The following is a 55,929-nucleotide window of genomic DNA, read 5'->3' on the forward strand; positions in this document are numbered from 1 at the left end:
TTCCGGCGGTGCGCCGGGGACCGTGAAGACACTGGACGCCGTCTCGCCGCCGTTCACGGTGAATTCGTGGTGGTACGCCTCTTGGCGGCCCGGCATTTTGAACCACCGGCGCCGGACCGGAGTGTCGGCGAAGGCCTCGAACACCGCGCTCGCAGGCGCGGGCAGGTGGATGTCGACCGTGAAGGTCTCGTGCCGCACCTTCGGCACCGCGCCGCTGACCGGTGCGTCAGTGGCGGTGTCCGGTGCGGTGGTTCCGGCGGCGTTGGCGGTCATGTTTCCTCGCGTGACGTTGCGGCGGATCGGGCGAGCGCCCATTGGTTACCGTTCGTATGTAAGGGGGTGCGGTCGCTGCGATCAAGGCCTCGCCCTTACGCACTTCGAAGTCAGCTACGCACGGGGAGGGAACAGTCGGATGGATGCCGCATTGCGGTCCCAGTTGGCGGCCGCCGGGGTCGGCCCGGAGTGCGCGGCGACCATCGCGCTCGTGCGCGACGTGCTCGCCCGGGTCGGAGACAAGTGGACCGTTCTGGTCGTCACCACGCTCGCCGACGGGCCGCTGCGCTTCACGGCCCTGCACGAGCGGATTGCCGGGGTGTCCCAGCGGATGCTGAGCCAGACACTCCGCTCGCTGACCCGCGACGGACTGATCACGCGGACGGCCTATGCGGAGGTACCGCCCCGCGTCGAATACGAGCTCACCCCGCTGGGGCGATCACTGAGTGACACCGTGACACACATGGTGCGTTGGGTGCAGGAACACCAGGTGGAGATCATCCAGAGCCGTGCGGTCTTCGACGGAGCGGATCCTGCGGCACGGTGAAGGGGCGGTCAACACCGCCGTTCTCTCAGCCAGTTGGGCCGTCGGGGCTCACGCCCCTCCTTCACGACGCTTCGGGTGAGGGTGGACTTCGGCGCACCCGTCTCGATCGCGCCGCAGTAGGTCTCAGCGGGCGCCCGCCACTTCATCCGCTTCTTCCGCTTCTTCCGCGACCGACTGCGCAACGCCGGGTGATCAGCCAGGCCCGGCGATCACGCACCTTGACGTCGGTTGCGAGCGCCGCGGTCCGCGACGCCGTCGGCGAGGACGGGCCGGGAAAGCCGGTCGCCGCGAGGGAGAAATGCGGTGCCCTGACTGAACCGAAGGCCGGGGCCGCCCGTCTTCCCGCACGAAGCCGGAAACCTACCGCCATCTGGCGGAACCCACGCCCGTGCCCGCACCGGCAAGCGCCACACCACCTGCCGACGATTCCTGATGTTCCCGCACCAGCTCACGTGTCGCTGTGCGCCGCCTCCTACCGCACAGCATCACCGATGTTTGCAACGATCGAAGAGACAGTTTCCTCACTCGCCCACGGGGAGCGAGGACGACGCCCCGGGAAGAATGAGGAATCGCGGTATGCGCCTGGTCGCGCCTGACGGTCCGGCACCTTCGGAATCGGCACTCGGGCGCCCCAGACTTTATGTGCTCGACGGGCTGCGGTTCATGGCAGCGCTGATGGTCCTCGGCTACCACTACCTCACCCTTCGCGACGGGTGGGGCGACGATCCGCAGGCGTTCTCGCCGGGGCTCTACCACCTCGCCCAGTTCGGCTGGCTGGGCGTCGAGGTGTTCTTCCTGATCAGTGGATTCGTCATCTGCATGAGCGCATGGGGACGCACCCTGGGCGATTTCGTGAAGTCCCGGGTTTCGCGCCTCTACCCCGCGTACTGGGTCGCCGTGATCCTGACGGCGTCCGTCCTCACGTTGTGGCCGTGCGTGCGCAGTGCCGACAGTCTGGAGACGGTGCTGACCAATCTCACCATGCTGCAGCAGGGCGTGGGAGTGTCCGATCTCGACGACGTCTACTGGTCGTTGTTCGTCGAGTTGAAGTTCTACTTGCTCTTCGCCCTCGTCGTCTACAAGGGCGTCACCTACCGCAGGTGCGTACTGTTCTGCGGTCTGTGGACGGTCGCCGGCGTGGTCGCCTACAAGGCCGACACCAGCTTCCTCTCGGTATGGGCCGTCGCGCCGTACTCCCCCTATTTCATCGCGGGTATTGCCTTCTACCTGATGCACCGTTTCCGACCCACCATGCTGCTGTGGGCGATCGTCACGGTCGAATTCCTGCTGGCCCAGCACTATGTAAAAGGTCGTGTGGTGATGAACCTCGGGGACAAGGCCGCGACCGCACATGACTGGCCGGCCCGCATCGGGGTGGTGATGGCATTCCTCCTCATGGCGGTCATCGCACTCGGGCTGTTCGACGGAGTGCGGTGGCGCTGGCTGAGCCGGGCCGGATCGTTGACGTATCCCCTGTATCTGCTGCACATGTACATCGGCTTTACGCTCATCGCCCTGCTGCGGCACCGTCTGCCCGCTCCCGTACTGCTCCTGTCGATCATCGCCCTCATGCTGGTGCTCTCGTACGCCGTCAACCGGTGGGTGGAGCGTCATGTGGGGGTCTGGCTACGCAACGGGATCGACAAGGGTTTGCAGGAAATGCGTCGCGGATCCCGGGAGGGGCCGAGCCCAGGCCGCCCCGGGGCGGCCTGGGCCCCGAGGCGCCAGCGCGTCACCCCCACCGATGAGGGTGACGGGGAGAAGAGCCTCGCCCGTGCGGAGCGGGTCGACCGCGCGGAGAAGGAGAGTGACCGGGTGGGGACACTCTCCTGACGGCGGCCGTGTCGGGGTGGCGCAGCCGTCCTCAGTCGCGGTGGCCCCGGAGCCTGCGGCGCCTCGTCAGGACGGGAGGGCGCCGAGCTGGCGCAGCTGCGCGAGGACGTCGACGACGCCCCGGATCTCGGCGATCCGCCCGTCGACGAAGCGGAAGATGAAGATCTCGTTGTAGGTGACGGTCTTCCCCGTGGGCGGCAGGCCCTGGTACTCCCCCAGATGTGTTCCGGTCACCGTGTTCCTGGAGACGACCTTGTCGCCCTCCGTGATCGTCTCCTCAATATTGACCCGGATGTCGGGGAATGCGCGCAGGAGCACTTCCCACACCCGCTTCAGGGCCTCCGCTCCCGTGTCGCCCATCGGTACCGGTGCGTGGAAGAGCAGGTCCGGTGCGACGAACTCGTCGATGGCCTTCGCCACGACCTCCGGTTCGCCGCTGTTCATGGCGGAGTGAAAGCGATGGAGCGTCGCTGTGTGGGTCGTTGTCCCGGCTGCCGACATGCGGTCTCTCCTCTGCTCTGTGTCTTCTGCTCTGTGTCTTCGTGGCGTGCTGGACGCCTTTCAGCAGGAGGACGGCACAGCCACCGGGAATGTGACACAGCGCGCGGACGGCGGTCCGGAGCCGGGGCATCGGAGACGCCGCCACCGAGGGCGCGAGCCGGCGGTCCGACGCCCCGGAGGGCTACCGGAGCTTCCAGCGTTGGGACTTTCCCCCGGTGCACCGGGCAGTGGAGACGCGGTCGTTCGCCATCCGCGCGAGGCAGCGGTGGCTCACACCGTTCCTGATCAGCCTGGGGTCCGTTTCGTCGATTTGCCACAGAGCTGCCTTGTCAGCGGCGGCACAGGGTTTCATGGTCAGTCGGTTGTTGCGGAGCGTGAGGCACAGTCCGGTTGCCACCTGCCGTAGCGCGGTGTACTCGTAGTCGTCGTCCCAGTGCCACCGCTGGTACGCGGTGCGGTTGCAGTAGAAGACGTACGGCCCGTAGTCGGCCCGGAAGTCCAGGCACGGCTTGCCCGTGGATTGATTGCGGAAACCTGTGGTGCGCGGAGTCGCGCTCGCCGGTGTACTGCTCAGGCCCACCATGAGCACGACGCCCGTCCCCACGGCGGCCAGCCTTTTCAAGAGCATGAGTCCCCCTCTGCTCGATGCCTTCCGCCGAGATGCTAACGAGAACTGTTCTCGACGGGCCCGGAACGGGTGTACCTCCACATCTCCCCCTCAACCACCACGCCCGCCCCCGTACCGGAATCATCGACACCAACCGGACCCCTGCTGTTCCGCAGAAGACAGCTCTAGACGCCCGCCTCCTTGTACGCCTGCGCCAGCCGGTCGGCCATCGCCGTCTGGTCCCGTAGACCAGTTCCGCCATCCGCAGCCCCTCGGACCAGGCAACCGGCCCCAACCTGCCGACAGTCAGCGGCCGTTCTACCGCGTCGCCCCCAGCAGTGCACCTCCATACGGACGGACCCGTCGACTATGACAGGGCCCACTGACACTCGCCGGTGACGCCTGACGTACAGTCAACTTCCGTCCACTTCGGGGCAAGGCGTGGTGGCGGCGCCCCCGGAGTCGGGGGCCAGGAAACGTCGTAGAGTGCGGTCATGTTCGTCGTCGACTTCGTGTGACGCTGCCGGTGCAGGGCTCACAGCGGTCGTGGTCCCCCTCTCCGAGTGGGTCGAGATCCCGCCACGATGATGCAATTCATTGCACCCCTCCAGCAGCAAGTTGCACCGCGATGCATGTGTGCCTATCGTCTCGCCGCAGAGGCCTTCGTAAGCGGGCCAGAGGGGGTTGACCATTGATCGTCATCGCTCGTGCCGTTGCTCCATCCACCGGTGAGACACCGTGCCGTCCCGCGCCAAGGGGCCGGCATGGGAACTGATCGGAACGGCTCTCTCTCCAGAAGCTCACACCAGCGGCTCCCCTTCCTCGTGGCCCCCGCGCACCGGCTGGCCGGCGAGACGCTCCACGTGCTCCTTCCCCCTGCCGGCGGTAGAACGGCAGCCGGCCCCCCACGCGTACCGTTCCGCCTGGGAGGGGCCTGGCAAGCCGGAGACAGCCTCTACACCCAGGTGCAGGACGACTTCACCGGCCGTTTCGCGGTGTTCGCCACCCGCGCCTCCGGCCATGTGGAGCGGGTGACGGGCTACTCCTGGGACATCACCCCCGTCTGGCGCCAGCTCACCGGGCCGAGCGCCCCGCGAGACGCCTGGTCCCAGCTGCGCTTCGAGCACGCCGTGCACCATTTCGCGGCCATGGAAGACCTCGCGGGCGAGGACGCGGAGACCTGCGGGTACCCGGTGGAGGGGCCCCTCTCCGTACCGCAGGCCGACGGTGGCGCGGATCGCCCTTCCCTCCTGCGGCCGTCGATCGGGGCCCCGGACCCGCTCGAAGATCTCTGGGAGGAGTCGGCACTGAGCGGAGGCAGTGTCCAACACGTGGCTGAGGGAGTCGAGTTGCTGTACTCCCGGGTTGCCCGCTTCATGGACGGTCAGCAGGTTCCACCGTTACACGAGCGTCCGCACGCGCAGCAGCAGGACAGTGCCCTGTCCTCCCAGCTGCTGCGGGCGTACGACACCTACAGCAGCGCACTGTCGCTGCAGTGCGCACAGCAGGCCGCCTGGTTCGGTGCATGGGCGTACGGGATCGCCGAGGAGTTGGTCTGGCGCAGCCGACTCGGGCAGGCCCGCAAGGATGCCGAACGGATCATTCGTCGATCCATGCAGTACCTGTCGTACGAGAACCTCGGCCTGTCCGCGACCGCGGTGGCCTGTACGGGGTTCAGCTCCGTGTGCGACGAGTCGCCGGACTTCTGGTGACGGCCGCTGCGGTGGCTCCGCTCAGTGCCGTGCGGGGACGCCATCGCTCCGTCCGGTGCGGATAGGCAGTTGCCTGAGCGCGTGTGACCTGAACGAGGCGCGCCACTGCAACGTCTCCGCGGGCACGGCGAGCTGCAGGTCGGGGAACCGTCGCAGGAGGGTTTCCAGGGCGGTACCGATCTCCAGCCGGGCCAGGGCGGCTCCCAGGCAGTAGTGGAGTCCATGGCCCAGGGCGAGGTGTGTCGCGTCCGCGCGGCGGATGTCGAAGCGGTCCGGTGCCGGATAGCGGTCCGGGTCGCGGTTGGCGGAGGCGAGACAGAGCAGCACGGTGTCGCCGCAGGGGATGGGTACGCCGCCGATCTCGATCACCTCGGTGGGGAAACGGCGGATGGCCATCTGGTTGGGGTGGGCGAAGCGGAGGATCTCCTCGACCGCCCCGGGCATCAGGTCCGGCCGGGAGCGCAGCAGCTCCAGTTGGTCGGGGTGCCGAAGCAGCGTCAACAGGCCGCTGCTGATGAGGTGTTGGGCGTTCTCGCTGCCGGCCATGAGGATGAGGAAGGCCAGCGACACCAGCTCGTCCTCGCTGAGCCGGTCGCCGTCGTCGCGGGCGTCGATCAGTGCGGAGAGCAGATCGTCGCCGGGGTGTGCGCGCCGGGTGGTGATGAGGTCGAGCAGGAAGTGGTGGATGCGGTCGATGGATTCGGCGGTGTGGCCCGGGTGTTGGGGGGCGAACATGGCGCTGACCCATGCGGAGAACGGGCGGCGGTCGGCGTGCGGGACGTCCAGCAGGTCGCCGATGACGACGAGGGGCAGCGGGTTGGCGAACTCGCTGACCAGGTCGGCCTGGCCCAACGCGGCGAGGTGGTCGGCCAGGTCTTCCGCGGCGGCGGTCACCCGGTCCCGCAGCCGTTCGACCTGACGTGGGGTGAAGCCCTTGGAGACCAGTCGGCGCAGGCGCAGATGGTCGTCCGGGTCGATGTTGAGGAGGTTGCGGTCCAGGGCGTCCGGCAGGGAGAAGCCCTGGTAGCCGGTGGTGGAGTGGGCCTTGTTCACCGACAGCCGTGGATCGGTGAGGGCCGCCCGCACGTCGCGTTCACGGGTGACGAGCCAGACGGCGGAGCTGTCGGGGAGCGCGATCCGGTGCACCGGGCCCTCGGCCCGCAGCCGTGCGTACACGGGATACGGATCGTTGAAGAATTCCTGGTCGAACGGCTGGTGGAGCGCCGGCGTCGGGGCCTGCTGGGTCACGTGTTCTCCTGGGCGGACGGGCTGGTCAGGGACTCGGTCTCGGCGACCACGGCGGCCACGATGGGGGACGTCCTGAACGCCTGGGCCATTTTGCGTTGGAAAGCGAGTTCCGCGGCCAGGTCCTGCGGCTCCGCCACCCGCGGCGAGAGGGCGTGCGGGACCGGCTGACGTTGTGCGGCCCGGGCCTGCAGGGCGGCCTTGAGCTGGGCGGCTTCGATCGTGGCCGCCAGGTCGGTCTCGGTCAGGCCGGCTGCGCGGGCGCGTTCCTCCGCAGCCCCGGCGACGGCGGCGGGAGTCCAGGTGCGAAGGGCCCATTGGGCATCGCGGATCTCGACCAGCCGGCGGTAGAGCCGGGTGCGCAGGTCCGTGTCGGGCTCCAGGTGCAGGACCGGTTCCGGTACCTGTCCGGTGACCGCCCGGTGCAGCGGTGCCAGGTCGGCGAAAGCCCGGCGGTCGTCGATGCGCTGCCAGACATCGCTGAGGTGACGGCCCCAGTCCGGGAGCACCCAGCCCAGTGTCTTGGTGATGGTGGCGATCGTCACGGCGATCTGGGCGACCGGCTCCCATGCGTGACCGGTCACGCCGAACTGTGCGGCAACGATGTCCGCCGTGCGGCAGCCGGTGTAGATGAGCGCGAACGGCAGGGTGGCGGCGATGAGATACAGACCGCGGCGCATCCAGGGATGCGGGGCGATCTTCGCGTAGCGCCAGCCCAGCACCCCGACGTCCACCTGGTTCGCCGCATAGGCCAGCAGATAGATGGCGAGGTAGGCCGGGTAGTACTGGGCACTGTCGATGGCGAAGTCGTCGGGCCTCTCGCCTCGGCTGGTGGCCGCGACGAAGAGGCCCACCATGCCGGCCAGGACCAGTGCGAGCGCGACCAGGCGCGGTCGTGCCTTGCGCCAGGCAGCGGAGGCCTCGTGACTCAGGTGCAGCAGGACGACCTGCTGGCAGGCAGTCAGCAGGATGACGCAGCTCTGCGTGAGCAGGCCGGAGAAGTTGACGACGCCGACGGCCTTGCTGGTGGCCGCCCAGACCACGGGGGTGGAGACGGTGTACGTGACGAACAGGAAGAAGAAATTGCCGACGAGGGCGACCTGGGTGACAGAGCGGTCGGTGCGCAGCACGCGAAGCTTGTAGAGCAGCGCCAGGCAGGCTATCGCGGCGCACAGGGGGTAGAGAACGCTATTCATTGCTCCCTCGGAAGGCGGGGTTGTCCAACGCACTGAGCCGGGCGACGAGCTCTTGCATGTCAGGGGGAACCGGCCGGACGTGCTCCGTTGTCCAGGTGCCGATGCGGCGGCCGATCAGGGTGCCGATGTACTCGGCCTCCACTTCGGCCGATGACTGTGAGTGCTCCCGTCCGAGCGTCCGCCGGATCAGGTCGGGGTCCAGCGAGGGTAGGAGGAGCCGGGACGCCTCGGGGGTGAGCACGGGGGTGGCTTCGTGGTCGCAGATGAGGTGCCCCAGTTCGTGGAGGATCACCTGCTGCTGGTGGATCGGCGCGAGGCGCTGCTCGTAGATGACGTACTCCGCCCCTGCCGCGGAGACCCACAGGCCGTCCGGGCTTCCCAGAGGCAGCGGGAAGGGCATGAGCTGGATGGGCCGTTGGGAGAGCTGACTGAGGTGATCGCACAACGCGTCGATCGACAGTTTCTTGCGGCTGGGCAGCCCCAAGGCATCGACCCGTCGCTCGCACTGCTCACGCAGCCATACCGCCTGCGGATCTGTGCCTCTGCGTCGCCAGCGCATCACTATCACGGCTGAGTGTCGTCAGGGGAGTCTTTCCCGGGCAGGTCCTCAAGGGTTGCGCGGGCAGCCTCGGCAGTGGTGACCAGATGCGTGATGAGGTGGCTCAGCTCGTTCAGGGAGGAGGCCGCCGGCGGTCCCGAAGGCGCCGCCGACTGCCGCAGGGCCACGCTCTCGATGCGTTGGGTGCGCATCTTCTTCAGCCATTCCAGTTCCGAGTTGACCTGCTCGAAGACCTGATCGTCCAAGAAGTAGCCGACTCGGGAAATCCCGAGACTGTGAGCCACTTTGACCAACGTCTCGACGGTCAGGTTCGTCCCGTCCACGGACTCGGCCGACGCCAGGGTCCGCTTGGAGACCCCGGCGCGTTCCGCCAACCCCGCCAAGGTGAAAGGACCTTCGGGATGCTGCTGGCGGATGTACCGGAGCTTGCGGGCAATGGCGGTCTTCGCGTCATGCACGGCCCCGTCGAGCCCCGCCGACGCACCTGATGAATTGGCGAACTCTTGGTGATCCAACCTTTGTCCCCCTCCGACAACACCTCCGCTACAGGGTGACACGTACCGACGGTGTCCCACGCAGCGGGCATCGAGCCACCCCTGGAGGAGCGACGGCGGAAGATCGTGCATGAATCGACGCTGCTTGCTGCGCGTGAGCGCACGCTGGTGGACCGCTTCAGGTCATGCCCTGTCTACGGTTTGACGGAAAGCCAGCTGTCGGGTGGCCGAATCCCTCTTCGATCCACGGCGCGACGTCGCTGACCACCCAAGCCAACGACTGACGTGTACGACCGGCTGGACGCGCCTCAGAAACGGTCGTCGACGAACGCGTGGTACAGCGTGTACCGCTTGAAGTCGACCTCATGGGCAGTGGCGGCTTCATGGGATGCGGAGTCCGTCCATTCTGCGACGACGATCGCACGCTCACCATCCGCTGTGAGGTGGACGTGTGCCGCGAGCAAGCCCGGCGCCGGCGCGACAGTGGCCGCCACCTCGCCCGCCGCCATCGTGCTCAGCACGAAGACGCCGGCTGGCCGTTCCGCGTCGTGAACTCCGCTGTGGTGAAGGCTGGTTCGGGTCAGTCCGGGACGCTCGATACCTGGCACGAGCGTGTCCACACGGCTGACGACGCCGGCGCGGTGGGCGCGCGCCCATGCCAGGTGGTCTTCATCGCTGGTCCACTGAGCGTAGAAGAGGAGGCTGGCGCCGTCCGTAGAGAGGAAGACGTGCTGTGCCAGGCGCCCGGGCGGTGTCTCGCCTGCCGCCCACTCGTCGATGAGAGCGTCGGCTGCCGTGCGCGAACGTTCGGCAGTACCGGTGAGCCACTCACTCAGCAGAGCTGTTCCAGCGGCGGGATGAACGAGGTCCATGAAGCGAGTCATGGACATGGACTCTCCTACATCAAGTGCGGTTGAGGTCAAGACGTGAGTGCGAGCCCGGCCCGTTGTCCGGGCTCCTCCTCAGCTTCGGCTCCCCACCTTCTCGACCAGCGACCCGGCCTCCCAGGCGAACCCGTCCGGGTCGGTGAAGGGCCCGGCAGTGCCGGCAAGCACGGTCCGGTGCGATCCGCCGCCGCCGGCGAGAACGCCGGCGTCCTTGGCCAGGGCGCGGCGCTTGTACAGAGCCAGCTTGACGGGGCTGGACTCGTCGGAGGCGAATTCGACGTACTTGGCGCCGAAGCTCTTCGCCACGGCCAGGCCCTGGCCGACGTAGAACTGCTTGCTCGCCTTGACGTCCTCGACTCCCAGCAGGAGCACGATCTCGTCGATCTCCCGGGTGGCCGGGGCGGTGTCCTTCTTCGCCGAGGTCGCGACCTTCCAGATCGTCCCGTCCGGGGCCGCTACGACACCGCCGTAGCCCCACAGCGACTTCGCGGCCGGCTTCAGCGACGTGGCGCCCGCGTCGACAGCGGAGTTGATGAGGCTGTCGACGGTGGCCGGCCCGGACACCGTGAGCGACAGCGTGAACCCGCGGAAGCCGGTTGTGGGTGCCTGGGAGGCCCGCAGACGTATCTGGGTGTCCAGCCCGAAGGCGGTGGTGTAGAAGCGGTGGGCGGCCGTGGGGTCGGCCACCTCCAGAGTGACGGATTCGATGAATGCCATGGCCACCACGCTAGGTGTGGCCCGACGACCGGCGCTTCTTCATTCCTGACCGCTCTGCCGCCTGCTGCGCTCTGTTCGGAGGCGCGAAGGACGGCTCAAGGGGACGGTGCCGGCCATCCCACCGCCGCCGGTCGCGACGCCGCCGGTCGGCTTGGGCGGGACGGCGGAGAAGGGCGGTGCGTCCGGTCGGCACCTTGTCCCGGCCGGCGGGAGGATGCCGTCGATGAGGTAGCGGCTTTCGTGGGTCCTGATGCAGCTGCCGGGGTTGATCAGCGCGGTGTGTCCATACCCGTCGTTGGTGAGCAGGCGGCCGTTGGCCAGTTCCTTGGCCATGGCCTGCGCGCCCTTGTAGGGGGTGGAGGGGTCGTAGGTGGTGCCGACCACCAGGACGGGGTGTGCCGTCGGCTTGTTCCACGGGCCTCGATAGCGGTCGGCGGCGACGGCGCGCCAGGGGGTGCACCCCGCTGCGGCCCAGGTCCAGAAGCGACCGGCGTCGCCTGCGCGGGCGGCGCTTGCCTGCTCCAGGACGTCATAGACCGCGGGGTTGCGCGGGTTGGGGCTGTCGCCGCACAGCACCGCAGCGGGCTGCTCCTCGCCCAGGTAGGGATGGGGATACGGGACCGGTGGTGCGGGTGGGAGCGGCAACGGTCTTGCAACGCGGCCCTGCCACAACCCCTGCAGTCTTCCGGCGAGGTCCGGCCAACCGGGGTGGACGACGTACAGGCTGTTCACCACGTCGGCGACCGCGACGGCGTAGGTCCACGCGCCCACGGGATGTGCCCGGAGCCGCTGCATGAGGTGCTGGTACTTGTTCCGGGTCGCTTGCGGGTCGCCGGCGGAGAAGGCGCAGTGGGTGGTGGGTGCGGATCCGCACAGGGTGAGGAACCTGTCCAGGGTTGCCGCCGCGCTGCGGTCCGAGCCCATGCGCAGGAAGGTGGTGAGCCGCGGGTCCTCGTCAGAGGCGTGATGCGTCCAGGCTTGCGGGTCGATGTTGCTGTCGAGGACCATGGCGCGCACCTTGCCGGGGAAGAGATTGGCGTAGGTGGCGCCCAGGATCGTGCCGTAGGAGATCCCCAGGTAGCTGAGCTGTGGCTCCCCCACCGCCCGGCGGAGCTGGTCGAGGTCACGCGCGGTGTCGGCGGTCGACACATGCCGCAGGAGCTCGGGGTCACGCTGCTCACAGCGCCGGGCCAGATCCCTGTACGCGGCGAAGAAGGCTGTCCGCTCCTTCGCGCCCACCGGGAAGCCCGCCGCTTTGCTCGCCCTCCAGTCGGCGGCCTCCCGGGGGCTGTCGAAGCAGTTCACCGCGGTGCTGCTGCCGACTCCGCGGGGGTCCCAACTGACGAGGTCGAACCGCTCCCGCACCTCACGGGGAAAGGACTGGTAGTTCTGTGGCATCTGGACCGTTCCGGGCCCGCCGGGACCGCCGGGGTTGAAGAAGAGGGTGCCGAGGCGCCGGCCGGGGTCGGTCGCCTTGCGTTTGATGACCGCCAACTCGACGGCTCGGCCATTCGGGTGGCCGTAGTCCAGAGGTACCCTCGCGGTCGCACAGTCGAACGCGCTGCCCCGCACACAGGGATGCCAGTCCAGCCGCGGGGCGGGCAGGGACGGTGTGGGCATTCCGTCGGCCGTGGCGGGTTCCTGCCCGGTCAGTACGATCGAGCAGGTCACCAGCGCGGCCAGGAACGCGGCGCGATGTCGGCGGCCCGCCGCGAAACCGCGTATGAGGGGCATGGGTGTACTCCGTCCGTCCTTCTCGCCGGTGAGCGCCCGAGGCCAGCAACGGCCCTGGACCTCGGCACGCGCCCACATCAACGACACAACGAGTCGGCGGCGCGCGCCAGGCAGCTCACCAGAAGGTGGGCATCAGCCCGGCGGCGGTGGCGACGGCAGTCGATGCCTGGTGATCGGGGTGGATGTGGGCGATGACGGCATGCACGGGTTGCCGGCTGAGCCAGTCGACGAGTCCTCCGGCTGCTTCGGTGGCGATTCCTCGTCCCTGCCACGGGGTCCCCACCACCCAGTTCAGCGGACCAGCACACCGGTCGCCGCACCGGCCATGGTGGAGCAGACGAACAAGAGGCAGGCGCAAGCGGCATGCCGCCTGAGCAAGGCGCGGCGCAAGGCGGCGTAACGGCTCTCGTATTCGCCGCGCAGGCGCTTGGCCCGGTCGGCGGTGGCTTGGAGCGCCTGGCGTGTCAGGCCGAGGCGCTGCTCGGTGTAGTGGCGGGTGAGGTCTTCGGCCTGCCCCGTGGTGAGCCAGGTCAGGCGCGCGCAGAGCGCCTCGGCCTCGCACCGCGCCTGCTCGCGCTCTGCTTGCACGAGCAGGTAGCCCTCGACCTCGTGGGCGAGCGCGGCGCCCTGCCGGTCCAGCGCGGCCCGGTGGCGGCTCGGTGAGGTCACGGCCGGCCGCCTTCATGTCCGGGTGCCTCCACCGCGTCGCGTTTGCCGAGGTACGCAGCGTGGTCCTGTTCGGCGATCTCGGGGTGGTGCAGGTCGAACGCCGGGGATTCGCTGCGGATCCGCGGCAGGGTGAGGAAGTTGTGCCGCGGCGGCGGGCAGGAGGTGACCCATTCCAGCGAACGGCCGTAGCCCCACGGGTCGTCGACACCGACCGGCGTGCCGTACTTGGCGGTCTTCCACACGTTGTAGAGGAACGGCAGCATCGACAGGCCCAGCAGGAACGAACTGATCGTCGAGATCGTGTTCAGGGCGGTGAAGCCGTCGGCCGCGAGGTAGTCCGCGTAACGACGCGGCATGCCCTCGACACCGAGCCAGTGCTGGACGAGGAAGGTGCCGTGGAAGCCGATGAACAGCGTCCAGAAGGTGATCTTGCCCAGGCGCTCGTCGAGCATCTTGCCGGTGAACTTCGGCCACCAGAAGTGGAAGCCGGAGAACATCGCGAAGACGACGGTGCCGAAGACGACGTAGTGAAAGTGCGCCACGACGAAGTACGAGTCGGACACATGGAAGTCCATCGGCGGTGAAGCCAGGATGACACCGGTCAGACCGCCGAAGACGAACGTGACGAGAAAGCCGATCGCCCAGAGCATCGGCGTCTCGAAGGACAGCGAGCCCTTCCACATCGTGCCGATCCAGTTGAAGAACTTCACACCGGTCGGAACCGCGATCAGGAACGTCACGAAGGAGAAGAACGGCAGCAGCACACCGCCCGTGACGAACATGTGGTGCGCCCACACCGTCACGGACAGGCCGGCGATCGAGATGGTCGCGGCGACCAGACCGATGTAGCCGAAGATCGGCTTGCGGGCGAACACCGGGATGACCTCGGTGACGATGCCGAAGAACGGCAGCGCGATGATGTACACCTCCGGGTGCCCGAAGAACCAGAAGAGGTGCTGCCACAGCAGCGAGCCTCCGTTGGCCGGGTCGTATACGTGGGCGCCGAACTTGCGGTCCGCCTCCAGGGCGAACAGCGCGGCCGCCAGGACCGGGAAGGCGAGCAGGACCAGGACACCGGTCAGCAGCACGTTCCAGGTGAAGATCGGCAGGCGGAACATGGTCAGGCCCGGGGCGCGCATGCAGATGATCGTGGTGATGAAGTTGACCGCGCCGAGGATGGTGCCGAAGCCGGAGAAGGCCAGGCCCATGATCCACATGTCGCCGCCGACTCCCGGCGTGTGGGTCGCGTCCGACAGCGGTGTGTAGGCGAACCAGCCGAAGTCGGCCGCGCCCTGCGGGGTGAGGAAGCCGCCGACCGCGATCAGCGAGCCGAAGAGGTACAGCCAGTAGGCGAACATGTTCAGCCGCGGGAACGCCACGTCGGGCGCGCCGATCTGCAGCGGCATGATCCAGTTGGTGAAGCCGGCGAACAGCGGCGTCGCGAACATCAGCAGCATCACCGTGCCGTGCATCGTGAACGCCTGGTTGAACTGCTCGTTCGACACGACCTGTTGTCCCGGCCGGGCCAGTTCGGCGCGCATCACCAGCGCCATCAGCCCGCCGACGAGGAAGAACGCGAACGACGTCGTCAGGTACAGGGTGCCGATCGTCTTGTGGTCGGTGGTCGTCAGCCACCTGACCACGATGTTCCCGGGCTCCTTGCCCTTGACCGGCAGTTCGTTTTCGTACGAGTCCTCGGCCGCCGCGGCACCGTGGGGTTCGTTGAAGATGCTCACTGGTGGGTGTCTCCCGATGCTCGCGGTTGGCTCGCCAGTCAGCCGCCATCCTGGCCGCGGCAGGAGCCGGACAGCCCTCTTCCACGGTCGAAACGCCGCCAGTCGAATGCGTTCAGACCCAACTGGAGTAGCGGCCAGGCAGATCGGCGTGGTCGGCCGGAGCCACTGTCCCGGCGGGCCGGTGCCGTGGCTCCGGCCGGCCGGACAGGGCCGTACCGGTTCTTCCCCGGCCGGAGCTCTGCAGGCTCGGACACCTGGTACGGCTGCAATCGTCAGCTCGTGGAGACCTGTTCGCGATCGGGTCCGGGCACCGGTGAGGGGGTGGCCGAGACGGGAGCGTGGCCGGGCTGGGCTGCGGCTTCTCCGGGGGCGTCGGTGGCCGGCATCGGCATGGTCGCTCGGCGGCCAGGAGTGGCGCGGGCCGGCGTGGTGAGCACGGCGAGGCAGCCGACGACGAAGGCGATGCCGGCCCATCCCAGCAGGGGCAGGCGTTCGCCGACAACCAGCACGGCCAGTACCGCCGCGACGGCGGGTTCCAGCAGCGAGAGTGTGGTCGCGGTGCTCGCCGGGACGCGCGCGAGACCCCAGCCGAACAGGACGTAGCCGATGAGCATCGGCACCAGCGCCATGTACGCGCCGACGGCCGTATTGGACCAGGAGTCGAGGAGCGGGGCGCCGGTGGCCAGCAGAACCGGCAGGAGCAGCAGACCGCCCAGCCCGAAGACGGTGCCCATGGCCGCGCCCGAGCTGGCACCGCGGCTGATCAGGCGGTGAGCCGCCCAGGAGTACAGGGCGTAGGTGAAACCAGCCACCAGACCCAGCCCCACGCCGAACACGGTTGATGCCGTGGTCGGGTCCCCGGGACCGGCGTGTGCACGGGCGGCTTCGGCCGCGCACAGCAGCACCGTCCCGGACAGGCCCAGGGCGGCGCCGAGCATCCAGCGGCGCGTCAGACGGCGCCCGTCCACGGCGCGCTCGATCAGGGCCGAGGCGAGGGGGGCCGAGCCGATCGACACCACCGTCCCGGCGGCGACTCCGGCCAGACTCATGGAGGTGTAGAACGCCAGCGGGTAGGCCCCGACCGCCACCGCGCCGAGCAGCACCACGCCGCGCTGCCTGCGCAGCACAGGCGCTTCCCGGCGAATGCGGGGGCCGGCTATGAGGGCCTGGAGCAGTCCGCCCAGTCCCATGGCGACGGCCCCGATCGCCAGGGGGCCCACGGCCGGGGCGAAGGTCGCCGCGGTGCCCGTGGTGCCCCACAGCACCGACGCGACGAGCACGCACAGCGACCCCGCGCCCGCCGAGCCGGCCGCATGTCCGTTGGGCCGCCTCACAGCCGGTCCAGCAGGTCAGCCGCCATCGTCCGCGCGTGCTCCAGGCGCGTACCCGCGCCCTCCAGCCCGGCGCGTGCCATCGCGCCTTCCAGCAGGAACGCCAGGTGCTCCGCCACCGCGCGGGCCTCCTCGGGCCGTCCGGGCAGCAATTCCTCCACATGCCCGGCGAGCAGGGACTCGACGTCCTCCTTGTGCCGGCGCACCACGGCCCGCCCCTCGTCCCCGACGGGCAGTTCGGCAGCGGCGTTGAGCAGACCGCACCCCCGAAAGCCGTACTCATAGGCGAAAGCCGCGTGATCGGCGTACGCGTCGAAGACGGCGAGCACACCGCCGCGAGCGTCTGCCGCCTCCTCCAGCCGCCGCCGGTACAGGTCCATCCACTCCTCATGCCGCGCGTCGAGGTAGGCCCTGACCAGGTCGGCCTTGGAGGAGAAGTTGTTGTACAGGCTCATCTTCGCCACGCCCGCCTCGGCGGTGATCGTGTCGATGCCCGTCGCCGACACGCCGTCCGCGTAGAAGCGGCGCGATGCGGCGCTGAGCAGGCGCTCACGAGCGGTCCCCCGCCGCCTCCTGGGTGGGGTCGCCTCGGTGCCCGTGCTGCCAGCCATCGCTTTCCCTTCCCCTCTCCACACTAGGTAGACCAGTCTACCTAGTGCGTCAAGGGTCGGCCGGACCAGCGGCACCGGGCGGTATCCGGCCCCCTCCCCGGCGGACAGGGCCGGGCGCCGCCCGAGGGTGGCGCCCGACGGGATGCGGTGCCTCAAGACGTCCGGGCCGCTCAGGTTCTTCACCTTGGTCGCGAACGTCGGGCTGGACGGATCGTTCGGCCCGCCAGCCACCGCGACCCCGGTGCCTGAACCGACGGCCCCTGCCCCTACGGCGACACCGAGGCCGATCTTGAGGAGCATGCGGCGGGAGTATCCGCCGGCTGTCGCGTCCTGCTCGTCCGGTAAACGCGTCATGCTGTCGATGCCCTTCAGAGGTGGCTCAATGGTGTCTCAACTACGCGAGGCAGCCTCGGCGTTGCTGTCCTTGGCGAGGCTCCCGCCACAGCGTTCCGTCCATGGGCGAACCGGCGTGTAATGTCCGGGAAGAATGTGCATCCTGCTGTACCAGGAATGGAGTTGCCGTCCACCGCATCCTGGCGACAGGCTCCTTGCATGATCGAGCTGAAGGTACTGACAGCGGACGACTGGACCGTTTGGCGAGCGTTGCGGATCGCCGCGCTCACCGACGCCCCGCAAGCGTTCGGATCCCGGCTCGCGGACTGGCAGGGCGAGGGCGACCGGGAGGAGCGGTGGCGCGGTCGCCTGAGCATCCCCGGTTCGCACAATCTCGCCGCCCTGCTCCATGGCAAACCGGTCGGGATGGCCAGTGGTGTTCCGGGCTCGCGCAGTGGGGTCGTCCAGCTGATCTCGATGTGGGTCAGCAAGGACGCGCGGGGCTACGGCGTGGGAGATCATCTGCTACGGGCGGTGGAAGAGTGGGCACGGCAGACGGGAGCCGGAACCTTGCAACTCGCGGTCATGCCCGGCAACGAGCACGCCCGCGCGCTCTACCGACGCAACGGGTTCCAGGACGCCGGACCGATCGGTGAGGTGCTGCCGGACGGACGCACGGAGCACCTCATGACGAAGGACCTCTCCGCACGTTGATGCGTCTCCTGGACGCCGTCGCCAGTCGGGGACGAGCTCTCCGCGCGGCAGGTCGGGGCGGCCTCGGGGCCGATGGGTTCGGCGGTGGACCCTCCCACCGTGGGAGAGTCCACCATGGTGGTGTGGAAGACGAACTGCTCACCATCGGGCGCTTCGCCCGCCTGTGCCGGCTCAGCGTCAAGCGGCTACGGCACTACGACGAGATGGGCCTGTTGGCTCCGGTCCGTGTGGACGCCGGCTCCGGCTACCGCTATTACGCACCTGCACAGGCGCGTGACGCCCTGACCATCGCCCTGTTGCGCGAGATGGATCTTCCCCTGGCTGTGATCGCCCAGGCGCTGGCCGCCGAGCCTGGATCCAGGGCACGGATCCTGCGCGCAGAGCGGGACCGGCTGGCCGAGCGGATCAGCAGGGACCGGGCACGGCTGGAGATGCTGGAGCGGCTGGCGGAGGGCGGCGGCCTGCCCACCTATGAGGTGACGAGGGGCAGGGAGCCGGAGCGACGGCTGTCAGGGGTGCGAGCGGTCTGCACCCCTGCGGAGATCGGGAAGAAGGTCGCGGAGTGCGTCGGCCGGCTGCTGCCCGTGCTCGGCACGGCGGGAATCGCATGGGAACCGCCGCTGTGGGCGCTGTACCCGCTGGACCTGGAAGAGCGGATGGAGATCACCGTCGGAGTGCAGACGCCGCAGGGGGAAGGGACGCCCGGCCTGGAGTGTGCGGCGCTGCCCGGCTGCTCCGTCGTCGAGACCCTGCACATCGGGCCCTACGCCCAACTCCCCTTGGCCTACCACGCGCTCTTCGCCGCCCTCCACGAACGCGGCCTGCGTCCGCAAGCGCCCGTACGTGAGGCCTATCTCGTCGGGCCGGCAGAGGCTCCGCAGGAAGAACTGATGACCCGGCTGATCATCCCCGTTCAAGAGAGCACCGGCACGACATGACCATCGTCGAAGACATCGACGCCCACGGTGCGCAGCACTGCGAGACCACAGCCCTCGGGGTGCTGCTGCGGCACCAAGGGCTCGATCTGTCCGAGCCCATGCTCTTCGGCCTCGGCTCCGGTCTGTCCTTCCTCTATTGGGACAGCAAGAACATGGGCTTCCCCTTCCTCGCGGGACGGGTCAAGCCGTTCGACCTCACCAGAAATCTGGCCGCCGGTCTCGGACTGGAGCTCCTGGTCCAGGAGACCACCTCCCCGCGCAGAGCTTGGGAGAACGTGGTGGCTCCCCTCGACGCCGGCCGCCCCGTCGGCCTGCAGCTCGACAGCTACTACCTGGACTACTTCGCCTCCAAGGTGCACTTCGGCGGTCACATCGTCGCCATGTACGGCTACGACGACCACGACGCCTACCTGGTGGACACCGCCCAGCAAGGCGGAGCGGTGTCCACCAGCCTGACCGGCCTCGCCCAGGCCAGGGCCGCGCGCGGCCCGATGGCCGCCAAACACCGCTCGTTCACCCTCACCGCCCCGAGGAACCCGCCCTCCCCACAGAGCCACATCATTCCCGCCATCACCGCCTGCGCCGACGCCTTCCTCCACCCGCCCATCGCCAACTTCGGCCACCGAGGCATCGAGAAGGCCGGCCAGCTCGTACGCACGTGGCTCCGGCGCACCGGCAACCCGCAGCGAGACCTGCCGCAGGCCGCCCTCTTGATGGAGCGGGCCGGCACCGGCGGCGCGCTGTTCCGTAACCTCTACCGCGACTTCCTCGCCGAATGCACCCACCTGCTCGACAGCAGTCACCTGCGCACCGGCCACCGGCTGTACACCGAGGCGGCCACCCTGTGGACGAACGTCGCCGCACTGATCGCAAGAGCCGGTGCATCAGGGGATGCGCAGTGCCTCGTACAGGCAGGCGCCCTCCTCTGCGACCTTTCCCGCGTAGAGCGCGAGGCCATGCAGGCGCTGAGCCTCCTGGGGAGCAACGCCCCGAAGACGGTCCAGCCCTGACATCAGCTTGGGCGTGGTGCCGACCCGTCAGACGCCTTCGAGGTCGAACGCGCCCTCGGTGAGCTCGACGCGGGGCGACGGGCCGTCGCGGAGGCCAATGGACGAGTGCGGCAACCGCGTCAAGGCCGCGGCTTATCGCGCTCGCAGGCGGGCTTTGGCCCCCACCCGAGGGTCGCGGGCCCAAGGGATCACCCTGACCTCGCTCTGCCGATCGGAGGCTCCGGAAGGTATGTCTCGGGCTCCCAGGGCGCGGGCCGGGGTGGCGTAGCAGGAGACGGCGACGGCCGGCCACTAGGACGTACAGGCTCTGTGCGGACCGTTATGGGAGCCGCCGTTGCCGGCACCGCCCTGCCCGCGGGTCAACAGCCTGAGCCTTCCCTCCTGCCTCTTTGGGGTGGTTCGCTCATGGCTCCGCCCCTGCGGCCGACGGGCCTTGTTGGGCCTGGAACCGCAGGGGCGGAGCGTTGCCCGGCGTGCAGAGACCGACGGGCGGGGGCGGCTGAGCGCTGGGCTCCGGCTGCCCGGGAAACCGATTTGTGAACTGCGACCGACCCCATCATGAGGCATCGTTTTCACCGCGCCGACGGCTACCGGTAAGCTGCCGACGGGACTCCGGCGTGCGTACACCCGCACACGATCGGGAGAGGGCCCGATCTGCGGGCGCCGATGCCGGAGCCCCCGGCCGTCATCCAAGCCTTCGGCCGTGTCCCACCGTAGGTAATGGCGTTGGTCAGGTCATTCCGCGATCGGTGATGCCGGTCCCGTCCGCCAGCGGAGAGGAATCCCGTTGACGGGAGGGAATACCGCCGATCATGATGCGGTGTCTTTCCCACGCTCATCCCCACACGATCCGGGACGATGCTGCACACGGCCCGGTCACGGACCGGTCAGGCAGTGCCTAGCCGCGCCCTCTTCCTCGACCGCCCAGGTCGTTCAGGACATCGCCGCTGACGGTGCTGTCCCTGAATCGCTGGTCGAAGCGGGCGTAGTGCCGGTGGGCGTCGGTGAACCTGAACTTCTGCTTGTTGAGGAAAAGGAATGTGCGGCAGTCGTTGCGGGCAGGGAAGAGCAGGCTGAACGACGGGGCACCGCACTCCCGGTATCCCAGCCCGAACGGGTCGTACGATCCCCTTCCGCCCTGAGCGCTCGCAGTGCCGACTACCGACAGCACCAGCGCGCCCGCGCCCAGAGCTGCCGAAACCATCCGGCCAATCTTTCTCACGACCGTGTTTCCCTCCTGTGCTCGTCCCGATCTTGTATCGGGCTCGCCGCGGTAACGACCACGCCCAGTGAAGATCACGCGGTGATACTCCATCCAGGTCGCGATTCAGCAGTGAGGCCTAGCGCATCCCGGCGAACTCCCCCATGTGGCGGGCACCTCATGGTGTGACGGGCGGGCGGGGACCTCTCCTGATCACCTCAATGGACCACCGCGCGCACCGCCCGGGTGCCCGTCCCCGCCCGGCGCCGCCCCTACCGCAGCGGCGCCTGACCCTCCGGGTCCTCCGTGAGGAACTCCGCGACCAGGTCCGCGGGGTTGGCGGCCCTGGTCAGGGCGAACATCTCGTCGGGCTGGAACATGTCGTAGAGGATCACCGGCACCGGCCGCCCCAGTCGTGCTGCGATCCGGCCGCCGCTGTGCAGCTGCCGCGCCAGGTCGACACAGAGTTCGCGGAACTCCGCGTCCAGGCGCTCGTCTCGCGTATCCCGCTCCGCGTCGGGGAGTTCGTCGCCGTCCTCGTACCACAGGCCCCGCGCCGTGGCCTCCCGCCGGTGCAACTCGGCACCGCCCGGGTCGTGTTCGCGATGGTGGCCGGCGATCCGTATGCCCTCCAGGCCCGATGGGGGGAAACAGGCGTAGTTCCACCGTGCGTCCCAGGGCTCCGGCGGGCTCGTTGCCGCAAGCAGCCGGGCCACCTCCGCGTCGGTGTTGTAGCCGATGGCCAGGTAGGGCAAGCGCGGGTCCTGGTCGACGCTGTCGATCCGGAAGGTGACGGCATAGATCCCGGAGGCCGGTTCCTCATCGAACTCCGCCAGGGCACGCACGGTCATCTCCGCCATGTGCTCCCGGAATGTCATCAGGTGCTCTCCTCGGAGACAAGGACGATGGAGACGACCGGGGCGGAGGGAAAGCCGACGTGCGCCTGAGCCGCCGCGCGGTCGGCCACAACCTACCCTGCGGGTGGAAGCGGCCGGTCCGGCTGGCTCACCCCCTCCCCGCGTCGGATCAAGACGCTTCCGTGACGCGGCTGAAGAGGCGGCCGGCGAGGTCGACGCCGGTGATGGCGCCGTTGGCGTCGCGGGAGAAGTAGCCGCGCTGCCCCTGGAGTCCACCTTCGGTGACGATGTACTCGTCGTCGTCGCCGGGAAGAAAGCCGATGCCCGCGGCCGGGTAGTCCGGGGGCATCTCCTCGTCCGACGCCTCACGGATCTCCGGCTTGATCCCTACCGCCAGGGTGAGTCGGGTGCCGTCGGTGGCGATGTCGACGTTCATGGCGTCGATCTCGTAGCGGCCCACGACCTGTTGGGCCTGGCCTTCGTCGTACGGGAGCGGTTCCGCCGTCTTTTCGACCACGCCGAGGCAGTGCTCCAGCGCCCACCGCACGACGGACTGGTTGAAGGGGTAGCCGTCCGGGCCGACGTTGGCCAGCGAGACCACCGCGAAGTTGCGCTCGGGGACGATGAGCAGCTCGGCGAACTGGCCGTTGCCCGAGCCGCCGTGGCCGATGCCGTGGAGCCCGTCCAGGTCGTGCAGGAACCAGCAGATCCCGAAGCCGCCGCCGAGCGTACTGGCGCGCAGCGCGACCGTCTGTTCCCGCATGCGGTGCAGCTCTGCGGCGGGCAACACCCCCTCTCCGTCACTGAGTTGGAAGCGCGCCCAGCGCAGCAGATCGCTCGCCGAGGAGGCGAGGCCGCCGCCGGGGTTGTCACCGCGCGCACCCTCCCTGAACGCTCCCCAGGGCCGTGCGGCGCGCAGTTCGCCGTCCTCGCCGCGGTTGTGGCCCACCGCGAACTTGCGGACCATCACCTCCGCCAGCCCGTAAACGGTGTCCGACAGGCCCACCGGCTCCAGCACGAGCGAGGCCATGGCCTGCTCGAAAGGCAACCCCGTGACCTTCTCGACGATCCGCCCGGCCAGGTTGTACCCGGCCTGGCTGTACGAGGCGCGGGCCCCGGGCGGTGCGATCTGCGGCAGCCCGGGCAGCTTGGCCACGAGCCCGGCCAGGGAGCGGTCGCCCTCGCCGTCGTCGATCAGGTTCCAGTCCAGGCCCGCGGTGTGGTTGAGCAGGTTCAGGACGGTGATCCGTGCCGCGGCCTGCTCGTCGGCGAGCTTCAGCTCGGGCACGTAGCGCCGCACCGGCGCTTCCAGGTCCACCTTCCCCTCGGCGACCAGTCGCATCAGCGCGGTCGCCGTGAAGGTCTTGGAGACCGACGCCAGGTGGAACAGCGTCTTCTCGTCGACCGGCGCCGGGTTGCCGAGGCTCGTCACGCCGTGCGAGGCGTAGTACTCCCGGCCGTCCAGGAGCACCCCGACGGCGACACCGGGAACGCCGAGCTCCGTGGCCTGCGCCGTGACGAACTCCGTCAGCTTGTCCTGCAACATGACTCCCCCTTCGGGCACTTGAACTAAGTACGAGAAGGAGCATAGGAACTACTTGAACAAAGTGCAAGAGCGCACATGAACTAAGTGCAAGTAGGGTGGGGACCATGCCGCGAGACACCCTGACCACCGACCGGATCATCCGTGCCGCCATCGAGCTGCTCGACGACGAGGGGCTGGACGGCCTCAACATGAGGAGCCTGGCAAAACGGCTCGGCTCGGCCGCCACCGCCGTCTACTGGCACATCAAGACCAAGGACGACCTGGTCCGACTCGCCAGCGACGCGGTCTGGGAGGAGATCGAGCTGCCCGACCTCGACACCACCGACTGGCGCGCGGCCGCCACCGCCCACGCCACCGGCATGCACGCGATGCTCACCCGGCACCCCTGGCTCGTCCAGGCATTCAGCAGTCATCTCCTGTACGGCCCCGGAAAGGCGCGGCACGACGACGTCGGCCTGGCCATCTACGAGAAGGCGGGCTTCGCCGCCGATGACGCGGACCGGGCGGCCGCCACCGTGCTCGTCTTCGTGATCGGCAGCACGCTCGGCCCTGCCATAGAGCTCTCGCTGAAGCACCGGCTGAGCAAGGACGGTGCAGACGCCGGGCAACTGATCGCCGACGCCATGACCCGCGCCACCGAGACCGCCAGGCAATTCCCCCGCCTGCGCGAACGCCTGAACACCACCGCCGCCACGCAATACGCCGCAGCCCCCGACGACACCTTCGCGTTCGGCCTCCAGTCCATCCTCGACGGCTTCGAGGCCCGCCTCACGGCCAAGGCGGCGAGTCGGCGCGAGTGACCCGGCCCCCGGGCCCCCACGCTCACCGCCCGGCTGGCGGACCTCGGCCGGCAGACGACCGATGCGCTCGCCGCGGCCCTGACCGAGGAGAGGAAACCCACCACGATCGCCGAAGCCGTCCTCGATCTCCTCGACGTGGCCGAGGAGATGCCGAGCGAGCGCGTCCTCCACTACGCCGCCCGCGAGGGGTGAGACGTTCAGGCGATGCGGCGTCTCGGTAGGACAACTACCCAGCAGCCGTGGGAAGTTCGAGGGGCATGCGCGCTGCCGTCGTCCGTCTCTGCGTGACCAAGCGGTCCCCGGGTATCCGACGTGTACCGGCGGGCACGGGCCTACCCCGGAGGGAGGGATCCAGATGGCCGTGGCCAAGAGCAGCGTCCTGGTGCTGGATGCTGCCGAACCTGAGGAACTGGCCGAGTTCTACGCCCGTTTCCTCGGCGGCACGTCACGCACCGGCAGCCACCCGGACTACATAGAGATCGTCGAGTCCGCGGGCGTCCGCATCGCCGTCCGACGGGACCACGGCGCCGCGCCGCCGAGCTGGCCCCGGCCGGACACCTCACAGCAGGCACACCTGCACTTCGTGGTGCCCGAGAAGGACATGGACGAGGCGGAGCGCGAGGCAATCGACCTCGGTGCGCGCCCTCTGGAGACCCGGAACAACGGCGGGCCGTTCGACATCCGGCGTTACGCGGATCCCGCCGGACACCCCTTCGTCCTGGCCGCACTTGAGGGGCACGGGACTGCCTGAGTGCACGGCGGGTGACACCCGGCCCCAGAGACCGGGCGGCTCACTCCACGCCGGCGATGACCGCGGTCACGACCTTGCGGACGGCTTCCGCCTCCGGCGGGGTGCCTTGCCGGTCGGCGAACAGCATGTGCACGGCCCCGATCAACGTGGGAGCGAGCGTGTCGACGTCGGCCTCGCGGGTGAGGCGGCCGAGTGCACGCTCGGCGGTGAGGTAGGACGCGAGCGCGGTCGCGGCATCGGTCAGGATCGGGACACCGGCGGGCCTGTCCTCGCGCAGTCGGGAGCGCAGCTCGTCCCGGGAGGTGACGAGGCTGACGATAGCGACAGCGACCGGCCCGAAGAGGTCCCTCAGTGCCTGGGTGAGGTTGTCGGCGACGGTGCCGGTTCCGGCGGACGTGCACAGCGCCTCGGCTTGGTCGTCGATCCGGGCGATGCGGTCCCGTACGAGCTCGGCGAGGAAGGCGTCGAAGTCGGCGAAGTGGCGGTGCAGTACGCCCTTGGCGCAGCCCGCCTCCGCGGTGACCGCCCGGCTGGTCAACGCGCTCGGTCCGTCCCTGAGCAGGACGCGCTCGGCGGCGCCGAACAGTTGGTCGCGTACGTCGCGGATGGCTACTCCCGTGGGCACCGCGCTGCTCCTTCTTCTCTCGACTTCTCTTGATCGACCCGTGTCGGTCCGTTCCGGTTGACGAGTGGGCGATCGCCCACTCATAGTGGGCACATGCCCACTATACCGCCGGAGCGAGCTCCTCGCTCTGCCCACGCGACCCATCAACAGCGCCAGGTGGCCGAGTCGTTCGGCTCGGACGCCGCACGCTACGACCGGGCTCGGCCCCACTACCCCCGAACCATGGTGGACCGGATCGTCGCCGCCAGCCCCGGCCCGGACGTCCTCGACGTCGGCTGCGGCACCGGCATCGTGGCCCGGCAGTTCGCAGCGGCCGGCTCCCGGGTGCTGGGCGTCGACGTCGACGCCCGGATGGCCGACCTGGCCCGACAGCGCGGACTCGACGTCGAGGTGGCGTCCTTCGAGGACTGGGACCCGGCAGGCCGGAGGTTCGACGCTGTCGTCTCCGGACAGACCTGGCACTGGGTGGACCCGGTCGCCGGAGCCGCCAAGGCGGCGCAGACACTGCGCCCCCATGGTCTGCTGTCCCTCTTCTGGAACGCCGGCCAACCCTCGCCCGAAGTGGCCGAAGCCTTCGCCGAGGTCTACCGCCGGGTGCTGCCCGACTCGCTCGCCGCCCGTCAAGCGACGGTACCGGCCGTGGACGGGTACACGGCGCTGTGCACCAAGGCAGCCGACGGGATACGCGAGGCGGGTGCATTCACCGACCCCGAGCAGTGGCGATTCGACTGGGAACAGCCCTACACCCGGGACGAGTGGCTGGACCAACTCCCCACCCAGGGCGCCTTCACCCGGCTCCCACCGGCCCAACTGGACGAGGTGCTGGCGGCCGTCGGCTCCGCCATCGACGCCGTAGGGGGCAGCTTCACGATGCAGTACGCCACCGTGGCGATCACCGCGAAGCGAACCGGAGCCGCCACCGCCTGAACCGGCTCCAGGTCCGTCCCCTACGCCCGGCGGGGATCCGCGGCGCCTGCCCGTCCTCGTACGTACTGAGCGACGTCGGGAGTGGCTGGTTGCGCAGGCAGGCACGCAGGCCCTCGCCCGCGGACAGGGAGGCGGGGAGGCAGCGAGGCGGGGAGGCAGGGAAGCCAGGGAAGGCGGGGCCACCGCGCCCTGCCTTCCCTGCCGTGCTTCACCTGGCGTTGTCCCCGCACTGCGCCTGTGCCTGTGCATGTGCCTGTGCCTGTCCCGCGCTGCCGGCGCCGGTTCGCGGTTCGCCGGCTGTCTGCCGCGCAGGTTCTCCGTGCTCCTGCCGTTCTTCCGTCGCGCGGGGCGACGACGGGCGCGGCCGTCCCCGGGTCGCGGCCAGCACGGCGCCCGACAGCAACACCACCGCCCCGACCGCCTGCACCGCGCCGAAGGACTCGCCGAGGAACAGCGTGCCGCACACGGTGTTGACCACGGGGACGGTGAACATCATCAGCGAGGCCGAGGCGGGGCCCACCGCGCCCACCCCCCGGTAGTACAGCAGGTTGGCCACGGCCGCGGCGCCCAGCGCCAGGAACGCCACGTTCAGCCAGACGGCTGGCGGAAGGTGGCTCCAGCTCACTTCGGGGAGGTCGGGCGCGGCAAGCGCCCCCAACAGCACGGCACCCGCGCACGTCGCGTACGTGGTGGCGCGCAACGGGTCGACGCCGGAGAGCACCCGCGGGCCCGCGAGCGTGAAGGCGGCCCAGCACGTCGCGGCGAGGAGGAACAGCGCGTCCCCGGCCAGCCGGGTGCCGCCTCCGTGCGTATCACCACCCGCGCCCAGGAAGAAGACCACCGCCCCGGCGAGTCCCAGACCGAGCCCGGCCAGCCGCCCGCCCGATGCCCGCTCCCGCCCCGTGACCAGCAGGAAGAAGCTGGTGAGTACCGGGCTCATGACAGGTATGAGGATGCCCGCATCGAGCGAGGGCGCGAGCGAAAGCCCCCAGAAGAAGACGCTGTTGTACGCGAAGACGCCCAGTACGCCGGCCAGGGCGGCACGCCCCCGGGCGCGCCCGGGCACCTTCGCGCTCCGGTCGCCGAAGAGGACCACCGCCACCAGCAGCGCCAGGGCGGCACCACCGAACCGCAGCAGCGCGGCCACCGAGTGCGGGACCTCCGCCACCACCGACTTGGAGCTGGAAAAGGCGCTCCCCCACAGCACCATCGTGATCGACAGCGAGAGATACGGGCTGTTCAGCCGCTGTTTCATTGCCATGGAGCCGACTTTGCCGACCTGGCCCCGGCCCGGTCTTGAACGCTGGTGCGCGCGATAATGCGGCCATGGGAACACCCGACACCTGGGTGCGGTACTGGCGGGACGGCGACCGGCCCGTGGAAGCCATGCACGCGCACTTCCTGGACCACGTCTATCCGCCGCACAGCCATGACACGTACTCCTTCGGCATCACCGACGCCGGCGCCCAGCGCTTCCGCTGCCGCGGCGCGGCCCACACCAGCGGCGCCGGGATGGTGATGGCCTTCAACCCCGACGAGGTGCACGACGGCCGGGCCGCGGCGGACCTCGGGTACCAGTACCGCATCGTGCACATCGGCCCGTCCGTGGTCCACGAGGTCCTCGCCGACGTCACCGACGGCCGCGGCGGCGCCCTGCCGCTGTTCCCGCAGCCCGTCATGACCGACCCCGCGCTCGCAACCGCCCTGGCCCGGCTGCACGCGGCCTTGGTGCACACCACCGATCCGTTGCTCCGCGACGAACGGCTGACCGCCGCGGTCACCGCCATGACCCGCCGCGGCGCGGCCTCCTCCCCGACCCCGGTCCACGCCCCGACCGACGGCGCCCGCCACCGAGCCGCCCGCCGGGCACGGGCCCTTCTGGACGAGGCGTACCTGGACACCATCCCCGCCGAGCGGCTGGCCCAGGCCGCGGGATGCAGCCGCTACGCCCTCTACCGCGCCTTCCGCACCGAGTACGGCCTGGCCCCCAGCGACTACCAACGCCAACTGCGGCTGCGGCACGCCCGCACACTACTGCGGTCCGGCACCCCACCCGCCGTCGCCGCAGCCGCAACAGGCTTCGCCGACCAGGCCCACTTCGGCCGTTGGTTCCAGCGGGTGTACGGGGTCACGCCTGGCGTCTACCGACGCGGATAAGGCACAGGGGTCGCGCCGCCACCGGCCGGCACGGGCCCGTTAGCGGCCGCTTGGACTTACGTCAATGTCCGGCTCGGGGCGCCTGGGCGGGTCTGGCGGGGCGGTGAGGAAGCCGGGCTGCGGATGGTTCGAGGACCTACGCCGGCTACCTAGATGATCGATTCCAAGGGATGCCTGCGGAGGGTGTGGGGTGGGCGGCGGCCGAAGCCACCGCGAGACGGTCAGGCGGCGGGCTGCCGGCCCTGGTTGTCGAGGTGGCAGCGGGCGGTCAGGCGTCAGGGTCGACTTCGGGGTGCGTGAACCGCACGGGCTTGCCCAGCGACCGGGCGTAGGCGATTTCGGCTCGGGTGCTGTCTCCGATGTAGTCGCCGACTACGAGCACCTCATCAGCGAGCCGGATCTTCGCCCGGTGCAGATCGTCGAGTCGAACCTTCAGTGCCTCGGCCTCGACAGGATCGGACCAAAGTTCGTGCGGCGACTTCATGTCACAGCCCGGTTTGACGACGATCTTTCCGGCTTTGGTCTCCCGCAGATCGGCCTCGCTCATCTCGGTCATGAAGCGGGTAGAGCCGCAGATCACGACGATACGCGGGAGGCTCAACAGCTTCTTCGCGTCGGCGAGCTTCTCCTCGGGGGTGAGCAGTTGCGGGTATGACACTGGTTCCTCCTGGTGGTGTGGTCCAAGGGGTGCCTGCGGAGACGAGAACGAGGGTGTCCAAGATCGTTTTGTGACGAACGACGTGGACACCCTCGCGACAGCACTCTATGCGACGACCAACGACATCCTGAAGGAGCATCCCGACTACTTCGGCCGTGGTTTCGAACGCGAACTGTCCGAGCATGGAGTCCAGTTGCTGCAGCCTGCCCGTAAAGGTGAAGGGGAACGGCCTGGTGCAGCCCTGTTCAAGCCGCTGCGAGAGGTCATCGCATCGATCAACGAGACCTTCAAGGGACAGCTTGACCTCGAACCAAGGGACAGCTTGACCTCGAACGGCACCGAGGGCGCACACTTGCAGGTGTCAAAGCCCGCGTCATGCAACGCATCCTCGCGCTGACCGCCGCGATCTGGCACAACGACGCCACCGGACAAACCGTCCTACGCTCACTGATCGCCTACGATCACTGACCCCTTGGACTAGATCATCTAGCCATCCCCCCGGCCGCCCTCGGTGCCTGACCCGAACCTAGCGACGCAGGTCCTTACGGAAGACCGTGGAGCTGTGCCGGACCGTCATGCCCACCCGTAAATACAGGTCGAGCGCACCGGTGTCCGAGTGTGTCCACAGCGTGCAGGAACGGCGGCCCGCGCACCCGGCGGCGGCCCGGGCACGCCGGGTTCGTCCGGCATGACGAACTCCAGCAGCCACGACGTCACCAACGGCTCGTACCCGCGGGAGCGCAGCAGCGCGACCGCCGCCAAGTCCGCGTCCGGCACCGTCTGCACGATGCCGTCGCTGCCGGCCTGCCGCGCCCGTGTCTGCGCCCAATCGAGCAGCGCGGCGCCCAGGCCCCGGCCCCGGTGCTGCGGATGCACGTCGATCTCGGAGCGCCGGTCCACCCAGGCCCGGGCCGCCAGGCGCCCGTCCCGGTCATGAACAAGCACGGTGTCCGACTCAGGCACCAGGCCCGGCCGCGCGAGATCGGCGGCGATGACCCCGGCATCGGTCCGCACCCGCCCGTACACCTCCTGTTCGCAGGCCGTGACCAGGGCGTGGATGGCGGGGATGTCGTGGTCGCGTACGGACCGCGAACGGTAACCAGGCGGCAGTGAAGGGACAAGCAGGGGCATCAGCAGACCTCAGCCACCCGGCGGATTCCCGGTCCGGCCTCCATCCGGCGTCCCTCATCTCTCATCTCTCATCCCTCATCTGTGGTTCGTCATCCGTGATCCGTCCTGTGGCCCGTCATGTGTGGCCCGTCATCCGTGGTACGTCATTCGTAGTCCATCAGACATCGGCCACACCGGCCCGCAGCAGAAACAGTGACGTCGGCCCCCAAGGCCCAACCGGGGTCTTGAAGGCCGACGTCACCCAGGATCCCGAGTCACTCGGCAACGGCCCGGGATGGGTACGGCGCCCGGTGGCTCAGCGCCGAACCGAAGGAGTTTCTCAGCCGCTGACCGGGCCCAGGGGGATGTCCGAGACGGTGACGCTGAGGGACTTGATGGACCCGCCGGTCAGGACAGGCACGCCGTTGGGGCCCGGGGCGAACGTGGCGGTCAGGCCGTTCAGGGAGCCACTGACGGAGAGACCACCCGCGATGCTGTCGAGCTCGTCGTCAGCCATCTCGCGGGTCTCAATGCGGGAGGTGTTGCTCATGGTGATGAGCGTCCTTCTTCTCTAGTGATAGGTCGCAATGCATGGCGCACTGCAGCAGGAGCGCTTGAATGACTCCCGCCATGTGCCACATTGCACGCTCGCGTCGGACGTGGTGGATCAAACCCTGCACCCTTCACTCGCTGTACACACCAAGTCTCGAAACGGAAGGCCTCCGTCAGAACCCGCAGGTGCCACCAACGTCCTGGTTTCCGCCAACTACCCTTCACAACAAGCCACTTGCTCGCCGCAACGCGCACGTGCCGGCCTCCCGAGTCATGCGCCCGGCCGGGTGGGGAGGGCCAGGCCAAGCGGGCACTTGCCCTTGCCGACCGTGTCGGCCCCTCAACGCGATGGGCGGACTGCACGGGAGCCGACCGGTCCCCCGCACTCCGCCGCGACGAGCCCTCCGGAGCCTCTTGGGTACGTGGCTCTTGATGCTCCCCGAGTTACCTGGGAGGTAATGGCGCCGCTCTCCCGGGACTGTTGACAATGGCCATCTCGCCGCGTCGGCCATCAGACGCGGAAGTCGGATCGGAGAGATGTCGTGTCGACAGCCACACCCACGTCCACCCGCGCTGTGGTGGAGGAACTTTTGCGCCGGATCGGTGAGGGCGATCCTGAGCGCATCGCGGAGCTGTACGCCAAGCGGAGTGACTGGCAACTCGACTGGCCGGAGGCCGAGCACGGTCGAGTCGCCACTCCGTGGATCCGCCACCGCTCGACCCGCGCCGATGCCGCCGCCCACTACCGCGAGCTCGCCGAGCACCACGTGGCGGGACAAGCAGCGACCGAGATCGAGCGCATCCTCATCGACGGCAACGACGCGGTCGTGCTCGGCGAGATCCGTCAGACCGCCCGCCCCACCGGACGTGCCTATCGCGCCCGGTTCGCTCTGCACCTCACGGTCGAGGACGGCCTCGTCACCCGGCACCATGTCTACGAAGACAGCCTTGCCGTTGCCCAGGCATTCGATGTGAAGGGTACGAGCGACGAGGGCTGAGGAACTGACCAAGCTCCCCCTCGCAGCCATGCGTTGAGGACTGCGGTCAGCACGGCGACCGTAGGCAGAGGGGGAGGAGCTCAGGCCGTACGCCGCCGACGGCGCCGACGGCGCGCGCCGCGACGAGCATCTGCCCGTAGCGGTCCAAGCACTCCGGGCGCCCCGGGCACTCCGAGCACTCCGCAGGACTCAACGGTCAGCCGTCGGACACGGTCTGGTCGAGTACCGCACCAAAGCCGTTGACCAGCGCGTTGACGGCGAAGTCGAACCGCTCGGCGTCGTCCGTCCCCGCGCCGGTGCGGGCGGCCTCGGTGAGTAGTGGGTAGCGGGCTGCGTCCAACTCGGCCAGCCAGGCAGGGGAGCCGGGAGCGTCGGCCCGGCTGGGCTGCGCCGCCTCGGCGGCGGTATGGCCGACGACGAAGAGCGAGAGCGTGTTGAGGGCGTGCACCGCCGCTCCCAGCGGAAATCCGGACGCCGTCAGGACCGTCAAACCGCGTTCCACCGCGTCGAGCGTTGTCGGGGTCACCGCCGGGCGGCTCACCGCGAAGGAGAGCACGCCCGGATGGCGCAGCAGCGATTGACGCAGCGAGACCGCGTACGTCCGCAGCAGTGCGCGCCAGTCGGCGCTTTCGATGTCGGTGGCGGTGTCGGCGTCGGCGTCGGTGTCCGTCTCCGCACCCTCGTCGGCGAAGGGCAGCGCCTGGGAGAACAGCCGCTCCACCAGGCCGTCCAACAGGGCGTCTTTGTTGGGCACATAGTGATAGAGCGTCATCGCCTCCACGTCCAGCTCGACTCCCAGGCGACGCATCGTCAACGCACCGACGCCCTCCCGGTCCACCAGGTTCAGCGCGGCGTCCAGCACCCGCGTCCGGGAGAGGCCTGCCCGCTCGCCGCGTGTCCGCTTTCCCACCGTGGCTCCTCCCACAGCTCTTGTTTTTCTTACGACGTAAGTCTACCGTGGTGCCCGAAGGCTTTCTTACGTCGTAAGTTTTTGGGGGATTCCATGCTGACATCGACGGCGAACAAGCAGGTGGTCGCGGACTTCTTCCGAGCGATCAACGGGCGGCAACTCGACGACCTGCCGCAGTACATGGCGCTCGACGTGATCGACCACAACAAGATCATTTTCGGCGAGGCGGACGAGCCCGGCGCCGCCTTCGACGGCTTCCGCCAGCAGCTCGACGCCTTCGGCGAGGGCGTGATGCGCCCGGACGCACTGGTCGCCGAGGACGACACCGTCATCGCCCGACTGACCGTCACCGGCACCCACACCGGCTATCACCCGCGCATGCCCGAGCCCACCAACCGCTCCTTCGAGGTCGAGCAGATCTGGTGGTTCACCGTCACCGACGGCAAGATCTCGGAGATACGCGCCGTCAGCGACCGCCTCGGCATGTTCCTCCAACTCGGCTGGCCCTGGCCGACCGCTGACTGAGCCCGTTGTCGGGCAGGGCCCGGGATGGAGGGATCTCGACGACGAAGTCCGGCAGCAGCTGCGCCCGGAAGCCGTTGCCCCAGCCCGCGGACGAGGCAGGACATCGCGCCGTACTGACCAACGCCCGCGCTACGGCCGACCACTTCACCGGCCACCGCCGGACGACGCCCGCCGTTCGCGCCGGCATACGTCGGCGCCCCCGGCACTCGTCGACACGCGTCGGCGCCCCCGGCGGACGACCGGATCAGCGATCGCCCACCCGATGCCTCCTCGCCACATCCGTCACCCCGCTCACCATCGGACTGTCCACCCCGGCCGACTGACACCGACATAACCAACAGCCAGGCCCCGCACCACACAACGCACGGCGGGCAATGCACGACACACAACTCGCGGCACACGACGCAACTCGCGACACACGACGCACGGCGCACGACGTACGACGCACGACGCACGACGTACAACTCACGACGAACCACACACGACACACCGCACACGACACACGAGTCATAACTCACGACTCACCACTCGAACGGGGGTCGAATCGATCGCATCGACTGGTCACTGTGGTCCGTCTACGGATGGCCGTGACCCAACCGTGGGATTGCCATCATGCGGGTCAGCGAACATCATTGCCCCCATACGCTGCCGTCCCGCGCCGTCTGGAAGTCCTGTGCTCCTCCGCCGTTCCCTGTCGCTACCCCGCCGGGCACGGACCGTCCCGTTCGCCCTGGCGACAGTGGGCGTGGTGGGCTCGGTGAGCACGGTCATGCTGGTGACGGCGGGGTGCACGGGGACCACCGGAGAACCCCGCAGCGCCGGAGCCACCCCCGTGGCGTCGGCACCCGCCCGCCTCTGGCCCGACCGCGCGCCCGCTCCACAGCCGCCCCCGGACAAGACCGGTCTGGACGGCCCCTCACCTCTGCCCGGCCTGCCCCGGGTGCCATCCGGCAACATCCGCAGGCTCGACGCGCTGGACGTGGTCAAGGCGCAGATCGCCGAGGACGCACGGCACAACGCACCGGCCTTCGACAGAGCCACCGAGCGGGAGATCAACCGGTGCGGCGGTGAGCCGCAGCGCTGTCCCGTCCGGGCCCCCGAATACCAGGACCTGACGCACGACGGTAGGGACGAACTGATCGTCGGCATCGAGGGGAACGAGCACACACTGGCCGTCTGGGCGTACACGCTCCGGGGCGGGGTGGTGAACCGCATCCTGGACACCGCCGGCACCCCGCTATCGGTGGAGGTCTCTGACGGTGACGTGATCATGCGGGAGCCCACCGGCTCGCCAGGCTACGAGATGCGCACCGTACACGCATGGGACGAGCGACGGCAGACCATGGAGATCCGGACGATGGAGTTCGACCAGAAGGTCTCCTCCCGCGCCCCGAAGCGCACCCCCTCATCGGGCCGCACACCATGAGCCGCACCCGCGAGCGGGCCGCGCTGCGGCTGCCCTCCTGGACGGCGTCCCTCTACTGGAAGTTCGCCGTCTTCATCACCGTCATGTGCTGCACCCTCGCCGCGCTGCTCGGCATCTTGGTGCACACCCTGGTCGGCAAACAGACCGAGGACCAGGCGCGCGGCGCCGCCCTGGACGAACTCGACGGCGCGGTGGCCACCTACGTTGCCGGGGAACCGCTCGGCCGCAACGCCTCGCTGGACCCCACGGACCTCCCCCACAACCTCCGTGAAATGGCCGTGCACCACAAAGAGCGCGGAACCCAGCTCGCGGTCCACCGGGGCCGGCCGACGATGTGGGCCGTCGCCCCCGCCGACGGCGGCCGGGTGCTGGCCGTGCACGTGGACTACACCGACCGGGCCGCCGCCACCCGCGGACTGGACCGGGCCATCATCGGTTCCTCCGCCGCGGCGATCGGCGTCACCCTGCTCATCGGCCTCTTCGCGGTCTCCCGCATCACCCGCCGCCTGCACCACACCGCCCGCGTCGCCCGCCGGATCAGCACCGGCGACCTCGACGCCCGGGTGCGCGACCCCCGCGCCCTGCGACCCGACCTGGCACAGGACGAGGCGGCAGCAGTGGCCTCCGCGCTCGACACCATGGCCGCCACACTCCAAACCAAACTCCACAGCGAACAACGCTTCACCGCCGACGTCTCCCACGAACTGCGCACCCCGCTCACCGGACTGCACGCGGCGGCCGAACTGCTGCCCCCCGGGCGTCCGACGGAGATGGTCCAAGAACGCATCCAGACCATGCGTCGACTGACCGAGGACCTGTTGGAGATTTCCCGACTGGACGCCCGGGTCGAGCAGGCCGATCTCGCCCTCCACGAGCTGGGACCACTCGCCGTACGCGCAGTGCAGGCCGCGGGGTGGGAAGCCGACGTCCAGGTCGTACGGGACGCCCGGGTGGAGACCGACCGGCGCCGACTCGAACGTGTCCTGGGCAACCTGATCACCAATGCCCACAAGCACGGTCGCCCACCGGTGGTACTGACCGTCGACGGCCCGGTCGTCACCGTGCGGGACCACGGCGACGGCTACCCGGACGACCTCCTCGACCACGGCCCCCAGCGTTTCAAGACCCGCTCGGGGAATGGCCGGAAGAGCGGCCACGGCCTCGGCCTGACCATCGCCGCCGGCCAGACGCAGGTCCTCGGCGCCACCCTGCGCTTCACCAACGCACCTGACGGCGGCGCGATCGCCACCCTCCGCCTGGCGGACGGGCAACAGCGAACGCAGGATTGACCTGTCCTCCGGCGGCCCGAGCAACCGGACCCCGTACACGGGGGGCACTGCCCGAAGAGGCCGCCGCACGGCGTCAGCCACCGGCGGCCGGCGGCGCCGTGGGCCGCGACCGGGTGCAGGGATGATCGCTGGCCACGACCGGGGGCGGGGCGGCCGCGGCTCTAACCGGGTGCGGGGCTACCGGGTCGCCACCGTGCGCGGCCTGACCAACGCTTCGTCTCAGGAGTGCCCTTTGAGTCTGCGGCAGAGCGATTGCCCGGCACCGACGGGGGAAAGTCCTCCGGTGCCCGTCGTCGCCGCCCGAGGCCCTGCCCGCCCCATACTGGCCGCGCAACAAGCGGCGTCAGCCGCCGAGCAGGGGGCAAGGACGGCCCGGCCCGCCAGCAGCGCCGTCCTTGAGGGGCGGCCTGAGCCGGACCTTGTCTGGTGCGCACGCCTGGACGGCGGACTTGGTGCGGACGACCTGGGCGACGGAACTGGTGCGGCCGACCTGGGCAACGGGCCTGTAGCACCGGTTCGGGGGCCTGCCATGATCGGTGCGCCCCCCTGGCCCCGCACACGCCCGGGCAGGCCGTTACGATCCGGCCGGGTGACCCAGCCCGGACCGAGCAGGAAAGGTGCCGTATGCCGCAGGAGAACGAGGGCACGGATCTGATGACCGCACTGCTCGGCCGCACCGCCGCCGTGGGGCCGTTCTTTTCCGTGCGGACCGGCTCGGGAGCGGCACGCGACCAGGGCTTTCTCCCGCTGGCGGAGCTGTACCGAGAGGGCGTCTCAGCGGCGCTGCGCGACCGCCTGGCAACGGTGGCCACGCGGCTTGGCACAGCGGAGCCGCGGGTCGCCGCCTCCCTCATCTACCAGGGGCTCGCAGGACGCCTGTGGTCGATCGCCCTCGGACCGGCAGTGCTGGCCGGACGCGTTCCCGACCTCAGCGGCGACGCCCTGTGGTGGCATCCGGACCGGAGCACGCCCGACGAGCTCTGGCTGCCCTCCCCCACTCCTCTGCCCTCGACCTCCGTGGAGAACCTCGTAAGCCAGCTACGGGAAGCGGTCCTGCGCGATCACCTGGTGCCGCTGCACCACGCCATCGCCGCCGTGTGCCCCATCTCCCCCCAGGTGCTGTGGGGCAACGCTGCCTCGGCACTGGTCGGCACCCTCCGTGTGCTGCACGGCTGGTGCCGCACCACAGGCCACGCGGAAGCCGCAGGACGAGCCGTGGCACTGACCACGTCCCTGCTCGACAGCACACCCCTGCGCGACTGCGGGACCCTGGCCCTCACCGCCCCTTCCTTCTCGCCTTCGTTCTCACGACGCAGCTGCTGCCTGTACTACCGCGTGCCGGGCGGCGGGCTGTGCGGAGACTGCGTGCTGCGAGCGGACCGTAGTAGGCCAGGAGCTGCAGGGAAGGGTCTGCAAGTTGTTGCCCTTCGGCTTCCTGGTGCGAGTCACTGAGAACGGGATCGAGGGGCTGGTCCCTATCCAGAGCTCACCTCGATGTCGACGGATGCTCCGGCTCCGGATCCGGCGTCGATTTCCCCTCTCAGCCCAACTCGCCTATGAGCGCCGGGACATCGGCGAAGCCGGCGTCGGACGGCTGTCCGCAGACCTTGCCTGCCGTCTCACCCGCGAAGCTGAACACTCCGGCCAGTTCCGGGCCGCGCCGTCCCCGGACGACCAGTGGGCTGCCGCTGTCCCCGAAGCACATGGTGGTGCGGCCGGCGGGCACATCGCGGGCGCAGAAGACCGACGCCTCGTCCACGACGGCCGGTGTCTGGGCGGCGCACTGCGCATGGGTGCGGACGGTGAGATCGCCTCGGCGCAGCACATCACCGCGCATCTCCTGGCCCGGCCGGGACGGGTCCGGTGCCGCCGTGGTGCCGTGGCTGAAGATCGACACATGGGTGCCGGGGCGCGGCCGATGCGAGGCGATGCGGAGCGGCGTGACACCGCGTACCGGGGCGCTGAGGCGGATCTCCGCCATGTCGGAGGCCGCCGACGACAGTGCGGGGTTGTGCGGATCGGCCGGGGAGGGCAGCAGCTTGTAGCGCGGGTGCAGGGTGACCCCGCGGATAGTGCGCACGGTGCCGGGATCCCGCGACAGGACGGACGAGCCGATGTGCACCTCCGCCCGCCGGGAGTCCTGGCCGTCGAGGCAGTGCGCGGCGGTGAGCACCCGGTCCGGGGCGATGAGTGCCCCGCCGCACGAGGCACGGTCCAGCAACGGGGCGTCGCCCTTCACCGCGAGCGTCGCCAGCCACGGTGCCGCTCCTTTCTGCGGCAGCTGAGTGCCGCCCGACATGGCCTGCGCCGTACCGGCCGTGCTCATGACCGCCGCCACGCCGACCACCACCGCGCCGAGCACCCTCCCGGTACGCGCCCGATGGCGACGACCTGCCCTCGGTCGTCGGCCCACCGCACCCACCGCACCCGTCAGTTCGCCGCTCATCTCGCTCCCGTACCTCTCGCATGCCGGATGGATCAGTTCTCCACGAACGAACGTAGCGGCGGCGGTTGGCGTGATCGTCACACCACGGTTGGGGATCAGCCGTCATCCTGCGGGTTGACCCGACCCTGACGTCTCTCCGGGGCGGCCGGGCCCGTCGCTCCCTCGAATGCAGCAGCGTCAGGCGTCACACGCGGTGGTCACCACCCCACTACCGTTGCTTCGCATGACCCTTACCGAGATCGAGATCACCGCGGAGTTGGTCCGGGAGCTGCTGCTCGACCAGCACCCCGACCTGGCCGATCGCCCTCTGCGGCTCGCTGCGCGTGGCTGGGACAACCAGCTGTGGCGGCTCGGCGACGACCTCGCCGTCCGGTTGCCGTGGGCGACGCAGAGGGCGGACGCTCTGCTGCTCAAGGAGCATGCATGGCTGCCCGCCCTCTCGCCGGCCCTTCCTTTACCCGTTCCCGTCCCGCAGCGTCTCGGGCATCCCACCGAGCGTTTCCCGCGCTCCTGGATCGTCACCACCTGGGTGCCGGGTGAGCCGGCCGACCGCGCCCCCGCCACGAACGCCGCGGCGGCGGCCGACGCGCTCGCCGCCTTCCTTACCGCCCTGCACCGACCGGCCCCCGCCTCGGCGCCCGTAGGTGGTTATGGCCGAGGGGGGCCGCTGGCCGACCAGGACGGGCAGTTCAACGAGCAGCTGGCCTCCGCAATCGAGCTGGGGCTGATCACCGATCCCGACACCGTCCGCGCGGTCTGGGAGGACGCCGTCACCGCGCCCGGCTGGACAGGCCCCGCACTGTGGCTCCACGGTGACCTGCATCCCGCCAACATCCTTACCGCGGACGGCACCTTCTGCGGCGTGATCGACTTCGGCGATCTCTGCGCAGGCGATCCGGCCTGCGACCTCGCCGCTCCTTGGACACTCCTGCCGGACGGCGCCACCGACCGCTTCCACGACGTCTACCGGCCGGCTCCGGATGCCGCGACCCTGCGACGCGCCCGCGGCTGGGCGGTGTTGCGCGCCCTGGGCGGCATCCTCATCGGAGAGGCCGGTATCCATGGTCGCCCCGGAGGTAAGCCAACCTGGGGTCCACCCGCACACGCGGCACTGAAACGCCTTGTCGCAACGGCGCGCCGCTGACCACGCCTCACCCTTTGGTGACGGGCATGCAGCACTTCCTGGTCTCCTGGCCGCCCCGGCCCATCGGTTGGGACCCAATTAACGCCTTTCTTTAGCAAGTACTTCCCGTGTTAGAAACGACTGCACTCGAACGACTGCACTCGTTCGACAGTCGTTCGGCGAGGCGGCGGCGTGCAACGTCACGGCAGGGGGGAATTCCACGATGGGTAGCTCAGCGAGGGGCACAGGCGGCCACCGTCGCCACTCCGATGGTGCGGGTCGCATTCGGTGTCGATAGGTGCCGACTGGTATGCGGCAGGTATCGACACTGGCCGCGCGCGGCCGGGTGGATCGGCTTTTCCCCCGTGGCTGCTTGCAGGCAGTACGGCCACCCTTCGGTACGAGGATGAACGGCACCTTCCCGCGGTGAGCACAGCGGTCACTGGCTACACCTGCTCCGTCTCCCCGTACCACACGCCGAATGCCCCCGGAATATCCGGCGTAGCCGGCTGTCTGCCTGACCTTGCCGCGCTCCGCAATGAGTTCCACCAGCGGCGCGCAACGGCCGGCACCACAGGCCGAGAAAGCCCGCTGGACGGAACAGGACCGATCAGGGGCCCACGTGCCGCTATCACTCCGGATCGGTTGATCACCACTCTGTACCACTCCATATAACTCTGGAAAGGAAAGCGCAGTGAAATCCAGCCGCATTTTCACGTCGGGAGCCGCCGTTCTGGCTTCCGCCACTGCCCTCCTGGCCCTCGGGCAGACCACCGCGACGGCAGCCGGTGTCCGGTCGGCGGGGGCGGCCGTGCCGTGGAAGGCCACGTACGGTACGGCCACGGCATCCGGCACCAGGTCGCTGGAGGCCAAGGACGGCTCCCCGTTCTCCAAGATCGTCATCAAGGGCGACTTCAAGAACACCGGTGGGGACTGCTATTCGGTGTGGACCCAGTGGAGCCGTGACCTGGTGCCCGGGCCGCCGGTCAAGCGGGCGACCCTGTGCGGCAAGGGCAGTAAGGCGGTGGACTTGAGTCTGGACAACTACCTCCCCACCACCACGGGTTCGGTCTTCATATGCCGCGGTGACAAGGACACCAAGGACTGTGGCGAGCACGAGGACCTGACCAGCTGGCCTGTCAACCACGCTGGCTGATCGTCCAGTTGACCGGTCCAGTCTCCTGAGCGGTCCGGCGTGAAAGGTGGCCCAGGCCGGAAAGGAAGCTGGCGGAATCGCCTGTCCGGGCGACGTCCGGGCAATGTCCAGGCGACGTCCGGGCAATGGCCGGGCGATGTCCAGGCGACGTCCAGGCAATGTGCAGCCAGATGTCGGGACGGGGACGTTGTCCGGGCAGGCGAGCCGAACCCCGAAAGCAACCTCAGAGAACTTTGCCGGCCGGCGGTACGGCAGGGTCTCCGGCCGTCTCGGCATCGTCCGGATGCGTCCGCGGGGACAGTCGTAGCCCCGTGACCAAGTCCGGGCGGATCCGCAGCGCGTGGGACATCCGGTGGTCGGTCCAGGGGTGCAGCAACGCCTGGTAGTGGGCGAGGTCCTCGGGATCGGTCACAAGGTGGCAGTAGCCGGTCACCACCACGCTCCAGCCGCAGTGCGTGGCCGGATCGATGGCGTCGGCCTCGTAGGCGACGACCACCCCTTCGCCCTCCGCGTGCTCGGTCAAGCTGGTCAGCGCCGCGCCCTCGTGGGTGCGGATGATCACCTCGCCGTGGTGGAGGAGGTGGTTGACGGGGCGGATGGCCGGCAGGGCGTCCTGGGTGAAGACGATCCGGCCCAACGACACGCTGCCCAACAGACGGAGTGCCTCGGCACGGTCCAATCCCGTGCTGCGGCGGGACGCCTCCCGGTCGGCCCAGGTCACCAGCGCGGAGTCGCTGCCGATCCCCGCGGAAATGTCGTTCACGGCGTGCTCCCTCTCCTTTTGACCTTAACCATTGCTGAGGCTGACGCACTGAGCTGCTCGCCAGTAGAAGGCCCACGGCAGCAGCCCACCAGGGGCCGTTCGGCCCAATGTCCGGAAACCGCGCGACGCTCCGGGCCCGATCGGCATCACTCCCGCCGTTCCGGCCACCGACCCGTCCCCCCTCCGGTCACCCACCCGTCTCTCCCTCCGGCGACCCCCTCCCCCTCCGGTCACCGACCCGCCTCCCCCTCCGGTCACCGCCCCATCCCTCCTCCGGCCCCCCACCCGTCTCCCCCTCGGTCATCGGCGCGTCTCCCGCGCCGGTCACCGCCCTTGTGTCGCCCCCGTCACCGCCCGTCTGTCGCCCCCGTCACCGCACGTTCACCGCTGCGCTCTCGCCGCCTCCGTCCGGTACGCCACGCAGCTGCCTGCCGGTGGGGCCAGGGGGCCGTCCGGCACCGGGTCGTAGCGGAGGTGGTCGGCCGGCATACCGGCCGCGGTCAGCCGTGCCACGGTGGCGCCGACCATTGCCGCCGGACCGCTGACGAAGGCGAGGTGATGCGACCACTGCCCGTCCCGCGCCACCGCCTCGGCCAGCGGACCGTACCCGGCCGACGGGTCGTCGCTCCCCTGGACGACGTCCTCGTCCAGCACCCGAACCACCCGCAGTCGATCGTGACGGGCCGCCAACCGGTCCAGCGCCGCCTCGTCATACAGGTCGGGGCGGCTGCGGGCGCCGACGAAGAGGTGGACCCGGCCGGCCGGGCGCGGCGGAAGACCGTCGGTCCCGCGGCGTCGGCCCTCCCACTCCTCCAGCAGTGCCTTGATCGGTGCCCAGCCCGTGCCGCCCGCCACCATCAGCAGATCGCGGGAGCGGTCCTCGTCCTGGAGCGTCATCGTGCCGTGCGGCGGGCCCAGCCGCAGGATGTCGCCGACCCGGGTGCCGTTGACCAGCGCCTCGCTGACCCCGCCGGGGCCGGTCCGCCGGATATGGAACGTCACCTCGCCGTCGTGACCCGGCGCCGACGCGAGGGAGTAGTGTCGCCATGCCTGGGGCATCAGCGGGGACTCGATCGCCGCGAACTGACCGGCCCGGTACGGATACGGCTCGTGCAGCCGGACCCGCAGCACCGCGAGGTCCGGACGGCGCTGCTCGTGGGCGGTCACCGTGCCCCGCCAGCAAGGGGGTTCGGCGAGCGCGGCGTCCGCACCCTCGACCATCGACGTGACGGCGAACCGCAGCATCCGCACCCACGCCTCTTCCACCGCCTCGACCCAGCGCGGCCCGGCGGTGCGCCGCAGCGCCGCGCACAGCGCCGTCTCGAACGCCTCGAAGTGGACCGGACGCACCCCGAGCTTGCGGTGGTCGTGGCCGAGCTGCCGGAAGTAGGCGGCCACCTCGGCAGGACGGTGCAGATTCTCGATCAGGTACCAGAAGGCACGGGCCAGAGCCGCGCGCTGGAATTCCATGGACTCGGGGAACAGCGACCGCAGGTACGGCCACCGGGCGAACATCTCGTCGTAGAGGCGGGCGATCAGGTCGCCGAACGGTGTGACCAGGTCGAGGTACTGGGTGATCAGCCGTTGGTCCGCGGCGCCGTCATAGGAGGCGGCGGTTAAGTCCGGCACGGGCGCCCGGCCCTGACCGAGGATGTTCCGCCGCAGCCGCATGGCGTCGTGGCGGGCGAGCAGGGCGTGGTACTCGCCGCCGACGGTAGTCGCGGCGGACCGCCCGGACGGCGCGGACGAAACGGAACGCGAGGGCTGGCAGGACTGCTGCATGGGATCGACCTCCTGAACGGGGGCGCCAGTATCGCAACGCGGTGCCATGCCCGAAGGGCCCCGCTCCCCCAGGGCCGTTCGGCCCTTGCGCCGGCCGTCGCGCCCGACGAACCTCGTGGTCGGGACCCTTGTGGCCCGCCGATCCACGAGAACCACAGAGCGAGAGTGCATGAACCAGGAGACCGTTCACCCCGATCCCGCGGCGCCCGTCCCTGCCGCCCCGGAGACGCCGCTGCGCGTCTTCATCCTCGACGACCACGAGGTGGTCCGCCGCGGGGTGCGGGACCTCTTGGAGGCGGAGGAGGACATCGTGGTCGTCGGGGAGGCCGGGGACGCCCGGCAGGCCCTGGCCCGGGTGCCGGCGGTCCGGCCGCAAGTGGCCGTCCTCGACGTCCGGCTGGGCGGCACCGACGGGCCGGACAGCGACCACGAAGGGATCGAGGTCTGCCGGGAGTTACGGGCCCGTGTGCCGGAGCTCGCCTGTCTGATGCTGACGTCCTTCGACGACGACGAGGCGCTGTTCGACGCCATCATGGCCGGGGCGGCCGGCTATGTGCTCAAGCAGATCGACGGCCCTGCGCTGGTGCACGCGGTCCGCACCGTTGCTGCGGGGCAGTCGATGCTGGATCCGCGCACCGCAACGCGGGTCATGGAGCGTTTGCGCAACCGGGGCCGGGGCCAGGCGGCCGAGGCGGAGGCCGGGGCGGAGGCGGAGTCGGCGTCATCCGAACTCGCCCGGCTCTCGCCGCGCGAACGGGAGGTGTTGGACCTGATCGCGGAGGGGATGACCAACCGACAGATCGCTGACCGGCTGTTCCTTTCGGAGAAGACGGTCAAGAACCGGGTGTCCGCGATCCTGTCCAAGCTGGGGGTGGGCCGCCGGGTCCAGGCAGCGATGGTCGCCGAACGACTGAGGGGCTCACGGCCGTAAGGGGGGCGCCGCCCCTCCCAGTGGCTGCGCGCGACCGGCATGCGTCTCGGGGCAGCTGGCCCCGGTTCAGTGGGGCCCGGCCAGTTGGCACGGGCCAGTTGGGCATGGGCCAGTTGGGCACGGGTCAGTTGGGCACGGGTCGCCAGCAGCGACCAGTTGGGCACGGGTCAGGCGCCCCCCGGCCAAGTTGGTCGCGGTCCAGTTGGTCGCGGTCCAGTTGGTCCGGGCCGTTGGTCCGGCCAGTTGGTCCAGGCCAGTTGGCCAGGCGGGTGCGCGTGCCAGCATGATCGGGCCGCAAGCCACCGCCCACACCGAAGGAGGCCCCGACATGGCCGCTCCCTGGGACGCCATAGTGACCACGGGCATCGGCGCCGCCGCCACCATCCTCGGCATCCTGATCGGCGGAGTCGTCGGCCGCCGCAACCAGAATCAGCAATGGCTACGAGACACCCAGGCAGCGGCCTACGCGGCCTACCTTCGTGAGTTCACCGCGATCGAGATCGAACTGCGCGAGGCATATCTCGACCACCGCCCCAACACCGCCGACTGGGCCCCGTTCAACGCGGCACTGACCTCGCTCAGTCTGGTCGCCGCACCGGATGTCGCCCACGCCGCCGGTGACTTGACGGATGCCGTGGGACGCTTCGCCCTCATGGTCGCCGACCAGGGCCCGCGGGACCGCGACGGGCTCCGGCAGATCATGTCCGACCTCGCCTCCGGCCAGGTCGCCTTCGTCAACGCGGCCCGCCGCTCCCTCGACGCCTCACAGCATCCACTCAACCGTCAGCTGGGCGGCCCGCCACCCTGGCGCGAGGTCGAACCCTACGTGCCCGCGCCACACGCCGCGGACTGACAGCGAGCCGGCCAGGCACCGACGATCGGGATCCGGGGTCACATCAGTCGGGCAGCGGCACCCACCAGACGATGCGGGAGCCACCGCCCTCCGGTCGCTCGACGGCCAGCCGGCCGCCGTGCATCTCCGCTCGTGCCCGCAGGTTGGCCAGGCCCCCGGTGTGCGGTGCGTCCCCGACACCCACCCCGTCGTCCGTCACCGTCAGCGTCACCCTGTCCGCGGTCACCGACAGCGTCACCTCCAGGTGGCGTGCTCCGGCGTGGCGGGCGGCGTTGCTGAGGGCCTCGGCGGTCACGGCCAGGAGATGTCCGGTCAGGTCGTCGGGGACCGCAGCGTCCACCGGGCCGTCGATCCGCAGCGCCGGAGTGAAGCCGAGGGGGCCGGCCGCCCGCTGCACGGTCTCGGTCATGTCCCGGCGCAGACCACGGGCGTCCTTACCGTCCCCGGTGGTACGCAGCCCGAAGATGGTGGAACGGATGATTTTGATGGTGGTGTCCAGGTCGTTGACCGCGCGACCGACCCGTTGGGCGGCCTCCGGACGGTCGATCAGCCGGGTCGCACTCTGCAGGGTGATGCCGGTGGCGAACAGCCGCTGAATGGCGAGGTCGTGCAGGTCACGGGCGATCCGGTCACGGTCGTGGAGGACCGTCAGTTCCTCCGACTCGGCCCGGCGGCGGGCGAGTTCCAGGGCGATCACGGCTTGGTCGGCAAAGCCGGATATCAGCGTGACCTCGGCGTCGTCGAAGGCGGGCCGCCCGGCCAGGCGGCTCAGCCGCAGGGCACCGCGGCCGGTGTCCACCTGGAGTGGGACGGCGACCGTCGGCCCGTCCACCTCGGTGCGCTCTCCGTGCAGCGCGGCGCCCCTGAGCTCCTCGGCCTTGGACGGCTCCTCACCCATGGAGACCTCCTTCCCCATGGTCGCCTCACCCGTGGACGGGTTCCCGGCCGCGGCCCCGGTCCCGTTCCCGGCCCCGTTCCCGGAGGCGCCCGGGCCGAGCGGGTACGCCCGCGGGTCGGCCCGCAGGTCGGCGCTGACCACCGGCCGGCCGCTGCGCACGGCCATGCCGGGCAGGGAACCGTCGGCCGGCACGCGCAGCCCGAGGATCCGGCTCGCGCCCGTACCGCACGCCACCGCCACCGTCAGCTGGTCCGCTGACGCGGACGCCGGCAGCAGGACCGCCGCACAGTCCGCGCCGGCCACCTCCTGCGCGCGTTCCGCGATCAGTCGCAGCACCTCGTCCGCATCGGTTCCGGACAGCAGGCTGCGGGTGATCTCGCCCAGCGCCTCCAGCCACCGTTCGCGGCGGCGGCTCTCGTGGTACATGCGGGCGTTGTCGATGGCCACGCCCGCCGCGGTGGACAACGTGGTCAACACGGCCTCGTCGTCCTCGTCGAACGGGCCGCCGCCCCGCTTCTCGGTGAGGTAGAGGTTGCCGAACACCTCGTCGCGGACCCGGACAGGTACCCCGAGGAAGGTCCTCATCGGCGGATGGTTGGCCGGAAAGCCATAGCTGTGCGGATGCCTGGACAGGTCGCCGAGCCGCAGCGGCGCAGGGTTGCTGATCAGCTCCCCGAGGATGCCGCGTCCGCACGGCGTCCGGCCGATCAGCCCGATGAGCTCGTCGGACATCCCGACGGGCAGGAACTGCGACAGCTGCCCGTCCCCGACCACGCCGAGCGCCCCGTATTCCGCGTCGGTGAGGGCGACCGCCGCCTCCACGATGCCCCTGAGCACCTGCGGGAGTTCGAGCCCCCGCCCCAGGCTCATCACGGCGTCGAGCAGGCTGCGCATCCGGTCCGGCTCATGGAGCTGCGGCCCCTGCGGGCCGCTCGCGGCCGGTGCGTACTGCTGCGATTCGGACATGACCGTGCTGCTCCAAAGATCCCGTACGTCTGCTCGGCAGCGTACGTGATCACCACGGCAGCGCCGACGGACACCGGCGCCGACCGGCCATCCGGAAACGACTGCCACAGGGCCCGACCGTCCCGCCGCCGAGGGCCGGCTGCGGTGAGCAGGAGGGCCGATTGCGGTGCGGCGGGGGGCCGTTCGGCCCTGACGCCCGCAGCGGTGCACGGCTGATGATGGGGTTCTGCCGGGAAGGGCCGGTCTCCCCCGTGTCTATGGCTCTTCCCGGCACTGGCCGTTCCCGGGCCTGGTTCATGGCCAGGCCCACAGCCCGGTACCCGGCCGGCTCACTTTTCGGGTGGAGGTCGCGGCCCGGACGCTCGGGGCGGCCGGGGCGACGGCCAATCCCTCCATGTCTGGGACCTCGCGAGTGATGAGCCGCTCGGAGCGCCGGTGAGCGGTCGCACCCTGCGCATATCCACGAGGGGAACCGCCCGCATCGCCGGTCGCGCCCTCCTGGTGACCGGCAGCGACGACGGCACCAGCCGGGTAGGGGCCCTGGCGCGCGGCGAGCAACTCGGTCGCCCGCTCCCCGGGCCACCTGCAGAGCATCCCCCGAGCGGAGACCGCGACCCGGTGCCCGTGGCAGACGGTCTACGAGCGCCGTCGGCAGTGGTCGGCCGACGGGGCCCGGGGGCGTCTCGGGACTCAAGCAGGCCCGGGCGGTTGCCGCTCGTCACGACGAGCGCGGTCGCGTTGCCCTCGGCACCGCAACCGCAGCAGTCCTCGGTGTCTGGATCCGCAGACGATCGACCGGACAGCTCCTACGTGAAGTCGATGGCGGCCAGCGCCGGACCGGCGAACGCCAGCGCGTACTGGACCTGTACGGCAATGCGCCGTGCCGCGTGGCTCACCGCGTCGCCGGGCAGGCACAGCGCCCCCACTCCCACGACCGCGGACAGACCCATCGCCCCCTCGGCCAAACCCACCAGAGGCCCGCTTGCCCCGTCACCGCTGTATGCCTGATTGAGCACGATGATGAGGAACAGCCCGTAGGCAACGACGAGCAGCAGGAGGCCGAGCGCGGCGAACACGCGCAGTGCCGGCGTGGACGGTGCGAACGGGTCGGTCTCCGTTTCGGGGGCGTCAGTGGTACGCGGATCGGGTGCGGTCATGGCAGCCATCCTGGCCGGCCCGCACCACCCCGGCATGGGGGCTCATACTCAGGCGAAAGAGACCGGGTACTCAAGATCCCCACGCGCTCAAGGCGAAGGCGCAGCAACCCTTTCTTCCGCCGGCCGCTGTGGTTGCAGACCCGTTGCGTCGGGCAGATCCTCTGGGCGTACAACGAACACCACATCGATGAGCTGGCCGCCTATGTCGGCGCCGTGCTGCGGCAGCACACCGCTTCGCCGACGATGGCGATGCTCCCACGGCTTCCCGTGTGGATGAAGCGGGCCGACAATCGCCCCGAAGCCCTGGCCGGTCTGGAGAGGTTGCGGGCGCTCGTCGCACGTTCAGCACCGGATGAGCGCTCTGACGCCGCGCACCACAGGGACGATCGGCCGCGTGTCCACGGGAGCACGTTCTTTCGGGGCGGCCCCTACGAGTGAGCTGGACTTGGCCCGGCACGCAGCGGGGCCGGCGCGAGGGCCGTACTGTCAGTGCCCGGCGCTATGGTCCGGCACATGAACCGTCATCAGAAGCCGACGCTGCCCCGCATGGAGGCCGCCCCCGTCCTCCGGACCGACTTCACCGACCCGGCCGGCTGGGAGCGTCTGTTGCAGGCCCTGGAGACGCCCGTCACCTGCGACGAGGGCTCAGAGGACCCCAACTACTACGACACTGCCGCCTCGTACGTCACCCCAGTCAGTAAGGAAAAGTACCGGGGCCTCTCCCCCGACATGGTGCTTGCCGCCGCCCCGTACACCGGCCATGACCTGCCCTACGACCACCTCTATCTGGCCGACGCCCAGACATTCGCCTCTGCCGAACTTCCGCTGCTCGGCATCGACATCCATCTGGACGACGAGGACCATGAGCCGTGGCCGCGTGAAGAGCCGTTCCGGATACCGGCCCTCCATGTGGCCGGCGTCGAGATCAACGACAGCATCGCCAATCTGTTCTTCCGCGAGTATCACGACGTCAACTGGTCGGATTCCGAGGTATACGTCGCGAAGCCGGGGACGGCTGTGTACGAGGAGTGCGCGGGCCCAGGCGTTCTACGCCCGACATGACTGGTGGGCGGACGGTGAGCGTAGGCCCGGCCCACAGGCATCGATGACCTACGAATACGGCTTCGGATCAGCTGACAGCACCGCTCATCGCACTGCCCACTCGAAAGGGTCATAGCCTCACCACGTGCTTTGTGGCTGTTGGGGCGGTACGGTGACTTGCGATCACGCTCATCGCTGTGAGGTTAGGAAGCGTATGACTGACTCCGTTCGCATGACTGACTCGGTTCTCCTTCAGACCATCGACAACCTCAAAAGCACGCTGCCGGAACTTGAGGAGCAGGAAAGGCGGCTGCGGGAGCAGCTCGAAGGGGTGGTCCAACGCGTGCGGTCCACCCGCGAGGCCCTGGAGCACCTGCGCGTCCTGACCGGCACCGGTGCTCCTGCCGGCCAGTCCTCGGCCGCCCCCGCCGCACCAGATCCGGTGCCGGAGGAGCCCGGCGCAAGCGAGCCGGCAGGCGACGCCGGTCAGGACTCCCCTGGGCCCGACGCGGCTGCCGAGCCTGAGGCGCCGGCCGGTGAGCCGGGGCCGACGGTGTCTGCCGTCCCACAGCCGCGTACCGCTACGTCTTCGCGCGCCAAGTCCAGCACGACGACCTCCAGCCCCGCCAAGAAGCGCACCACCAAGAAGACGGCGGAGAAGACGGCCGCACAGAAGACGGTGGCAGAGAAGACGGTGGCAGAGAAGACGGCGGCACAGAAGGCGGCGTCAGAGAAGGCGGCGTCGGAGAAGACCGCGGCGCCGAAGACGGCCAAGAAGACGGCGAAGAAGGCGCCGGCGAAAAAGGCGACGGCGAAGGCGACCAAGAAGGCTGCTGCGTCCGCAGAGCCACAGGCGAAGAAGGCTGCTTCGAAGCGGGCCGCTACCGACCGGCCGGCTGACGAGCGTGCGAGCAAGCTCATCGACGCTGCGCTCGCCGTGCTCAGGGAGGCAAGCGCGCCGATGCGTGCGCGTGAGATCAACGCGGCCCTGGGACGGGAGGCCACACCGGGGCAGATCGAGTCTGTTCGCAACACCCTCGATCGTGTGGCGAAGCAGCAGAAGCTGGTGACCCGTCCCGGGCGGGGCACGTACGCGGCGGTCTGACGTCACGTCAGCCTTCAGCGCCCTCACGGGGGCAGTCCTACCGAGGCGTGCGAGTGCCTGGACCGCAGACAAGGTGATGCGGTCCAGGTCGCCCGTGCTCTTGCCGGCCTCGGCCAAGGGCAGGAGGCAAGCCGGCCCGAGCCGTCTTCGCCGTGACGAAGGAGGTGCCGCCTGCTGCGGGTCCCCGACCCCTCAGATGTCAAGGTCCGCGTACAGCGCACCGTGGTCGGAGGCCTCGGTCTCCTTCGACGTCACCGTCGGGAACGACTTGAAGGTGTGGGGGGCGAAGATTCCGCGGCGTTCCACGTCCACCGCCTGGACCTGGTCCCACAGTTCGGGCGAGAACATCAGGTAGTCGATCTTCTGCTTGAGGGACTGGCCGGTGCCGAAGGTGCCGGGTGCGCCCGCGTAACTGCTGTGCGACATCGCATCCTGCAAGCTCGTGGCCAGGAGTGACTGGAGCGGGTCGCTGTCCGGTGAGTCGTTGAGGTCTCCGGCGACCACGACGCGTGGGGAGCGCTTCAGCGCCGCCTCGTAGAGCTGGGTGACCCGCTCGGCCTGGGCCTTGCGCTTGTTGGCGGTGTCGGTGGGGTTACCGAACCCCTTGCTCTTGAAGTGGTTGCCCAGGATCCACAGCGTCTTGCCGTCCTTGAATTCGATCTCGAACTCCGGGCAGTCCCTGCTGAAGACAGGCCGGCCGTCGGGAGCGGAGTCGAACAGGTGCGACCGTATGGAGACGATGGGGAAACGGCTGAACAGCCCGACGTCGATTCCGCGGCTGTCGTTGCCGTCGATCAGCATGTTGAACGGATACCGCTTGTTTCCCATCAGATCTGCCAGCACCTGTTCGTTGAAGCGCTGGAGGGTGAGCCGGTCCTCGACCTCGACCGTGAGCAGCACATCGGGATCGACCTCGGCGATCACCCGTCCGGTGTTCTCGACGGTTTCCCGTTTGATGTCATCGCGGATGAGCTCGGCCCAGCCCACCCATGCCGCCCGGCCGTCGGCGACGATGTCGATGGCGCCGCCCTGCCTCACCACGAAGAGCTTGGCGCCGCCGCGGGTCTCGTTCACCAGGAACGGCCGGGTCTTCGACTGGGAGTCGGCGACATCGTATTTGTCGAGGATTTCGGCGATGGCCTGCTTGTCCTCGGACGAGTACGTGGGGTGATCGAGGAGAGCCACCAGTGTGGCGAAGTCCTCCAGGGTCGTGCGCCGTTCCGCTTCGTCGGCGAGGGCAAGGGCACGGGGCCGTTGGAAGAGGTTTTCGGTGTTGAACGTGGCGATGCGGAGGGTCATGACGCTGTTCCTCCCGTCCTTCCTCGGGTCGTGCCGTCCTGGGCGGTGTGCCACGGCACGAACGCGTTGTTCAGGCCTGCGAGTGCGGTGCGCAGCTCGGGGTGGTGGCGCAGCAGAACGGTGACCATGGAGTTGTCGTCGATCCAGGCCATACCGGCCTTGGAGTACACCTCGGGGGTGTAGTACTCGGTGAAGAAGCGGTCGCTGTTCAGCCGGCGGGAGGCCATCAGGATGAAGATGCGGAATGCCGTGTCGCTGAAGGCGAATCCCTTGGGGAGCTTCTCCGCGTACATCCCGACCGTCAGGTCGACCTTTTCGATGTCCCCGTAGAGCTGCTTGATCTCCTGCGCCCAGGCCGGGTTGTCGGTCAGCTCTTCGAAGCTCTCCGCGGGCTCCAACCCCAGCAGCCGGCGGAATGCGTTGTAGCGCGGGACGCCGAGTTCCCGGCTGCGCAGGATGTCGGTGGCGGCCAGGTCCTGCAGATGTCCGTCGGGGCGCTCGTATTCCTGGAGGAACTTCGGGAAGTTGTGCAGGGTCACCAGTCCGGGGTGGAGCGTTCCGAAGCTGTAGAGGAGATCGGCCATGGGTACGGTTTCGAGGACCTTCAGTGCCTCCGGGCCGGCGATCTCCCGGAATGTCCGCTCCCCCAGAGTGGCGTCGTCCGCGGCGGAGCGCAGATGCCATTCGTCCCGGATGAGGGGGTGCATGCGGTAGACGGCCACGAACTCCTCGGTGAGCGCGTACGGGACGCCGTAGTGGTCGGTCCGGGCGCCGGGGATGCCGCTGATCACCTCGCTGCCGCTGATCCGGCCGAAGAGTTGGTGGACCCGCTCGTCCGCGATGCCCCACCAGTTCGCCCGCAGTGCCTTGACGGTGGTGGGGTGGCTGATCACGGCGGGTGTCCACTCCACGGTGTGGATCTTGGCGAGCAGCGCGGCGTTGACGAGCCGCGCACGCTGGAACAGCTCCTCGTCACCCCATGACGGATAGGCGGCGTGCAGATGGTCGCAGATCGCGTTGTGCTCGTGGGAGAACAGGTTCTGCATCATGGCGAGGCCCAGCCAGAAGCCCGGAACGAGCGACGGGTCGGTGGCCGGATCCTGGGAAGCGGGGGACTTCCCGTTGTTCCAGAGGTGCAGTTTGCCCAATTCGCCGGTGCGCAGCCGGCGTTGCTCCTCCTCGCTGGACCCGTAGATCTGCGAGGCGTCCCACCAGTGGGAGTTGACATTGACGCGGGTGTCGGGCGTGCCGGCGGGGGCACCGGGGTCCCGGGTCGGGTCGTCGGGTGTCCGCATGATCCGCATCGGGCGCTCCGGCCACGGGTCGTCGTCGAGGAGCGGCACTTCCCAGGGGCGTTCGGTGGGGCTCGTACCGTGGCTGAACCAGTCGCGGATCATGAACTGGAGCCAGGCGGAGACCAGGGAGTTGACCGACTCGGCGGCGACCAGGTCGTGGCGGGTCAGGAGCGCCCGGCTGACCTCTCGGGGGTTCGGCCGGGACAGGATGGACTCGGCGGTGGCCGGAGCGATGCGGTCCAGCGGGATGTTGCGGCCGAAGCGGCTTCCCGCCATGCCCATGCGCGGCTCGCCGAGGTCGTTGTGGCTGCCGTCGGCGGTTCGGTTGACCCGGTGGCTCGGTGACGGTGGCGCCGGGTCGGGAGGGTTGACGGAAGGCAGTGCGCTGGTGTCGTGGAGGTTCTTCTGCCGGAGCCTGACGCGCAGCCCGAAGAGGGTCAACAGGCCTGGAACGACCGGGAGTTTGTCCCATCCGATGAACCGGTCGACGGCGGTGGAGATGCCGGTGACGATCCGCCACGGGAGGGTCGTACGGTATCCGGCGGGCTGCCGCCGGGAGGTGGTGCGTCGTTGCGTGCGCATCGATGCTCCTTGCTCGGTCCTGGTCGGGTGGGCTCGGGTCGCGTCTGGTCTCGGTCACGCGCCGCATCGCGGGGATCAGATCGCTCGGGTAGCTCGGTACGGCCACGGCGTAGCCGGGGACCGGCGGGAGGACCGAGGCATCGGCCCTCCGCTCGGCGGTGGGAGCACCAGGCCCCTGGGTCACTCCCGCTTCCTCTTCCCGGCGTTGTCGCCGGTGGCGGCCAGGAGCGTGTTGGTGGCCGAGATGAGCGTGATCAGGGCGGCGGTGCGCGGAGGCACCTGGCCGCGGATTCCGAGCATCGCGGCCGTCGCGGTGTCACTGCCGTGGATGAGGACGGCCTTGCGCAGGTCCTCATGCAGCCGGGCGCCGTCGTGGGTCAGCAGGTCGAGCCCGAGCAGCACCGTACGGATTCCGAAGAGCCGGAAGGCGTAGACGGCCGCCGGACCGGGCTCATGGTCCGGGTCGAGGCGCCGGATGAGCACGGAGGGCGTCAGCAGGCCGGTGGCTCCGTTGAAGAGCCGGATTCCGGCCAGTGCGTACACCGAGGCCGGACGGTGGGCCGGTCGCTTGGCCATGGTGGATCTCCCTGCGGGACGCCGTGGCTTCGACGACGGCCATGCACGAGAGCCTGCACGGAGCCACAGTCAGCATCCGGATACACACATCGAAGCGACAGCGGTATGCCCGTCGATGTGCCGTAGATGTGCCTTGATGCCAGGCTATGGGGACGGTGATGGGCGCGCATCTCGGAGGCCGGGCAAGGAAGTTGGTTCCGGATTGAACGACGTCAGGCAGCGCCGGGCCCGTCCGGAGGCATCTCCCGCTCCCCGTCATGCCCCGCGGGCGGTGGCATGAGCGGGGCCGTGCTCGCCCGGGGAATCAGGTGCGTGGGCAGGACGATGTGGCGTTCGCGGTCGGCGTCGGGGGTCTCGATGAGCGCACAGACGAGCTCGCCGGCTGCGCGGCCGATGTCCGCGGGTGACTGGGCGATCGTGGAGAGCCCCGCCCAGCGGGCGATGTCGTGGTCGTCGAAGCCGAGCACGGAGAGCCGCTCGGGTACGTCGAAGCCGCTGTTGCGCAGGGTCGACAGGACCGCGACGGCGAGCTCGTCCTGCTCGACGAAGAGTGCGGTCGGCGGGTGCTGCAGGCTGAGCAGCCGGCCGGCCGCCTCGACGACGGTGCGGTCCTGCCCCAGGACGGCGCCGACCACCAGCTCGTCGTCCAGGGGGATACCCGCCTCGGTGAGCGCCTGCCGGTAGCCGGTCAACCGCTCGTTGGAGCTGAAGGTGAAACCGCTGACGCCGATCGCCCGCAGGAAGGCGATCCGGCGGTGTCCGAGATTGAGCAGGTGCCGAGTGCCGGCGAGCGCCCCGGCCACATCGTCGACGTACACGCTCGCCCGGCCCTCGGCGTGCTGGCTGACGTATATGACCGGCATCTGCAGGTCGTCCAGGCGGGCGCTTTCCTCCTCGGTGAGGTCGAAGGAGAAGACCAGCAGCGCATCGGCGTTCCGGCGGGCGGGCAGGCGCTCGAAGAAGTCGGCCCGTGCGGCCATGTCGGGCACGTAGTAGACCACCAGCTCCAGGCCGGCCGCGCGCAGCACCGGCCCGAGACCCTCCAGTGCCGAGCCGACGAACCAGGACTTGAGTATCGGGACGAGCACGGCCACCACCCCGGTCTTGCCGGTGACCAGGCTGGCCGCCTGCCGTGAGATGGCGAAGTTCAGCTCCCGGGCCGCACGCTCGACCCGCTCCCGGACCTCGGCCGAGACGGAGGCGTAGCCGCGCAAGGTGCGCGAGACGGTGGAGGCGGAGACGCCGGCGCGTTCGGCGACATCGGCCATCGTGGGGTGCCGTTGAGCTGGTGACATGCACGGACCGTAGCACGGTGAGCACGAGCTCCCGGGCATTCATGACAGCGCTGTCACGCCTGCGGTCACCGGTGGATTTCAGGGGGTTTTCCCTTATAGAAGCTGCACGGTACAGCCGAATGACCAGCGCATTACCTGGGCGTAACGCATTGACTTCGCCTGGGTGCACTCCTAGCTTGAAAGCGCTGTCTCGGCGGTGTCACCGATTTTCCCCGGAGTGACCCTCCACATCTCATGACCTGCATGTTCATCCACTTGATGACGGAGACAGCGCAATCAGTAACGCTCTGCAGGCCTCTCCATGCCATCCGGCGGCCGCTGCCGGGAAGGGACGAGCTTCCGCATGACCACAGTGAGCTTCGAAAAGGTCACCCGGTGCTATCCGGGTGCCGACCGGCCCGCGGTCGACGCACTCCATCTGGACATCGCCGACGGCGAGTTCCTGGTCCTGGTCGGCCCTTCCGGGTGCGGCAAGTCCACCAGCCTGCGGATGCTCGCCGGTCTGGAGGACGTGGACGACGGCGTGATCCGCATCGGTGACCGGGACGTGACCCACCTGCCGCCCAAGGACCGCGACATCGCCATGGTGTTCCAGAACTACGCGCTCTACCCGCACATGAGCGTCGCCGACAACATGGGGTTCGCCCTGAAGGTCGCCGGTACGCCGAAGGACGAGATCCGC

53 protein-coding genes and 3 pseudogenes (2 of these 56 running past the window's edge) are annotated in these 55,929 nt (G+C 69.5%); 23 read left to right on the plus strand and 33 right to left on the minus strand.

Features of this window, described 5'->3' with window-relative positions; all coding sequences use genetic code 11:
- Positions 1-273: the start of an SRPBCC domain-containing protein gene (locus AB0G35_RS15410; RefSeq protein WP_360948709.1), read on the minus strand. The gene continues 366 nt to the left of window position 1, outside the view; 273 of the gene's 639 nt are visible here — the first part of the coding sequence; the start codon lies at positions 271-273; the stop codon falls past the left edge of the window.
- A gap of 139 nt (positions 274-412) precedes the next feature.
- Here AB0G35_RS15410 and AB0G35_RS15415 point away from each other — a divergent pair, with 139 nt between their 5' ends.
- Both AB0G35_RS15415 and AB0G35_RS15420 read left to right on the plus strand, forming a co-directional pair.
- Positions 413-820 (plus strand): helix-turn-helix domain-containing protein, encoded by a 408-nt coding sequence (locus AB0G35_RS15415; RefSeq protein ID WP_360948711.1) that lies wholly within the window; start codon positions 413-415, stop codon positions 818-820.
- Positions 821-1,396: 576 nt separating this feature from the next.
- Complete coding sequence (locus tag AB0G35_RS15420) at positions 1,397-2,653, plus strand: acyltransferase (protein ID WP_360948713.1); 1,257 nt, start codon at positions 1,397-1,399, stop codon at positions 2,651-2,653.
- A 66-nt stretch (positions 2,654-2,719) separates the two neighbouring features.
- Here the strand turns inward: AB0G35_RS15420 and AB0G35_RS15425 are convergent, their stop codons facing one another.
- A complete protein-coding gene (locus AB0G35_RS15425; RefSeq protein ID WP_360948715.1) occupies positions 2,720-3,154 on the minus strand; it encodes an ester cyclase in 435 nt (144 codons plus the stop codon).
- 181 nt (positions 3,155-3,335) lie between these two features.
- Entirely contained in the window at positions 3,336-3,782 is a 447-nt protein-coding gene (locus AB0G35_RS15430) for an RICIN domain-containing protein (RefSeq protein WP_360948717.1), read from the minus strand.
- A gap of 944 nt (positions 3,783-4,726) precedes the next feature.
- Between AB0G35_RS15430 and AB0G35_RS15435 the strand changes: the two genes are divergently transcribed.
- Entirely contained in the window at positions 4,727-5,473 is a 747-nt protein-coding gene (locus AB0G35_RS15435; protein ID WP_360948719.1) for a hypothetical protein, read from the plus strand.
- 21 nt (positions 5,474-5,494) lie between these two features.
- On the opposite strand, the gene AB0G35_RS15440 is transcribed toward AB0G35_RS15435, so the two are convergent.
- The 12 genes and pseudogenes from AB0G35_RS15440 to AB0G35_RS15495 form a co-directional block, all read right to left on the minus strand.
- Positions 5,495-6,721, minus strand: coding sequence for a cytochrome P450 (locus tag AB0G35_RS15440; protein WP_360948721.1), 1,227 nt, complete (start codon positions 6,719-6,721; stop codon positions 5,495-5,497).
- Entirely contained in the window at positions 6,718-7,914 is a 1,197-nt protein-coding gene (locus AB0G35_RS15445; protein WP_360948723.1) for an MAB_1171c family putative transporter, read from the minus strand. The genes AB0G35_RS15440 and AB0G35_RS15445 overlap by 4 nt, the downstream gene beginning before the upstream one ends.
- On the minus strand, positions 7,907-8,398 hold the full coding sequence (locus AB0G35_RS15450) for an ImmA/IrrE family metallo-endopeptidase (protein ID WP_360948724.1): 492 nt from the start codon (positions 8,396-8,398) through the stop codon (positions 7,907-7,909). Before AB0G35_RS15450 ends, AB0G35_RS15445 begins: the two co-directional genes overlap by 8 nt.
- An 80-nt stretch (positions 8,399-8,478) precedes the next feature.
- A complete protein-coding gene (locus tag AB0G35_RS15455; RefSeq protein ID WP_360948725.1) occupies positions 8,479-8,988 on the minus strand; it encodes a helix-turn-helix domain-containing protein in 510 nt (169 codons plus the stop codon).
- 287 nt (positions 8,989-9,275) lie between these two features.
- Entirely contained in the window at positions 9,276-9,857 is a 582-nt protein-coding gene (locus tag AB0G35_RS15460; protein ID WP_360948727.1) for an antibiotic biosynthesis monooxygenase, read from the minus strand.
- A gap of 72 nt (positions 9,858-9,929) precedes the next feature.
- Complete coding sequence (locus AB0G35_RS15465) at positions 9,930-10,571, minus strand: glyoxalase (protein ID WP_360948729.1); 642 nt, start codon at positions 10,569-10,571, stop codon at positions 9,930-9,932.
- A 39-nt stretch (positions 10,572-10,610) separates the two neighbouring features.
- Positions 10,611-12,305, minus strand: a complete 1,695-nt coding sequence (locus AB0G35_RS15470) for an alpha/beta fold hydrolase (protein WP_360948731.1) — start codon at positions 12,303-12,305, stop codon at positions 10,611-10,613.
- Positions 12,306-12,420: 115 nt separating this feature from the next.
- Positions 12,421-12,600 (minus strand): annotated as a pseudogene (locus AB0G35_RS15475) (GNAT family N-acetyltransferase); the annotation flags it as partial.
- The gene (locus AB0G35_RS15480; protein WP_360948733.1) at positions 12,597-12,974 is read right to left on the minus strand and encodes a hypothetical protein; all 378 of its coding nucleotides are present in this window, start codon (positions 12,972-12,974) and stop codon (positions 12,597-12,599) included. The pseudogene AB0G35_RS15475 and the gene AB0G35_RS15480, both read right to left, overlap by 4 nt.
- Positions 12,975-13,048: 74 nt before the next feature.
- Positions 13,049-14,710: pseudogene (gene ctaD, locus AB0G35_RS15485) on the minus strand (cytochrome c oxidase subunit I); the annotation flags it as partial.
- Between the two features lie 272 nt (positions 14,711-14,982).
- Positions 14,983-16,044: an EamA family transporter gene (locus tag AB0G35_RS15490; RefSeq protein WP_360948735.1), complete on the minus strand. Its 1,062-nt coding sequence runs from the start codon at positions 16,042-16,044 to the stop codon at positions 14,983-14,985.
- Complete coding sequence (locus AB0G35_RS15495; protein WP_360948737.1) at positions 16,041-16,652, minus strand: TetR/AcrR family transcriptional regulator; 612 nt, start codon at positions 16,650-16,652, stop codon at positions 16,041-16,043. The genes AB0G35_RS15490 and AB0G35_RS15495 overlap by 4 nt, the downstream gene beginning before the upstream one ends.
- A 552-nt stretch (positions 16,653-17,204) precedes the next feature.
- Here AB0G35_RS15495 and AB0G35_RS15500 point away from each other — a divergent pair.
- From AB0G35_RS15500 to AB0G35_RS15510, 3 genes are all read left to right on the plus strand, one after another.
- Positions 17,205-17,699: a GNAT family N-acetyltransferase gene (locus AB0G35_RS15500; protein WP_360948739.1), complete on the plus strand. Its 495-nt coding sequence runs from the start codon at positions 17,205-17,207 to the stop codon at positions 17,697-17,699.
- 122 nt (positions 17,700-17,821) lie between these two features.
- Positions 17,822-18,637, plus strand: coding sequence for a MerR family transcriptional regulator (locus AB0G35_RS15505; RefSeq protein ID WP_360948741.1), 816 nt, complete (start codon positions 17,822-17,824; stop codon positions 18,635-18,637).
- Positions 18,634-19,647: a BtrH N-terminal domain-containing protein gene (locus AB0G35_RS15510; RefSeq protein ID WP_360948743.1), complete on the plus strand. Its 1,014-nt coding sequence runs from the start codon at positions 18,634-18,636 to the stop codon at positions 19,645-19,647. Before AB0G35_RS15505 ends, AB0G35_RS15510 begins: the two co-directional genes overlap by 4 nt.
- A gap of 898 nt (positions 19,648-20,545) precedes the next feature.
- Here AB0G35_RS15510 and AB0G35_RS15515 read toward each other — a convergent pair.
- The 3 genes from AB0G35_RS15515 to AB0G35_RS15525 form a co-directional block, all read right to left on the minus strand.
- A complete protein-coding gene (locus tag AB0G35_RS15515; protein WP_360948745.1) occupies positions 20,546-20,851 on the minus strand; it encodes a hypothetical protein in 306 nt (101 codons plus the stop codon).
- 269 nt (positions 20,852-21,120) lie between these two features.
- On the minus strand, positions 21,121-21,726 hold the full coding sequence (locus tag AB0G35_RS15520; RefSeq protein ID WP_360948747.1) for a hypothetical protein: 606 nt from the start codon (positions 21,724-21,726) through the stop codon (positions 21,121-21,123).
- Positions 21,727-21,874: 148 nt separating this feature from the next.
- Positions 21,875-23,251 (minus strand): serine hydrolase domain-containing protein, encoded by a 1,377-nt coding sequence (locus AB0G35_RS15525; RefSeq protein WP_360948749.1) that lies wholly within the window; start codon positions 23,249-23,251, stop codon positions 21,875-21,877.
- A 104-nt stretch (positions 23,252-23,355) separates the two neighbouring features.
- Here AB0G35_RS15525 and AB0G35_RS15530 point away from each other — a divergent pair, with 104 nt between their 5' ends.
- Positions 23,356-24,051, plus strand: coding sequence for a TetR/AcrR family transcriptional regulator (locus AB0G35_RS15530; protein ID WP_360948751.1), 696 nt, complete (start codon positions 23,356-23,358; stop codon positions 24,049-24,051).
- Between the two features lie 355 nt (positions 24,052-24,406).
- Positions 24,407-24,802, plus strand: a complete 396-nt coding sequence (locus AB0G35_RS15535; RefSeq protein WP_360948753.1) for a VOC family protein — start codon at positions 24,407-24,409, stop codon at positions 24,800-24,802.
- A gap of 40 nt (positions 24,803-24,842) precedes the next feature.
- Here the strand turns inward: AB0G35_RS15535 and AB0G35_RS15540 are convergent, their stop codons facing one another.
- Positions 24,843-25,427: a TetR/AcrR family transcriptional regulator gene (locus tag AB0G35_RS15540; protein WP_360948755.1), complete on the minus strand. Its 585-nt coding sequence runs from the start codon at positions 25,425-25,427 to the stop codon at positions 24,843-24,845.
- A 93-nt stretch (positions 25,428-25,520) separates the two neighbouring features.
- Here AB0G35_RS15540 and AB0G35_RS15545 point away from each other — a divergent pair, with 93 nt between their 5' ends.
- Positions 25,521-26,354 (plus strand): class I SAM-dependent methyltransferase, encoded by an 834-nt coding sequence (locus AB0G35_RS15545; RefSeq protein WP_360948757.1) that lies wholly within the window; start codon positions 25,521-25,523, stop codon positions 26,352-26,354.
- Between the two features lie 208 nt (positions 26,355-26,562).
- On the opposite strand, the gene AB0G35_RS15550 is transcribed toward AB0G35_RS15545, so the two are convergent.
- Positions 26,563-27,615 (minus strand): DMT family transporter, encoded by a 1,053-nt coding sequence (locus AB0G35_RS15550; protein WP_360948759.1) that lies wholly within the window; start codon positions 27,613-27,615, stop codon positions 26,563-26,565.
- 65 nt (positions 27,616-27,680) lie between these two features.
- Between AB0G35_RS15550 and AB0G35_RS15555 the strand changes: the two genes are divergently transcribed.
- A complete protein-coding gene (locus tag AB0G35_RS15555) occupies positions 27,681-28,511 on the plus strand; it encodes an AraC family transcriptional regulator (RefSeq protein ID WP_360948761.1) in 831 nt (276 codons plus the stop codon).
- A 268-nt stretch (positions 28,512-28,779) separates the two neighbouring features.
- Here AB0G35_RS15555 and AB0G35_RS15560 read toward each other — a convergent pair whose 3' ends face one another.
- Entirely contained in the window at positions 28,780-29,169 is a 390-nt protein-coding gene (locus AB0G35_RS15560; RefSeq protein WP_360948763.1) for a hypothetical protein, read from the minus strand.
- A gap of 312 nt (positions 29,170-29,481) precedes the next feature.
- Here AB0G35_RS15560 and AB0G35_RS15565 point away from each other — a divergent pair.
- Positions 29,482-29,637, plus strand: a pseudogene (locus AB0G35_RS15565) (IS982 family transposase); the annotation flags it as partial.
- A gap of 105 nt (positions 29,638-29,742) precedes the next feature.
- Here AB0G35_RS15565 and AB0G35_RS15570 read toward each other — a convergent pair.
- Complete coding sequence (locus tag AB0G35_RS15570) at positions 29,743-30,300, minus strand: GNAT family N-acetyltransferase (protein ID WP_360948765.1); 558 nt, start codon at positions 30,298-30,300, stop codon at positions 29,743-29,745.
- Between the two features lie 319 nt (positions 30,301-30,619).
- Positions 30,620-30,829, minus strand: a complete 210-nt coding sequence (locus AB0G35_RS15575) for a hypothetical protein (protein ID WP_360948767.1) — start codon at positions 30,827-30,829, stop codon at positions 30,620-30,622.
- A gap of 544 nt (positions 30,830-31,373) precedes the next feature.
- Here AB0G35_RS15575 and AB0G35_RS15580 point away from each other — a divergent pair.
- A complete protein-coding gene (locus AB0G35_RS15580) occupies positions 31,374-31,829 on the plus strand; it encodes a nuclear transport factor 2 family protein (RefSeq protein WP_360948769.1) in 456 nt (151 codons plus the stop codon).
- Positions 31,830-32,025: 196 nt separating this feature from the next.
- Here AB0G35_RS15580 and AB0G35_RS15585 read toward each other — a convergent pair whose 3' ends face one another.
- Complete coding sequence (locus AB0G35_RS15585) at positions 32,026-32,739, minus strand: TetR/AcrR family transcriptional regulator C-terminal domain-containing protein (protein WP_360948771.1); 714 nt, start codon at positions 32,737-32,739, stop codon at positions 32,026-32,028.
- Positions 32,740-32,832: 93 nt separating this feature from the next.
- Between AB0G35_RS15585 and AB0G35_RS15590 the strand changes: the two genes are divergently transcribed.
- From AB0G35_RS15590 to AB0G35_RS15605, 4 genes are all read left to right on the plus strand, one after another.
- A complete protein-coding gene (locus tag AB0G35_RS15590) occupies positions 32,833-33,264 on the plus strand; it encodes an ester cyclase (RefSeq protein WP_360948773.1) in 432 nt (143 codons plus the stop codon).
- A gap of 832 nt (positions 33,265-34,096) precedes the next feature.
- Positions 34,097-34,690, plus strand: coding sequence for a hypothetical protein (locus AB0G35_RS15595; protein WP_360948775.1), 594 nt, complete (start codon positions 34,097-34,099; stop codon positions 34,688-34,690).
- The gene (locus AB0G35_RS15600) at positions 34,687-35,979 is read left to right on the plus strand and encodes a HAMP domain-containing sensor histidine kinase (protein WP_360948777.1); all 1,293 of its coding nucleotides are present in this window, start codon (positions 34,687-34,689) and stop codon (positions 35,977-35,979) included. Before AB0G35_RS15595 ends, AB0G35_RS15600 begins: the two co-directional genes overlap by 4 nt.
- A gap of 624 nt (positions 35,980-36,603) precedes the next feature.
- The gene (locus tag AB0G35_RS15605; RefSeq protein WP_360948779.1) at positions 36,604-37,431 is read left to right on the plus strand and encodes a (2Fe-2S)-binding protein; all 828 of its coding nucleotides are present in this window, start codon (positions 36,604-36,606) and stop codon (positions 37,429-37,431) included.
- Between the two features lie 88 nt (positions 37,432-37,519).
- Here the strand turns inward: AB0G35_RS15605 and AB0G35_RS15610 are convergent, their stop codons facing one another.
- A complete protein-coding gene (locus AB0G35_RS15610; protein ID WP_360948781.1) occupies positions 37,520-38,425 on the minus strand; it encodes a trypsin-like serine protease in 906 nt (301 codons plus the stop codon).
- A gap of 223 nt (positions 38,426-38,648) precedes the next feature.
- On the opposite strand from AB0G35_RS15610, the gene AB0G35_RS15615 reads away from it, so the two are divergent.
- Positions 38,649-39,569, plus strand: coding sequence for an aminoglycoside phosphotransferase family protein (locus AB0G35_RS15615; protein WP_360948783.1), 921 nt, complete (start codon positions 38,649-38,651; stop codon positions 39,567-39,569).
- A 673-nt stretch (positions 39,570-40,242) separates the two neighbouring features.
- On the plus strand, positions 40,243-40,704 hold the full coding sequence (locus tag AB0G35_RS15620) for a hypothetical protein (RefSeq protein ID WP_360948785.1): 462 nt from the start codon (positions 40,243-40,245) through the stop codon (positions 40,702-40,704).
- 223 nt (positions 40,705-40,927) lie between these two features.
- Here AB0G35_RS15620 and AB0G35_RS15625 read toward each other — a convergent pair whose 3' ends face one another.
- Positions 40,928-41,458, minus strand: coding sequence for a pyridoxamine 5'-phosphate oxidase family protein (locus AB0G35_RS15625; protein ID WP_360948947.1), 531 nt, complete (start codon positions 41,456-41,458; stop codon positions 40,928-40,930).
- A gap of 390 nt (positions 41,459-41,848) precedes the next feature.
- Positions 41,849-43,249, minus strand: coding sequence for a globin domain-containing protein (locus tag AB0G35_RS15630; RefSeq protein WP_360948787.1), 1,401 nt, complete (start codon positions 43,247-43,249; stop codon positions 41,849-41,851).
- 169 nt (positions 43,250-43,418) lie between these two features.
- Between AB0G35_RS15630 and AB0G35_RS15635 the strand changes: the two genes are divergently transcribed.
- Positions 43,419-44,180: a response regulator transcription factor gene (locus AB0G35_RS15635; RefSeq protein ID WP_360948789.1), complete on the plus strand. Its 762-nt coding sequence runs from the start codon at positions 43,419-43,421 to the stop codon at positions 44,178-44,180.
- A gap of 328 nt (positions 44,181-44,508) precedes the next feature.
- A complete protein-coding gene (locus AB0G35_RS15640; protein ID WP_360948791.1) occupies positions 44,509-45,033 on the plus strand; it encodes a hypothetical protein in 525 nt (174 codons plus the stop codon).
- A gap of 43 nt (positions 45,034-45,076) precedes the next feature.
- On the opposite strand, the gene AB0G35_RS15645 is transcribed toward AB0G35_RS15640, so the two are convergent.
- Both AB0G35_RS15645 and AB0G35_RS15650 read right to left on the minus strand, forming a co-directional pair.
- Positions 45,077-46,825, minus strand: coding sequence for a GAF domain-containing sensor histidine kinase (locus AB0G35_RS15645; protein ID WP_360948949.1), 1,749 nt, complete (start codon positions 46,823-46,825; stop codon positions 45,077-45,079).
- Between the two features lie 878 nt (positions 46,826-47,703).
- Positions 47,704-48,054 (minus strand): hypothetical protein, encoded by a 351-nt coding sequence (locus tag AB0G35_RS15650; RefSeq protein ID WP_360948793.1) that lies wholly within the window; start codon positions 48,052-48,054, stop codon positions 47,704-47,706.
- Between the two features lie 513 nt (positions 48,055-48,567).
- Between AB0G35_RS15650 and AB0G35_RS15655 the strand changes: the two genes are divergently transcribed.
- Complete coding sequence (locus AB0G35_RS15655) at positions 48,568-49,116, plus strand: hypothetical protein (RefSeq protein ID WP_360948795.1); 549 nt, start codon at positions 48,568-48,570, stop codon at positions 49,114-49,116.
- 193 nt (positions 49,117-49,309) lie between these two features.
- Positions 49,310-50,200 carry a hypothetical protein gene (locus tag AB0G35_RS15660; RefSeq protein WP_360948797.1) on the plus strand — a complete coding sequence of 297 codons (891 nt, stop codon included), beginning with the start codon at positions 49,310-49,312 and terminating at the stop codon, positions 50,198-50,200.
- A 192-nt stretch (positions 50,201-50,392) separates the two neighbouring features.
- On the opposite strand, the gene AB0G35_RS15665 is transcribed toward AB0G35_RS15660, so the two are convergent.
- The 4 genes from AB0G35_RS15665 to AB0G35_RS15680 all read right to left on the minus strand — a co-directional run bounded on the left by AB0G35_RS15665 (position 50,393) and on the right by AB0G35_RS15680 (position 55,247).
- Entirely contained in the window at positions 50,393-51,499 is a 1,107-nt protein-coding gene (locus AB0G35_RS15665) for an endonuclease/exonuclease/phosphatase family protein (protein WP_360948799.1), read from the minus strand.
- Positions 51,496-53,376, minus strand: a complete 1,881-nt coding sequence (locus AB0G35_RS15670) for a peroxidase family protein (protein ID WP_360948801.1) — start codon at positions 53,374-53,376, stop codon at positions 51,496-51,498. Before AB0G35_RS15670 ends, AB0G35_RS15665 begins: the two co-directional genes overlap by 4 nt.
- A gap of 180 nt (positions 53,377-53,556) precedes the next feature.
- Positions 53,557-53,952 (minus strand): hypothetical protein, encoded by a 396-nt coding sequence (locus tag AB0G35_RS15675; protein WP_360948803.1) that lies wholly within the window; start codon positions 53,950-53,952, stop codon positions 53,557-53,559.
- Between the two features lie 212 nt (positions 53,953-54,164).
- The gene (locus AB0G35_RS15680; RefSeq protein WP_360948805.1) at positions 54,165-55,247 is read right to left on the minus strand and encodes a LacI family DNA-binding transcriptional regulator; all 1,083 of its coding nucleotides are present in this window, start codon (positions 55,245-55,247) and stop codon (positions 54,165-54,167) included.
- A gap of 343 nt (positions 55,248-55,590) precedes the next feature.
- Between AB0G35_RS15680 and ugpC the strand changes: the two genes are divergently transcribed.
- On the plus strand, positions 55,591-55,929 hold the start of the coding sequence (gene ugpC, locus AB0G35_RS15685; protein ID WP_360948807.1) for a sn-glycerol-3-phosphate ABC transporter ATP-binding protein UgpC. The gene runs 798 nt beyond the window's last position; only the first 339 of its 1,137 coding nucleotides appear in the window; its start codon is at positions 55,591-55,593; its stop codon lies off the right edge, out of view.

It is taken from the genome of Streptomyces sp. NPDC021749 (assembly GCF_040640655.1).
Lineage (GTDB): Bacteria > Actinomycetota > Actinomycetes > Streptomycetales > Streptomycetaceae > Streptomyces.

Excerpts from the sequence above, each read along its gene's own strand:
- AB0G35_RS15600 (WP_360948777.1), top strand. The coding sequence starts at position 34,687 with ATGAGCCGCACCCGCGAGCGGGCCGCGCTGCGGCTGCCCTCCTGGACG.
- AB0G35_RS15570 (WP_360948765.1), bottom strand. The coding sequence starts at position 30,300 with ATGCCCCTGCTTGTCCCTTCACTGCCGCCTGGTTACCGTTCGCGGTCC.
- AB0G35_RS15515 (WP_360948745.1), bottom strand. The coding sequence starts at position 20,851 with ATGGTTTCGGCAGCTCTGGGCGCGGGCGCGCTGGTGCTGTCGGTAGTC.
- AB0G35_RS15520 (WP_360948747.1), bottom strand. The coding sequence starts at position 21,726 with ATGACATTCCGGGAGCACATGGCGGAGATGACCGTGCGTGCCCTGGCG.
- AB0G35_RS15665 (WP_360948799.1), bottom strand. The coding sequence starts at position 51,499 with ATGACCCTCCGCATCGCCACGTTCAACACCGAAAACCTCTTCCAACGG.
- AB0G35_RS15425 (WP_360948715.1), bottom strand. The coding sequence starts at position 3,154 with ATGTCGGCAGCCGGGACAACGACCCACACAGCGACGCTCCATCGCTTT.
- AB0G35_RS15500 (WP_360948739.1), top strand. The coding sequence starts at position 17,205 with ATGATCGAGCTGAAGGTACTGACAGCGGACGACTGGACCGTTTGGCGA.
- AB0G35_RS15675 (WP_360948803.1), bottom strand. The coding sequence starts at position 53,952 with ATGGCCAAGCGACCGGCCCACCGTCCGGCCTCGGTGTACGCACTGGCC.
- AB0G35_RS15460 (WP_360948727.1), bottom strand. The coding sequence starts at position 9,857 with ATGTCCATGACTCGCTTCATGGACCTCGTTCATCCCGCCGCTGGAACA.
- AB0G35_RS15415 (WP_360948711.1), top strand. The coding sequence starts at position 413 with ATGGATGCCGCATTGCGGTCCCAGTTGGCGGCCGCCGGGGTCGGCCCG.
- AB0G35_RS15470 (WP_360948731.1), bottom strand. The coding sequence starts at position 12,305 with ATGCCCCTCATACGCGGTTTCGCGGCGGGCCGCCGACATCGCGCCGCG.
- AB0G35_RS15495 (WP_360948737.1), bottom strand. The coding sequence starts at position 16,652 with ATGGCTGGCAGCACGGGCACCGAGGCGACCCCACCCAGGAGGCGGCGG.
- AB0G35_RS15635 (WP_360948789.1), top strand. The coding sequence starts at position 43,419 with ATGAACCAGGAGACCGTTCACCCCGATCCCGCGGCGCCCGTCCCTGCC.
- AB0G35_RS15465 (WP_360948729.1), bottom strand. The coding sequence starts at position 10,571 with ATGGCATTCATCGAATCCGTCACTCTGGAGGTGGCCGACCCCACGGCC.
- AB0G35_RS15630 (WP_360948787.1), bottom strand. The coding sequence starts at position 43,249 with ATGCAGCAGTCCTGCCAGCCCTCGCGTTCCGTTTCGTCCGCGCCGTCC.
- AB0G35_RS15430 (WP_360948717.1), bottom strand. The coding sequence starts at position 3,782 with ATGCTCTTGAAAAGGCTGGCCGCCGTGGGGACGGGCGTCGTGCTCATG.
- AB0G35_RS15650 (WP_360948793.1), bottom strand. The coding sequence starts at position 48,054 with ATGACCGCACCCGATCCGCGTACCACTGACGCCCCCGAAACGGAGACC.
- AB0G35_RS15680 (WP_360948805.1), bottom strand. The coding sequence starts at position 55,247 with ATGTCACCAGCTCAACGGCACCCCACGATGGCCGATGTCGCCGAACGC.
- AB0G35_RS15660 (WP_360948797.1), top strand. The coding sequence starts at position 49,310 with ATGACTGACTCCGTTCGCATGACTGACTCGGTTCTCCTTCAGACCATC.
- AB0G35_RS15545 (WP_360948757.1), top strand. The coding sequence starts at position 25,521 with ATGCCCACTATACCGCCGGAGCGAGCTCCTCGCTCTGCCCACGCGACC.
- AB0G35_RS15445 (WP_360948723.1), bottom strand. The coding sequence starts at position 7,914 with ATGAATAGCGTTCTCTACCCCCTGTGCGCCGCGATAGCCTGCCTGGCG.
- AB0G35_RS15610 (WP_360948781.1), bottom strand. The coding sequence starts at position 38,425 with ATGAGCGGCGAACTGACGGGTGCGGTGGGTGCGGTGGGCCGACGACCG.
- AB0G35_RS15655 (WP_360948795.1), top strand. The coding sequence starts at position 48,568 with ATGAACCGTCATCAGAAGCCGACGCTGCCCCGCATGGAGGCCGCCCCC.
- AB0G35_RS15420 (WP_360948713.1), top strand. The coding sequence starts at position 1,397 with ATGCGCCTGGTCGCGCCTGACGGTCCGGCACCTTCGGAATCGGCACTC.
- AB0G35_RS15590 (WP_360948773.1), top strand. The coding sequence starts at position 32,833 with ATGCTGACATCGACGGCGAACAAGCAGGTGGTCGCGGACTTCTTCCGA.
- AB0G35_RS15510 (WP_360948743.1), top strand. The coding sequence starts at position 18,634 with ATGACCATCGTCGAAGACATCGACGCCCACGGTGCGCAGCACTGCGAG.
- AB0G35_RS15555 (WP_360948761.1), top strand. The coding sequence starts at position 27,681 with ATGGGAACACCCGACACCTGGGTGCGGTACTGGCGGGACGGCGACCGG.
- AB0G35_RS15615 (WP_360948783.1), top strand. The coding sequence starts at position 38,649 with ATGACCCTTACCGAGATCGAGATCACCGCGGAGTTGGTCCGGGAGCTG.
- AB0G35_RS15670 (WP_360948801.1), bottom strand. The coding sequence starts at position 53,376 with ATGCGCACGCAACGACGCACCACCTCCCGGCGGCAGCCCGCCGGATAC.
- AB0G35_RS15530 (WP_360948751.1), top strand. The coding sequence starts at position 23,356 with ATGCCGCGAGACACCCTGACCACCGACCGGATCATCCGTGCCGCCATC.
- AB0G35_RS15640 (WP_360948791.1), top strand. The coding sequence starts at position 44,509 with ATGGCCGCTCCCTGGGACGCCATAGTGACCACGGGCATCGGCGCCGCC.
- AB0G35_RS15525 (WP_360948749.1), bottom strand. The coding sequence starts at position 23,251 with ATGTTGCAGGACAAGCTGACGGAGTTCGTCACGGCGCAGGCCACGGAG.
- AB0G35_RS15645 (WP_360948949.1), bottom strand. The coding sequence starts at position 46,825 with ATGCGCAGCCTGCTCGACGCCGTGATGAGCCTGGGGCGGGGGCTCGAA.
- AB0G35_RS15535 (WP_360948753.1), top strand. The coding sequence starts at position 24,407 with ATGGCCGTGGCCAAGAGCAGCGTCCTGGTGCTGGATGCTGCCGAACCT.
- AB0G35_RS15605 (WP_360948779.1), top strand. The coding sequence starts at position 36,604 with ATGCCGCAGGAGAACGAGGGCACGGATCTGATGACCGCACTGCTCGGC.
- AB0G35_RS15575 (WP_360948767.1), bottom strand. The coding sequence starts at position 30,829 with ATGAGCAACACCTCCCGCATTGAGACCCGCGAGATGGCTGACGACGAG.
- AB0G35_RS15550 (WP_360948759.1), bottom strand. The coding sequence starts at position 27,615 with ATGGCAATGAAACAGCGGCTGAACAGCCCGTATCTCTCGCTGTCGATC.